Source organism: Thermophilibacter provencensis, from assembly GCF_030372065.1.
Lineage (GTDB): Bacteria > Actinomycetota > Coriobacteriia > Coriobacteriales > Atopobiaceae > Thermophilibacter > Thermophilibacter provencensis_A.
The window spans coordinates 1-42,934 of the sequence record NZ_JAUDEA010000016.1 but is presented as its reverse complement, the minus strand read 5'-3'; the positions used below and the strand labels follow the sequence as shown (position 1 = coordinate 42,934).

The 42,934-nt window shown below is 66.1% G+C and carries 41 protein-coding genes; 31 read left to right on the top strand and 10 right to left on the bottom strand.

Annotated features, from left to right (window positions below; translation table 11 throughout):
• Positions 1-242: 242 nt before the first annotated feature.
• From iorA to QUW25_RS08770, 3 genes are read left to right on the top strand one after another with little or no spacing between them, the layout of a single operon-like run.
• A complete protein-coding gene (iorA, locus tag QUW25_RS08780) occupies positions 243-2,135 on the top strand; it encodes an indolepyruvate ferredoxin oxidoreductase subunit alpha (RefSeq protein WP_289511834.1) in 1,893 nt (630 codons plus the stop codon).
• Positions 2,132-2,707, top strand: a complete 576-nt coding sequence (locus QUW25_RS08775; protein WP_289511833.1) for an indolepyruvate oxidoreductase subunit beta — start codon at positions 2,132-2,134, stop codon at positions 2,705-2,707. The genes iorA and QUW25_RS08775 overlap by 4 nt, the downstream gene beginning before the upstream one ends.
• A 9-nt stretch (positions 2,708-2,716) precedes the next feature.
• Positions 2,717-3,952, top strand: a complete 1,236-nt coding sequence (locus QUW25_RS08770; RefSeq protein WP_289511832.1) for a phenylacetate--CoA ligase family protein — start codon at positions 2,717-2,719, stop codon at positions 3,950-3,952.
• 148 nt (positions 3,953-4,100) lie between these two features.
• Here the strand turns inward: QUW25_RS08770 and QUW25_RS08765 are convergent, their stop codons facing one another.
• Positions 4,101-5,174, bottom strand: coding sequence for an aldose epimerase family protein (locus tag QUW25_RS08765; protein WP_289511831.1), 1,074 nt, complete (start codon positions 5,172-5,174; stop codon positions 4,101-4,103).
• Positions 5,175-5,341: 167 nt separating this feature from the next.
• Here QUW25_RS08765 and QUW25_RS08760 point away from each other — a divergent pair, with 167 nt between their 5' ends.
• From QUW25_RS08760 to QUW25_RS08715, 10 genes are all read left to right on the top strand, one after another.
• Entirely contained in the window at positions 5,342-7,015 is a 1,674-nt protein-coding gene (locus QUW25_RS08760) for a formate--tetrahydrofolate ligase (RefSeq protein ID WP_289511830.1), read from the top strand.
• 83 nt (positions 7,016-7,098) lie between these two features.
• Positions 7,099-7,737 (top strand): cyclodeaminase/cyclohydrolase family protein, encoded by a 639-nt coding sequence (locus QUW25_RS08755; RefSeq protein ID WP_289511829.1) that lies wholly within the window; start codon positions 7,099-7,101, stop codon positions 7,735-7,737.
• Entirely contained in the window at positions 7,737-8,591 is an 855-nt protein-coding gene (locus QUW25_RS08750; RefSeq protein ID WP_289511828.1) for a bifunctional 5,10-methylenetetrahydrofolate dehydrogenase/5,10-methenyltetrahydrofolate cyclohydrolase, read from the top strand. The genes QUW25_RS08755 and QUW25_RS08750 overlap by 1 nt, the downstream gene beginning before the upstream one ends.
• Positions 8,588-9,418 carry a formate/nitrite transporter family protein gene (locus tag QUW25_RS08745; protein ID WP_289511827.1) on the top strand — a complete coding sequence of 277 codons (831 nt, stop codon included), beginning with the start codon at positions 8,588-8,590 and terminating at the stop codon, positions 9,416-9,418. Before QUW25_RS08750 ends, QUW25_RS08745 begins: the two co-directional genes overlap by 4 nt.
• A complete protein-coding gene (folE, locus tag QUW25_RS08740) occupies positions 9,415-10,011 on the top strand; it encodes a GTP cyclohydrolase I FolE (protein WP_289511826.1) in 597 nt (198 codons plus the stop codon). The genes QUW25_RS08745 and folE overlap by 4 nt, the downstream gene beginning before the upstream one ends.
• Before the next feature lie 250 nt (positions 10,012-10,261).
• Positions 10,262-11,719, top strand: a complete 1,458-nt coding sequence (locus QUW25_RS08735) for a bifunctional folylpolyglutamate synthase/dihydrofolate synthase (RefSeq protein ID WP_289511825.1) — start codon at positions 10,262-10,264, stop codon at positions 11,717-11,719.
• A gap of 69 nt (positions 11,720-11,788) precedes the next feature.
• Entirely contained in the window at positions 11,789-12,223 is a 435-nt protein-coding gene (locus tag QUW25_RS08730) for a zinc ribbon domain-containing protein (RefSeq protein WP_289511824.1), read from the top strand.
• A gap of 280 nt (positions 12,224-12,503) precedes the next feature.
• Positions 12,504-14,039, top strand: a complete 1,536-nt coding sequence (locus QUW25_RS08725) for a hypothetical protein (RefSeq protein ID WP_289511823.1) — start codon at positions 12,504-12,506, stop codon at positions 14,037-14,039.
• 405 nt (positions 14,040-14,444) lie between these two features.
• A complete protein-coding gene (gene thrS, locus QUW25_RS08720; RefSeq protein WP_289511822.1) occupies positions 14,445-16,208 on the top strand; it encodes a threonine--tRNA ligase in 1,764 nt (587 codons plus the stop codon).
• 8 nt (positions 16,209-16,216) lie between these two features.
• Positions 16,217-16,522, top strand: a complete 306-nt coding sequence (locus QUW25_RS08715) for a PLP-dependent transferase (RefSeq protein ID WP_289511821.1) — start codon at positions 16,217-16,219, stop codon at positions 16,520-16,522.
• A gap of 153 nt (positions 16,523-16,675) precedes the next feature.
• Here the strand turns inward: QUW25_RS08715 and QUW25_RS08710 are convergent, their stop codons facing one another.
• The 3 genes from QUW25_RS08710 to pfkB form a co-directional block, all read right to left on the bottom strand.
• A complete protein-coding gene (locus QUW25_RS08710) occupies positions 16,676-17,440 on the bottom strand; it encodes a DeoR/GlpR family DNA-binding transcription regulator (protein WP_289511820.1) in 765 nt (254 codons plus the stop codon).
• Between the two features lie 204 nt (positions 17,441-17,644).
• Complete coding sequence (locus QUW25_RS08705) at positions 17,645-18,907, bottom strand: zinc-binding dehydrogenase (RefSeq protein WP_289511819.1); 1,263 nt, start codon at positions 18,905-18,907, stop codon at positions 17,645-17,647.
• A 53-nt stretch (positions 18,908-18,960) separates the two neighbouring features.
• A complete protein-coding gene (gene pfkB / locus QUW25_RS08700; protein WP_289511818.1) occupies positions 18,961-19,890 on the bottom strand; it encodes a 1-phosphofructokinase in 930 nt (309 codons plus the stop codon).
• Between the two features lie 273 nt (positions 19,891-20,163).
• Here pfkB and QUW25_RS08695 point away from each other — a divergent pair, with 273 nt between their 5' ends.
• The 4 genes from QUW25_RS08695 (at position 20,164) to QUW25_RS08680 (ending at position 26,518) form a co-directional block, all read left to right on the top strand.
• Positions 20,164-22,032, top strand: a complete 1,869-nt coding sequence (locus QUW25_RS08695; RefSeq protein WP_289511817.1) for a PTS mannitol transporter subunit IICBA — start codon at positions 20,164-20,166, stop codon at positions 22,030-22,032.
• A gap of 197 nt (positions 22,033-22,229) precedes the next feature.
• Complete coding sequence (adhE, locus tag QUW25_RS08690; RefSeq protein WP_289511816.1) at positions 22,230-24,851, top strand: bifunctional acetaldehyde-CoA/alcohol dehydrogenase; 2,622 nt, start codon at positions 22,230-22,232, stop codon at positions 24,849-24,851.
• A gap of 39 nt (positions 24,852-24,890) precedes the next feature.
• Positions 24,891-25,664 (top strand): phosphotransferase, encoded by a 774-nt coding sequence (locus tag QUW25_RS08685; RefSeq protein WP_289511815.1) that lies wholly within the window; start codon positions 24,891-24,893, stop codon positions 25,662-25,664.
• A 179-nt stretch (positions 25,665-25,843) separates the two neighbouring features.
• A complete protein-coding gene (locus tag QUW25_RS08680) occupies positions 25,844-26,518 on the top strand; it encodes a hypothetical protein (protein ID WP_289511814.1) in 675 nt (224 codons plus the stop codon).
• A gap of 56 nt (positions 26,519-26,574) precedes the next feature.
• On the opposite strand, the gene QUW25_RS08675 is transcribed toward QUW25_RS08680, so the two are convergent.
• From QUW25_RS08675 to QUW25_RS08655, 5 genes are all read right to left on the bottom strand, one after another.
• Entirely contained in the window at positions 26,575-27,072 is a 498-nt protein-coding gene (locus QUW25_RS08675; protein ID WP_289511813.1) for a dihydrofolate reductase, read from the bottom strand.
• Positions 27,073-27,331: 259 nt separating this feature from the next.
• Complete coding sequence (thyA, locus tag QUW25_RS08670; RefSeq protein ID WP_289511812.1) at positions 27,332-28,180, bottom strand: thymidylate synthase; 849 nt, start codon at positions 28,178-28,180, stop codon at positions 27,332-27,334.
• A 16-nt stretch (positions 28,181-28,196) separates the two neighbouring features.
• Positions 28,197-28,532, bottom strand: coding sequence for a hypothetical protein (locus QUW25_RS08665; protein WP_289511811.1), 336 nt, complete (start codon positions 28,530-28,532; stop codon positions 28,197-28,199).
• A gap of 59 nt (positions 28,533-28,591) precedes the next feature.
• The gene (locus QUW25_RS08660; protein ID WP_289511810.1) at positions 28,592-29,011 is read right to left on the bottom strand and encodes a (deoxy)nucleoside triphosphate pyrophosphohydrolase; all 420 of its coding nucleotides are present in this window, start codon (positions 29,009-29,011) and stop codon (positions 28,592-28,594) included.
• A 9-nt stretch (positions 29,012-29,020) separates the two neighbouring features.
• Positions 29,021-29,734 (bottom strand): acyl-[acyl-carrier-protein] thioesterase, encoded by a 714-nt coding sequence (locus tag QUW25_RS08655; RefSeq protein WP_289511809.1) that lies wholly within the window; start codon positions 29,732-29,734, stop codon positions 29,021-29,023.
• 114 nt (positions 29,735-29,848) lie between these two features.
• Between QUW25_RS08655 and QUW25_RS08650 the strand changes: the two genes are divergently transcribed.
• Genes QUW25_RS08650 through QUW25_RS08640 form a run of 3 tightly spaced genes read left to right on the top strand, consistent with a single transcriptional unit; the run spans position 29,849 to position 31,917 of the window.
• Positions 29,849-30,904, top strand: a complete 1,056-nt coding sequence (locus QUW25_RS08650; protein WP_289511808.1) for a Gfo/Idh/MocA family protein — start codon at positions 29,849-29,851, stop codon at positions 30,902-30,904.
• Positions 30,905-30,907: 3 nt separating this feature from the next.
• Positions 30,908-31,609 carry an AzlC family ABC transporter permease gene (locus QUW25_RS08645; RefSeq protein ID WP_289511807.1) on the top strand — a complete coding sequence of 234 codons (702 nt, stop codon included), beginning with the start codon at positions 30,908-30,910 and terminating at the stop codon, positions 31,607-31,609.
• Positions 31,606-31,917 (top strand): AzlD domain-containing protein, encoded by a 312-nt coding sequence (locus tag QUW25_RS08640; RefSeq protein ID WP_289511806.1) that lies wholly within the window; start codon positions 31,606-31,608, stop codon positions 31,915-31,917. Before QUW25_RS08645 ends, QUW25_RS08640 begins: the two co-directional genes overlap by 4 nt.
• 12 nt (positions 31,918-31,929) lie before the next feature.
• On the opposite strand, the gene QUW25_RS08635 is transcribed toward QUW25_RS08640, so the two are convergent.
• On the bottom strand, positions 31,930-32,901 hold the full coding sequence (locus QUW25_RS08635; RefSeq protein WP_289511805.1) for a diacylglycerol/lipid kinase family protein: 972 nt from the start codon (positions 32,899-32,901) through the stop codon (positions 31,930-31,932).
• A 113-nt stretch (positions 32,902-33,014) separates the two neighbouring features.
• Here QUW25_RS08635 and rnd point away from each other — a divergent pair, with 113 nt between their 5' ends.
• The 11 genes from rnd to QUW25_RS08580 all read left to right on the top strand — a co-directional run bounded on the left by rnd (position 33,015) and on the right by QUW25_RS08580 (position 42,884).
• Positions 33,015-34,145, top strand: coding sequence for a ribonuclease D (gene rnd / locus QUW25_RS08630; RefSeq protein ID WP_289511804.1), 1,131 nt, complete (start codon positions 33,015-33,017; stop codon positions 34,143-34,145).
• A gap of 71 nt (positions 34,146-34,216) precedes the next feature.
• Positions 34,217-34,921, top strand: coding sequence for a zinc metallopeptidase (locus QUW25_RS08625; RefSeq protein ID WP_289511803.1), 705 nt, complete (start codon positions 34,217-34,219; stop codon positions 34,919-34,921).
• Entirely contained in the window at positions 34,921-36,264 is a 1,344-nt protein-coding gene (xseA, locus tag QUW25_RS08620) for an exodeoxyribonuclease VII large subunit (protein WP_289511802.1), read from the top strand. Before QUW25_RS08625 ends, xseA begins: the two co-directional genes overlap by 1 nt.
• Before the next feature lie 32 nt (positions 36,265-36,296).
• A complete protein-coding gene (gene xseB / locus QUW25_RS08615) occupies positions 36,297-36,569 on the top strand; it encodes an exodeoxyribonuclease VII small subunit (protein ID WP_289511801.1) in 273 nt (90 codons plus the stop codon).
• 28 nt (positions 36,570-36,597) lie between these two features.
• On the top strand, positions 36,598-36,942 hold the full coding sequence (locus QUW25_RS08610) for a histidine triad nucleotide-binding protein (protein WP_289511800.1): 345 nt from the start codon (positions 36,598-36,600) through the stop codon (positions 36,940-36,942).
• Positions 36,943-37,366: 424 nt separating this feature from the next.
• Positions 37,367-38,536: an acetate/propionate family kinase gene (locus QUW25_RS08605; protein ID WP_289511799.1), complete on the top strand. Its 1,170-nt coding sequence runs from the start codon at positions 37,367-37,369 to the stop codon at positions 38,534-38,536.
• Between the two features lie 330 nt (positions 38,537-38,866).
• Positions 38,867-39,829, top strand: a complete 963-nt coding sequence (locus tag QUW25_RS08600) for a glutamate ABC transporter substrate-binding protein (protein ID WP_289511798.1) — start codon at positions 38,867-38,869, stop codon at positions 39,827-39,829.
• A 38-nt stretch (positions 39,830-39,867) separates the two neighbouring features.
• Complete coding sequence (locus tag QUW25_RS08595) at positions 39,868-40,527, top strand: amino acid ABC transporter permease (protein ID WP_289511797.1); 660 nt, start codon at positions 39,868-39,870, stop codon at positions 40,525-40,527.
• Positions 40,524-41,354 carry an amino acid ABC transporter permease gene (locus tag QUW25_RS08590; protein WP_289511796.1) on the top strand — a complete coding sequence of 277 codons (831 nt, stop codon included), beginning with the start codon at positions 40,524-40,526 and terminating at the stop codon, positions 41,352-41,354. The genes QUW25_RS08595 and QUW25_RS08590 overlap by 4 nt, the downstream gene beginning before the upstream one ends.
• A gap of 13 nt (positions 41,355-41,367) precedes the next feature.
• Positions 41,368-42,141, top strand: coding sequence for an amino acid ABC transporter ATP-binding protein (locus tag QUW25_RS08585; protein ID WP_289511795.1), 774 nt, complete (start codon positions 41,368-41,370; stop codon positions 42,139-42,141).
• A 2-nt stretch (positions 42,142-42,143) separates the two neighbouring features.
• Complete coding sequence (locus tag QUW25_RS08580; protein WP_289511794.1) at positions 42,144-42,884, top strand: gamma-glutamyl-gamma-aminobutyrate hydrolase family protein; 741 nt, start codon at positions 42,144-42,146, stop codon at positions 42,882-42,884.
• Positions 42,885-42,934 lie beyond the last annotated feature (50 nt).

Here is a 42,934-nt window from a genome sequence, read left to right as displayed (position 1 = left end):
TATTGCCGCCCCGCCCGAGGCCCTTCTCGCCGCGTTTTTCTCGATTTGACACCAATTTGGCGGGTTGTGGGCAAAAGAATTGATGGGTAGCCGCCTTGTGCATCAAACATTTTGCCCAAAACCAACCAGTCGGCCTGGAGGCGAGAAGGACCCCGCACCCCAGACTGCTGTTACCGGTTGGCAACGCGTTCGTGGCGCCGCGCTCCGCTCTGGTAGAGTGCGACTCAACGAAAGGGGACGCCATGCACAGAGAGTTCCTGATGGGCAACGAGGCCATGGCCCTGGGCGCGCTCGCGTCGGGTGTGAACGTGGTGGCCGGCTATCCCGGCACGCCCTCGACGGAGGTTCTGGAGACCGTGGCACGCCGCAGGCCAGAGGGCGTCTACGTGGAGTGGTCGGTCAACGAGAAGGCGGCGCTCGAGGTGGCCGCCGGGGCCGCCTACGCCGGGGCCCGCGCGCTCGTCACGATGAAGCAGGTGGGCCTCAACGTTGCCTCCGACCCGCTCATGAGCCTCTCCTACATTGGCGTCAAGGGCGGCATGGTGGTCCTCGTGGCGGACGACCCCGGTCCCATCTCGTCCCAGACCGAGCAGGACACGCGCACCTTTGCCGCCTACGCCAAGCTGCCGATCCTCGACCCGTCGAGCCCGTCCGAGGCCTACGCGATGATGGGGGATGCCTTTGCCCTCTCCGAGGAGCTGGGCTGCCCCGTGATCGTGCGCCCCACCACGCGCGTCGACCACGGCTACGAGGACGTGGAGGTGGCCGATGCGTGCGACTGGGTCCGTCACGAGCCCGAGGGCTTCGTCCGTGACCCGAGCCGCTGGGTCATCTTCCCGGCGCTCTCCGTGCGGGCCCACGCTGCCATCGAGAAGCGCGACGCCCTTCTCGCCAAGCGCCTTTCGAGCTACGCGAGAAACACCGTGACGCAGACGGCCGGTCCGGACGCCCGCCCGCGCCTCGGCATTGCCACCCACGGCGTCAGCGTCACCTACGTCGCGGAGAACCTCAGCGAGAAGGACGACGTCCGCGTGCTTCGCGTGGCGACGCCGTACCCGTTCCCGGAGGACCTTGCCGCCGACTTCCTAGCCGGCCTCGACGAGGTCCTCTGCGTCGAGGAGCTCGACCCCGTGATCGAGCGCGCCCTAGTGGCGACCTGCGGCCGCCGCGGCTTAAACGTAAAGATCCGCGGCAAGCTCACCGGTGACATCCAACCCTCCGGCGAGAACACCGTCGAATCCGTAGAACGTGCCATCGATGGCTTCCTCGGTAGGGGAGAGGCCGACGAGAGCGGGCGGCAGGGTGATTTTCCGCGCGCAGTTCTGCAGGCCGTAGGCCGAAGCTGTTTGAGCACGGGGAATCACCCTGCCGCCCCCACGCTCCCGATCCGCCCGCCCGTCCTCTGCGCCGGCTGCCCGCACCGTGCGAGCTTCTATGCCGTCAAGAAGGCCACGCGCGGCCGCAAGACGCTTTTCTGCGGAGACATCGGCTGCTACACGCTCGGCAACGCCGCCCCGCTCGACATGGTGGACACGTGCCTCTGCATGGGGGCGGGCATCAACATCGCGCAGGGCGTGACGCACGTCGAACCGGACACCACCGCCTTTGCCTTCGTGGGCGACTCCACGTTCTTTGCCTCGGGTATCACGGGCGTGGTGAACGCGTTCTACAACCAAGCCAACATGACGCTCGTCGTGCTCGACAACTCAACCACGGCCATGACCGGCCACCAGCCGCACCCCGGCACGGGCCGCACGATGATGGGCCAGGTCGTGGAGAAGGTCAGCATCGAGCGCGTGCTGCGCGCCATCGGCCTCACGGTGGTGGAGACCGTCGACCCGCTCGACCATGAGGCTGCCGTCGAGACCGTCCGTCGCGTCGCCGACGAGCCGGGCGTCAAGGCGATCATCTTCCGGAGCCCGTGCGTGGTTCTCGCCAGACCAAAGGCGAGAAGCGCGGTGGATGCCGATAAGTGCGTAGGCTGCCAGCGCTGCGTCCGCGAGCTGGGCTGTCCCGCCCTCGTGCCTGACGCCGCCACCGGCAAGGTGCGCATCGACGCCGCGCAGTGCACCGGCTGCACCCTCTGCGAGCAGATCTGTCCCACGCACGCCATCTCGGGAGGTGAGCGCCTGTGAGCACCAATGTCATCCTCGCCGGCGTGGGCGGGCAGGGCGCCGTCCTCGCCTCCAAGCTCCTCGCCCGCGCTGCGATGGAGCGCGGACTTCCCGTCAAGACCGCCGAGACCATCGGCATGGCGCAGCGCGGCGGCTCCGTGTTCAGCCACGTGCGGATGGGGGAGGGCGCTCACTCGCCGCTCATCGGTCGCGGTCGGGCGGACGCGATCGTCGCCTTCGAGCCGGCCGAGGCGGTGCGCCAGCTGCCGTTCCTTCGCCCGGACGGCATGGTCGTCACGAGCGACGCACCCGTCGTTCCCGTCTCGGCGGCGACTGGAGGCCCCGCCTACGACCTGCCCGCCATCATGTCCCACCTGCACGAACGCGTGGGCGAGAAGAACCTCGTAATCGTCGACACCTCCGCGGCGGCTGCCAAGATCGGTACCGCCAAGGCGCTGAACGTCGTCCTTCTCGGTGCTGCCGCCCGAGCCGGCGCGCTCGGGCCCATCACGACCGACGACCTCGTCGCCGCCGTCCGCGCCCTCGTCAAACCCGCCTTCGTCGACCTCGACCTGCGCGCCCTCAACCTCTAGGAGCCTTCCATGCACATCAGCGCGTCCCAGCTCAAGCTCGTGAACGAACAGGTCCAGCGCCTCGTGGCGTCGGGCAACTACTTTGGCCGGCGCCTTCAGGAGGCCGGCGTCACGGAGGTCCTCACCGAGGAGGACTTCCTCGCGCTGCCGTTCTCGGAGAAGGAGGACCTGCGCAACTGCTACCCGCTCGGGGTCTCCGCCGTTGACGAGCGCGAGATCGTGCGCATCCACTCCAGCTCGGGCACCACGGGCACGCCGGTCATCATCCCCTACACGGCGCGTGACGTCGATGACTGGGCCGAGCAGTTCCGCCGCTGCTACGAGCTCGCGGGCATCACGGCACAGGACCGCATCCAGATCACGCCCGGTTATGGCCTCTGGACCGCGGGCATCGGGTTTCAGGCGGGCGCCGAGAAGCTCGGGGCGATGGTCATTCCCATGGGCCCCGGCAACACGGAGAAGCAGCTGCAGTTTATGGTTGACCTGCAGACCACGGTCATCGGCGCCACGTCGAGCTATGCGCTGCTGCTCGCCGAGGAGATCGAGCGACGTGGCATGCGCGACCAGATTGCCCTCACCAAGGGCGTCGTCGGCTCCGAGCGCTGGGGCAAGAAGATGCGCGACCGCGTGAAGGCGGGCCTTGGCATCAAGATCTATGACATCTACGGCCTCACCGAGGTTTACGGCCCCGGCATCGGTATCTCGTGCGATGCCGAGGACGGCATGCACTACTGGGACGACTACCTCTACATTGAGATCGTCGATCCCGAAACGGGCGAGCCGCTGCCGGACGGCGAGTGGGGAGAGATCGTCATCACCACGCTCGTCAAGGAGGGCGCGCCGCTCATCCGCTTCCGCACGCACGACCTCAGCCGCATCATCCCGGTTGCGTGCCCCTGCGGCTGCGCGTTCCCGCGCATCGACGCGCTTCAGGGCCGCTCCGACGACATGGTCAAGATCCACGGCGTCAACGTCTTCCCGCGCCAGATCGAGGAGATCCTCCAGTCGTTCCCGGCGCTCTCGAGCGAGTATCAGATCCGCCTCTCGCACCTCGAGGGCCGCGACACCATGCGCATCTACGTGGAGACGGACGGCACCCAGGACTTCCTGGACACCGCGGATGCCGTTGCCGCCGAGGTCAAGCGCCGCATTGGCTTCACGCCGCTCGTGAAGGTGGTCGAGCTCGGCGTCCTTCCCAGAAGCGAGAAGAAGACCAAGCGCGTCTTTGACGAGAGGTACGAGTAGGGCGAGAAGGCCGAGACAGAGGCGACGAGGCGGGCTGTGACAAAGGTGATGACAAAGGTGACAGGGTAGGTTGTCACCATGTGTTTCATGGTGACAACCTACCCTGTCACCTTTGTCATCACCTTTGTCACAGCCCGTCCCATCCCGTCTAGCAGGTTGAGAAGCGATAGACGATCGTGATTTCGTAGGGCTTCTCGGGGCCAAAGACGCCCTGCTCCCACTCCGGGTGGTGGATGTTGTCCGGATAGAGCTCCGCCTCGCAGGCAAAGCCCGCGCGCGGCCCGTAAGAAGCGCCGTCCTTGGCGCACGTCTCGTCGAGCCAGTTGCCCGTATAGAGGTGCATGCCGGGCGTGGACACAAGCACGTCGAGCGCGCGCCCGCTCACCGGGTCCTCCGCGCGCAGGGCGTGGCGCGGCTCGCCGCCCGGCTCGTAGCCGCGAATGCAGAAGCACTGGTCGTAGCCTCGCGCCCGACGCGTCTGCTCGTCGTCCGCGTCAATCCGCTCGCCGAGCGCCCGCGGCTCCCGGAAGTCGTACGGCGTTCCCGCAACGGCGCGCAGCTCTCCCTCGGGGACGGAGTCCTCGCGCACGGGGAGAAAGGCGCCGGCGTCGATGCTCACCACCTGGCCGAGCACGTCTCCCGAACCATGTCCCGCGAGGTTGAAGTAGGAGTGGTTGGTCATGTTCACGTACGTAACGGCGTCGCTCGTGCACGAGTAAACGATGCGCAGCTCAGCGCCACCGTTCTTCTCGGCAAGCGAGTAGGTGGCCACAAAGGAGCGGTTGCCGGGGAGGCCGAGCTCGCCGTCAGCGAGCTCGCAGCGCAGGCGCACCGCGTTCTTGTCCTCCAGGGCCTCGGCGCGCCAGAGGCGCTTGTGCAGGCCGCGCGCGGAGTCCGTGTGGTTGTTGTTGCGCTGGCCGGGACCGTCGTTTCCCAGCAGGTGATAGACGGTGCCGCCCAGGGGCACCTCCGCGCGGTCGGTGCGGTTGGCAACGGGGCCCACGGTGCCGCCAAAGAAGGCGGGGTTGTCGGCGGCGTAGCCCTCCACCGAGTCATAGCCGAGAAGAACGTCGGCCAGCCGGCCCTCGCGGTCCGGGGCGTCCACCCCAACGAGCGTGGCGCCGAAGTCGCTTACCCGCGCCGCCACCTTTCCCGCGCGCAGCGTGTAGACGCTCGCCTCGCGCCCGTCGCCCGTGGTCCCAAACCCTGTCCGCTCGATCATGCGTGCCCCTCCCGTTGCAGATTTCCCCGCCATCTATGGTAGGGCAACGCGTCCCTGCGCGCCCGCACTTCTCGGTGGCGCGTGGAGAGCCCCGCTCCTGCGGGCGGCTGTCACGTGCTCGCGGTATAGTAGAGGTTCCAAATGGCACCGTCCGAGGGGATGCGAGCATGGCCGAGTACAAGTCCGACATTGAGATTGCTCAGGAGGCAGAGATGCTGCCCATCACGGAGGTCGCCGCGCGCGCCGGCCTCACGGAGGATATGCTGGAGCCCTACGGGCGCACCAAGGCGAAGGTCGACATCCACTCGCTCGCGGACCGGCCGAGCAAGGGCAAGCTCATCCTGGTCACGGCCATCAACCCCACGCCCGCGGGCGAGGGCAAGACCACCACGTCCGTCGGCCTTGCCGATGCCATGAACCGCCTGGGCCACCAGACGATGCTCTGCCTGCGCGAGCCCTCGCTCGGCCCCGTCTTTGGCGTCAAGGGCGGCGCCGCGGGCGGCGGTTACGCGCAGGTCGTTCCCATGGAGGACATCAACCTCCACTTCACGGGTGACTTCCACGCCATCGGCGCGGCCAACAACCTCTGCGCAGCGATGCTCGACAACCACATCAAGCAGGGCAACGCCCTTGGCATCGACCCGCGCCGCATTGTCTGGAAGCGCTGCGTGGACATGAACGACCGCCAGCTCCGCAACGTGGTGGACGGCCTCGGCGGCATCGCCGACGGCATGCCGCGCCAGGACGGCTTTGACATCACGGTTGCCTCCGAGGTCATGGCGGTCTTCTGCCTCGCCACCGACCTCGCGGACCTCAAGGCCCGCCTCGGCCGCATGGTGATTGCCTACACCTATGACAGAAGGCCCGTGACCGTCTCCGACATCCACGCCGAGGGCGCCATGACGGCCCTGCTCAAGGACGCCATCAAGCCCAACCTCGTGCAGACGCTCGAGGGCAACCCCGCCTTTGTCCACGGCGGCCCCTTCGCCAACATCGCCCACGGCTGCAACTCCGTGGAGGCCACCACGACCGCCCTCAAGCTCGCCGACTACGTGGTCACCGAGGCCGGCTTTGGCGCGGACCTGGGCGCCGAGAAGTTCCTCGACATCAAGTGCCGCGCCACGGGGCTTGCGCCCTCCGCGGTGGTGCTCGTTGCCACCGTGCGCGCGCTCAAGTACAACGGTGGCGTGCCCAAGGCCGAGCTCACCACCGAGAACCTCGAGGCGCTCGAGGAGGGCCTGCCCAACCTGCTGCGCCACGTCTCCAACATCAAGGACGTCTGGGGCCTGCCCGTCGTGGTGGCCATCAACGCCTTCCCCACGGATACCGAGGCCGAGCTCGCCCTCGTCGAGCGCCGCTGCAACGAGCTTGGCGTCAACGTCGCACTCTCCGAGGTCTGGGCCAAGGGCGGAGAGGGCGGCGAGACGCTCGCCCGCGAGGTCGTGCGCCTCTGCGACGAGCCTTCCCATTTCCGCTACGCCTACGAGCTCGAGGGCGGCATCGCGGAGAAGATCGAGGCCATCGCCACCAAGGTCTATCACGCCGACGGCGTCGACTTCACCGGACCGGCGAGGCGCCAGCTCGCCCAGCTTGAGGAGCTCGGCTACGGCGACCTGCCCGTCTGCATGGCCAAGACCCAGTACTCCTTCACGGATGACCAGACCAAGCTCGGAGCGCCCGAGGGCTTCCGCATCACGGTGCGCAACCTCCGCGTCTCTGCCGGCGCCGGCTTCATCGTGGCCCTCACGGGCGACATCATGACGATGCCGGGCCTTCCCAAGGTGCCTGCCGCCGAGAAGATCGACGTCACCCCCGACGGCAAGATCGTCGGCCTATTCTAACCTGACAAAAGTGACAGGGTAACTTGTCATGATGACAAAGGTGACAGGGTTAACTGTCACCAACGCCCCCGGGAGGAGGCCCTATGGAAGAGAGGCTCACGGAGCTTTCCTGCGAGGAGTTCACGGAGCGGCTCGCGGCGCGCGAGAGCGTTCCGGGCGGCGGCGGCGCGGCGGCGCTCGTCGGCGCGCTCGGGATCGCGCTCTGCTCGATGGCGGGAGCCTTCACCGCGGGCAAGCCGCGCTTCGCCGCGGTTGAGGACCGGGTCCTCCGTCTCATGGACGAGGCCGAGGACGTCCGCTTCCGCCTGCTCGAGCTCGTCCACGAGGACGCCGAGGGCTTCTCGCCCCTCTCTGAAGCCTATGCCCTGCCCAAGGACGACCCCACGCGCGCGGACGCCATCGAGCGCGCGACCGGGGATGCCTGCATGGCGCCGCTTGCCATGGTGGGGGAGTGCTGCCGGGCCGTCGCCCTGCTCGAGGAGATGGGCGCGTGCTGCTCGCGCCTGCTCATCTCGGACGTTGCCTGCGGCGCCCTGCTCGTGCGTGCCGCGCTCGAGACCGCAAGCGTGAACGTCTACGTGAACACCTCCGCGCTCACGGACCGCACGGTGGCAAACCGCATCGAGTCCACCTGCAGCGAGCTCATCGACGAGTACGCCCCGCGCGCCGAGCGCCTGGCAAGCGAGATGACGCGTCGCATCAGCGAGAGAAGGAAGGGCTGATGGCGCGTCTGCTCAAGGGAGCCCCCGCCGCTGCCGCCCTCACCGAGCGCACCGCCGCCCGCTCCGCCGCCCTCGCCGAGCGCGGCATCGTGCCCACGTTCGCCGTCGTGCGCGTGGGGGAGCGCAGCGACGACCTCGCCTACGAGCGCGCCGCCGAGAAGCGCTGCGCCGCCGCTGGCGTTGCCGTCCGCAAGGTCGTGCTCCCGGTGAGCTGCGACCAGGCCGAGCTCAACGCCGCGCTCGAGGAGCTCGGCGCACAGGACGAGGTCCACGGCATCCTGCTCTTCCGGCCCCTGCCCGTCCACCTCGACGAGGGCGCCGCCGCCACCTGCATTCCCGCCGAGAAGGACGTGGACTGCGCGGGCCCCCTCGGGCTTCTCGCCACGCTCTCGGGACGGGGCGCCGGCTTTGCGCCCTGCACGGCCGAGGCCGTCCTCGCGCTGCTCGACCACTACGAGGTGCCGCTCGACGGCGCCAACGTCACCGTCATCGGGCGCTCGCTCGTGATCGGCCGCCCCGTGGCGGCGCTCCTTCTGGCGAGAAACGCCACGGTCACGACGTGCCACACGCACACGCGCGACCTTGCCGCCGCCTGCAGCGGCGCAGACGTCATCGTGGCCGCCGCCGGTGCGCCCGGGACCGTGGGCGCGGCGTGCGTCCACCCTGGCCAGGTCCTTGTTGACGTGGGCACCACGTGGGACGCCGCTGCCGGCCGCCTGCGCGGCGACGTGGACGCCGAGGCGGTTGCCCCCGTCGTCTCCGCGCTCTCGCCCGTTCCCGGTGGCGTGGGCTCGCTCACAACCGCTATCCTTGTCTCTCACGTTGTCACCGCAGCCGAAAGGATGTGTGCATGAAGGTAACCGAGAAGCCCTCGTCGTCGTACAGCGGGGCGATGACCCCTGCGTCGATGGAGCTCAAGAACGAGCGCGTCGCCGAGACCAAGGCCGGCACGGACGTGGTGAGCGCCTTCGTGCTCGCTGTCATGGCCGGCGCCTTCATCTCCATGGGCGCGACCTTCATGCTCGTCATCAAGTCCGACTCCGAGCTGCCCTTCGCCGCAACGCAGCTGCTCGGCGGCTTCTCCTTCACCCTGGGTCTCTTCCTCATCCTCGCCGCCGGCGCGGAGCTCTTCACGGGCAACTGCCTCATGGTCATGGGCCCGCTCGCCGGGCGCTTCTCGTGGGGGAGCCTCCTCAAGAGCTGGGGCGTCGTGCTCGTCGGCAACCTCGTGGGAAGCGTGCTCGCCGCCGCCGTGGTGCTCGCCGCCGACGTTGCCTCGGCTAACGGCGGTGCGTTCGGGCAGGCCGCCATCGCCGTGGCCGAGGGCAAGGTGGCCCTTGGCTGGGGCACGGCCTTCGCGCGCGCGGTCCTCTGCAACCTGCTCGTCTGCCTTGCCGTGTGGATCGGGCACTCCGCAAACTCGGTCACCGACAAGTTCTTCTCGGCGCTGCTGCCGGTCATGGCGTTTATGGCTGCGGGCTTTGAGCACTGCGTGGCCAACATGTTCTTCCTGCCCTATGCCCTCATGCTCCAGGCAACGGGCGTTGCCGCGGGAGGAGTTGAGCTCTCGGGCGTCATCTCTAACCTGACGGCCGCCACCCTGGGCAACCTCGTGGGCGGCGTGGTGCTCGTGGGCGTCTCGTACTGGTTCGTGTACGGGCGCGGAAGGGGGCGCGCGTGAGCGTGGGCGAGAAGAACGAGCAGGGCTTTGGGCCCATCGACAAGCCGCGCGTGGAGGCTGCCATCCGTGAGCTGCTGCTTGCGATTGGCGAGGACCCGGACCGCGAGGGCCTGCTCGGCACGCCCGACCGCGTGGCGCGCGCCTGCGAGGAGGTGCTCGGCGGCATGCAGGAGGACCCGGGGGCCCATCTGCGTAAGCAGTTTCACGAGCCGGGAAACCAGGAGATGGTGATCGTCAAGGACATCCCGTTCTCCTCCCTCTGCGAGCACCACATCCTGCCCTTTACCGGCAAGGCACACGTCTGCTACATCCCGCGTGACGGTCGCATCACGGGCCTCTCCAAGATTGCGCGCTGCGTCTCCGGCTACGCGCGGCGCCTTCAGGTCCAGGAGCGCCTGACCGGGCAGATCGCGGACGCCATGGTGCGCGAGCTCGATCCGCTCGGCGTGCTTGTGGTCCTCGAGGCCGAGCACACCTGCATGACGATGCGCGGCGTGCGCGCGGCAGGTGCCCTCACCACCACGTCGGCCGTTCGCGGGTGCCTTCGCGACCTCAAGACCCGCGAGGAGGCCCTCCGCCTGCTCGAGCTGTAGGCAACCGTGCGCGCCCCCGAGCGGGGAACGTCCGGCGCTCAGGCAGCTTCGGCGCACAGAGCGCGCCTGCAGAACTCGCGGCGGACGTTCCCCCGCTCGGGGGCGCGCCGCGGGTCGCACGTCATCGATTGCCTTGCGGCAGGGGCCTGGGCATGCCCTGCCGCGAGTTCTTGCCGCGCTCTGTGCGGCAAGCTGTCTGAGCGCCGGGGCATGCCCAGGCCCCGCCCGATAGCGTTACGAGGGAGACTACATGTATCAGTTGCCGTTTGAGGTTCCTGAGATTTCGTATGACGAGGCGCTCGCGATCGTGCACGGGGCGCTGCGCTTTGGGATCTGCCCGCTGCTCGAGACCGTTGAGGACATGCTCGCCGAGCTCGGGGACCCCGACCTCGCCTTTGACTGCGTTCAGGTTGCCGGCACCAACGGCAAGACGTCCACCTCGCGCTACACGGCGGCCATCCTCTCCGGCGAGGGCCTGCGCACGGCGCTCTACACCTCGCCCGAGCTCGTGAGCTACACCGAGCGCATGGAGATTGCCGGCAGCCCTGTCTCTGAGGAGGCGTTCGCTCACGGCGTCTCGGCCGCGCGCGTTGCGGGGGAGCGCGTGAACGCGCGGCGCGCCGCCGCTGGCGAGCGACCCTACGACATCACCGAGTTCGACACGCTCACGGTTGCCGCGATGGTCGTCTTCGCGGAGGCTGGCGTCGACGTAGCCGTCCTGGAGTGCGGCATGGGGGGTCGCTGGGACGCCACCTCTGCCGCCAAGTCCATCAAGAGCGTGGCCGTCACGGGCATCGGTCTTGACCACATGCGCGTGCTCGGCAACACCCTCGAGGAGATCGCCGGCGAGAAGGCCGCGATCATCAAGCCCGGTCGCACCTGCGTGCTCGGCGCAGGCACGGCGAGCCCCGCCTCCGTTGAGCAGGTCTTTCTCGACCAGGCGCGCGCGGCGGGAGTGACCCCAGTGTTGGTTCGCCCCGAAGTGGTAGGCGAGAAGAGGCCGGGGCTTGTCGCTGGCGAATCGCGTCAGCGAGCGAGCGCAGCGAGCGCTGAGCCAGAGGCAAGCCCCGGCCTCTTCTCGCCGGACGGGCTGCCCGTTGCCAGCTTCCACGTCACCAAGCATCCGCACCGCATTGGTGCGCCGCTTGAGCTTGACGTCGCCACGCCGCGCGCAACCTACGCTGAGCTCTCAGCGCTCAAGCCGGAGTATCAGGCACAGAACATCGCCTGTGCCGTCGCGCTTGCCGAGTCGTATCTCAGGCGTGCGCTCAACGAGGACGCGCTCTTCACCTCTGTGGTCCAGTGCCCCACGCCCGGCCGCTTCCAGCTGCTGCGCCCGGAGCCGCCCGTTCTTATCGACGCCTGTCACAACCCGCAGTCCGTAGAGGCGTTCCTCACCGCAATCGATGCCGTGGCGCCCAACCGTGACGAGCGGCCCGTCCTTCTCGCCGCGGTTCTTGCGGACAAGGACGTGGCGGGAATCGTCGCGCTTCTCGCCGCCGCCTTCCCGCGCGTGGCCGTCACGCAGACGGCGAGCCCGCGCGCGCTTCCGGCAGATGAGCTGGCCCGCGCCTTTGTCGATGCCGGCGCAGAGGTGGTGGGGACGTATCCAACGGTTGAGGCCGCTACGTCGGCATTGTGTGGAGAATCGTACGTTGGCTGCGGTTCCATCACGCTCGCGGGGGAGCTTGCGGCTCTTTTTGCCTAACATTTGTTACAATTTCGCTGTCTGTGGCGTTGCTTTGTGACGCTTACCCGGTTTTGAAGGAGCCCCGCTATGGCGCAAGAACTGTTCGACCAGCTCATTACCCCCGAGGTCCGCATGGTCCTCTACCTGATGGTCGTCTGCGTCGTCATGCTCTACATCCTCTCCATCGTCTACGTCATCCGTGACGCCCAGCGTCGCGGCGCCGAGCCGTGGTGGATGTGGGCCATCATTTCCGTCATCCCCATCGTGGGCCTGCTCGCCTACGTCATCCTGCGTCCGAGCTCCTACCTCATCGACCGCGAGGAGCAGGACCTGGACATCGCCCTGCGCGAGCACCAGCTCTCTCACTACGGCATCTGCCCCAAGTGCGGCGCCCCCATCGACCGCGACTTTGTGGTCTGCCCGATCTGCAACACGCAGGTCCGCAACGTCTGCCCCACCTGCCACCGTCCGCTCAACGCGGACTGGAAGGTCTGCCCGTACTGCCGCACCCGCATCCAGTAGCGGCTCTCTGGGACATATCGTCTTTGTGTGAACCCCTGCCTCGGCGGGGGTTCAATTTTTTGTGAGGTGGGGTGAGGAATCGTCCACATCTCGCCCCAGCGAGAAGTACGGGCGGCTTGCGGACGGTTTCGGCCGTGAAACCGTCCACATCTCGTCCGTGCCCTTCTCGCCCGCCGCTCGCTGTCAAAAGGAACCCCTGACCTAAAGCTTCTTGAAAAGGTCTCAGGAGGCAGGTTAGGTTTGACTCGTTGGGTTGGACCTCAAGGACAAGGGGGAACCAATGAGAAAGGCCACGGGCGCTTTTGCGCTTCTTTCCGCGGCGGGCATCGCGCTTGCGTGCGTGGTGGCGCCGGGCACGGCTCAGGCGGCTGACACCACCCAAATGCTGCGCCTCTACAACCAGTACACCGGCGAGCACCTGTTCACTGCCAAGCAGGATGAGTACGACTATCTCGGCTCGATTGGCTGGACGCAGGAGAACGACGCCTGGCTCGCGCCCGCCTCGGGTGACGAGGTGTATCGCCTCTACAACCCCTACAGCGGCGACCACCACTACACCAAGGACGCGGAGGAGTACAAGAACCTCGGCAGCATCGGCTGGAAGAAGGAGGGCGTGGCCTGGCACTCCGACACTGCCAAGTCCGTCCCGATCTACCGCCTCTACAACCCGTACGTCCAGTTTGCCACGCACCACTACACCGCCAGCTGGGAAGAGGTCACCAGCCTCGAGGAGCTCGGCTGGGAGTACGAGGGCGAGGCGTGGTACGGCCTCAAGGACGATGAGCCGGCCAAGCCCGCCGAGACGATCAACGGCAAGAAGGTCGCCCAGGTCTCGGCCGGCGCATACGCTGCCGCCGCCATCACCGAGGACGGCGCCCTGTGGATGTGGGGCGACGACTTCTCAAGCACCCCCGAGAAGGTCGCAGACGACGTTGCCACCGTCTCCGTGGGCACGATCAACTACGCCTTTGTCAAGAAGGACGGCTCCCTCTGGACGTGGGGCGGCAACTTCCGCGGCGAGCTCGGCAACGGCACAACGAGCAGCGTTGACGCGCCCGCAAAGGTCATGGACGGCGTCTCCAGCGTTGCCTGCGGCTACATGCACACGCTGGTGCTCAAGACCGACGGCTCCGTCTGGGCCATGGGCGACAACCAGTACGGCCAGCTTGGCAACGGCACCTTCACGGACAGCACCAAGCCCGTCAAGGTCATGGACGGCGCGGTGGCCATTGCGGCATGCGGTAGCCACAGCGCGGCCGTCAAGAGCGACGGAACGCTCTGGACCTGGGGCAACAACTACAACGGCCAGCTCGGCAACGGTGACACGACGGGTGCGAACAGCGCCACTCCTGCCCAGGTCCTGGACAACGTGGCGTCCGTCTCGCTTGGTACGGCCCACTCCGGTGCCGTGACCAAGGATGGTACCCTCTATATGTGGGGTTCCGCCGGCTTCGGGCAGGTTGGCGTCCGGCCTGACAACCCGCTCGTTCCCTTCTTCGCTCCCGTCAAGGTCATGGACGGCGTCAAGTCCGTCTCGCTGGGCGACCAGCACACCGCCGCGCTCAAGACCGACGGCACCCTGTGGATGTGGGGCGACAACCAGTACGGCCAGCTCGGCGACGGCACCTCGGGCAACGCCAGCGTCACGCCCAAGAAGGTCATGGATGGCGTCGCCAGCGTGGATCTGGGCGACTTCACCGCGGCCGTCAAGACCGACGGCTCCCTCTGGACGTGGGGCCTGAACGAGGACGGCCAGCTCGGCGACGGCACGACCACCAACCGTAACGTCCCGACGCAGATTTCCTCGGCACAGTAGGCCCGAGCGGGACAGCGTCCCGTTGCGGAGAGAAGAACCTGGGACTCCTCCCGACACTCTGGACTCAGAAAGTGTCGGGAGGGGTCCCCGCTTGTGCGGGTGTGGGCGCGAGCCGACGGTTCTTCTCGCCAGAGTGTCGTGCGCATGCTGCGAATCTGTTTCCCCGCGCATGAGATGCGCCCAGATGTGGTAAACCTATGTCGTGCAAGCGAGACGAAAGGCTGACATGCGCCGCTTCATCGCACAGATCGCTCGAACGCAGACTATCTAGGCGTCTGTCCTTCCCATGGCCGGCAGGCCACGGACAGGCGCCGCATATCGCTCGACGCTTCCCATCAGGGCGGCGGACGGGCGTTTTTCATGTTTGAGCACGTATGAGACGACCAGCCAGAGAGAGGTTTCACCATGAAGGTCCTGTACAACGACGGTCACATCGACGAGTGCCCTGCCGACGAGGTTACCCACGTCGTCCGCCACAGCGCCGCCCACATCATGGCCCAGGCCGTGAAGCGCCTGTACCCCGAGGCCGACTTTGCCTACGGCCCCGCCACGGACAACGGCTTCTACTATGACGTCGACCTGCCCGAGGGCGTAAAGATCTCCGAGGAGGACTTCCCCGCGATCGAGGCGGAGATGAAGAAGATCGTGAAGGAGAACCTCAAGTTCACCGTCTTCGAGCTCCCGCGCGAGGAGGCCGTGGCCCTCATGCAGGAGCGCGGCGAGAAGTATAAGGTCGAGCACATCGGCGACCTGCCCGACGATGCCCGCATCACCTTCTACCAGCAGGGCGAGTACATCGACATGTGCGTGGGCCCGCACCTCACCTACACCAAGGCGCTCAAGGCCTTCAAGCTCACGGGCGTCTCCGGCGCCTACTGGAAGGGCGACAAGAACAACAAGATGCTCACGCGCATCAACGGCACCGCCTTTGCCACCAAGGAGGAGCTCGACGAGCACCTGCGCCTGCTCGAGGAGGCCAAGAAGCGCGACCACCGCAAGATCGGCCGCGAGATGGACATCTTCATGATGCGCGACGAGGCCCCCGGCTTCCCGTTCTTCCTGCCCAACGGCATGACCCTCAAGAACGAGCTGCTCACCTACTGGCGCGAGATCCACCGCGCGGCCGGCTACGTTGAGATCTCCACGCCCATGATCATGAACAAGGAGCTCTGGAAGACCTCCGGCCACTGGGACCACTACAAGGACAACATGTACTCCACGATCATCGACGACGAGGAGTACTGCATCAAGCCCATGAACTGCCCGGGCGGCGTGCTCGTCTATGCCTCTAAGCCGCACAGCTACCGCGAGCTGCCCATTCGCGCTGGCGAGATTGGCCTGGTGCACCGTCACGAGATGCGCGGCGCCCTGCACGGCCTCTTCCGCGTGCGCTGCTTCAACCAGGACGACGCCCACCTCTTCGTGCGCCCGGACCAGCTCACCGACGAGATCATCGGCGTCGTGAACCTCATCGACTCGGTGTACGAGAAGTTCGGCTTCAACTATCACCTCGAGCTCTCCACGCGCCCCGAGGACTCCATGGGCTCCGACGAGGACTGGGAGCGCGCCGAGTCCGCGCTGCGCCTCGCGCTCGAGAAGCTCGGCAAGGACTACGTGGTCAACGAGGGTGACGGTGCCTTCTACGGCCCCAAGATCGACTTCCACCTGGAGGACTCGCTCGGTCGCACCTGGCAGTGCGGCACGGTGCAGCTTGACTTCCAGATGCCGATCAACTTCGACCTGGAGTACACGGACGCCGACGGCTCCAAGAAGCGCCCGATCATGCTGCACCGCGTGTGCTTTGGCTCCATCGAGCGCTTCATCGGCATCCTGATCGAGCACTTTGCCGGCAAGTTCCCCACGTGGCTCGCGCCGTGCCAGGTGAAGGTGCTCCCGGTCTCCGAGAAGAGCCGCGACTACGCGCGCGCCGTGACGGAGAAGCTCGAGGCTGCGGGCATCCGTGCCGTTCTCGACGAGCGCGACGAGAAGATCGGCTACAAGATCCGCGAGGCGCGCAACATCGACCGCCCGCCCTACATGCTCATCATCGGCGAGCAGGAGGTCGAGGCCGGTAACGTCTCCGTGCGCGACCGCTCCAACGAGACGGTGACGCGCGAGCTCGACGACTTCATCGCCGACGTGCGCGCCGAGATCGCCGAGCGCCGCTAAGTGCCGCGGTGGGCGAGAAGGACCTCGACATAGACACGTTGCTGGCGCTCTCGTCCCAGATGGGGCGGGAGCGCTGGCGCGTCCTGTCCGACGCGGCGCAGGTGGTGGCCAACTACCTCGCGTGCCACCCGCGCGTGGAGGCCGTGCGCTATCCCGGCCTGAAGGCGGACCCGGACTTCCCCCGCGCAGCAAACACCCTTTTGGGCGGCTTTGGACCGCGCGTTGCCTATCAGGTGGCGGGGAAGTGGCGCCTCTGGGAAGCCGACGAGCGCGACGCCTGCGACCAGGTCATGGAGCTCGAGTCCCAGCTCTAGTGGCGACGAGGTGCGTGCTGACAAGGGTGACAGGGTTGCTGACAAAGGTGACAGGGTTGCTGACAAAGGTGACAGGGTAAGTTGTCACCATCCAAGAGATGGTGACAACTTACCCTGTCACCTTTGTCAGCAACCCTGTCACCCTTGTCAGCACTAGAGGACGGTGACCTCGGCCTCCTCGCAGTACTTCTTGAAGTGCTCGGTGAGGTTACCATCGGAGACGACGTAGTCCACGTCGGAGAGGTCGCAGATCTTGAAGGTGCTCTTCTGCCCCAGCTTGGAGGAGTCCATGAGCACCGCGGTCTTCTCGGCGTGCGCGATGAGGGCGCGCTTGAGCGCCGCCTCGTCGTCGGAGCCGCAGGCAAAGCCCGAGGAGGACTGGAACGACGTCACGCCGAGGAAGAGCAGGTCAAAGCTCAGGGAGCTGACGTCCTCGATGCTTTTGGACCCGTTGAGGCTCAAACTGTAGCGGTTGAGCGACCCGCCGATCATGATGGTGCGCGTGCGCTCAAGGCGGGCGAGCTCGGCCGCGCACGTGAGGCTGTTGGTGAAGACGAGGGTCCGCATGTCGTCCAGCTCGCGGGCGAGCGCCGTGGTGGTGGAGCCGGAGTCGAGAAAGATCGTGCTGTCGGGCCGTACGAGCTCCTTTGCCTTGCGCGCGATGATGGCCTTGGCCTCCACGTTTCTCGTGTTGCGGTTGAGGAGGAGGTCGTCGGTTCCCACCACGTACTCCACCGAGCGCGCGCCGCCATGGGTGCGCACGATGCGGCGAGCCTCGTCAAGGGCCTTGAGATCCGTGCGGAGCGTCATCTCGGAGACGTCGGGGAAGGCCTTCTTGAGCTGGCTGAACGTGACGCTGCCCTCGGACGTGACGAGTGCGGCGATGGCGTCGCGCCGCTCGATCATGGTGCTGCTCATCTGGACCTCCTCGTTTCTCGATGAGAGCATCTTAGCGCAGATGCGCAAATGGCGGCGCCCCTGCCGTGGTCGATTGCGGGGGTGCACGACCGGACCTTACACGAAGGGAAGACGAAAGGGGGTTTCCCTTGCACTATCTCCCTTCGTGTAAGGTCGCCCTTTTATGTGACACTCATCTCTGACGCCAGTGTCACCGGTGTCAGGTTATGCGGCCCAGTGCTCGAGGAGGTAGCGCTCGGCGGCGGGGCACCAGAGGCCCTTGTTGGCCTCGACGATGTCCGCAAGGCCCGCAAAGCGCTCGTCCTTCTCGGCCCACGCGCGAAGCTCGTCAAGCGCCACGAGCGGCATGCTCACGTGCGTGTAGATGAGCTTCTTCCCACCCGGGATCTTCGGGAGGTTGAGCGTGGTCTCGGCGGCGGCGTCAAGTCCGCCCACGTGCGTCACCATGACGGAGGGATCAACGCGGCCGGCTGCCGTGAGCTCGAGGGACTCCACCATGTCGTCTGTGTTGCCGCCCGTGGTGCCCATCACGTGGTGGCTGCCGTAGTGCACCTCGTAGAAGTTCATCTCGGCCTTGAAGTTCTTGTCGGTGGGTCCGGCAAAGAAGTTGAGGCAGCCGTCGCGGCCCAGGATGGCGTCGGAGAGCGTCACCACGGGGGCAACCGGCGCGTAGCAGAGCACGTCGTCAAAGCCCGTTCCGCCCGAGACCTCGCGCAGCGCGGCCACCTGGTTGTCATAGGCGCCGTTGTTGATGAAGACGAGGTCTATGCCCGTCTCGGCCTTGATCTCCTCGGGCGGGAAAAGCTCGGCGGCGCGGTCGAGGCGCTCCTGGTTGATGTCGGCAACGCATACGAGGCTCGGACGCCGATCGCAGTGCAGCGCGTAGGTGAGCGCGCCTAGGCCCATGGGGCCGGCACCCGCCACGATGGCGAGCTTGCCGCCCTCGCGAATGCCCATCTCGTGGGTGTAGACGCCCATCTGCGTGTGGTACGCCGCATGGAACGCGCCGATCGAGCAGCTCATGGGCTCGGCAAGGGAGGCCTGGTAGTAGGCCTCACCGGTATACTCGAGCAGGCAGTCGCACTCCATGACCTCGGCGGGGAGGATGCAGTAGGTGGCGTCGCCGCCGCAGAACTCGTAGGAATAGCCGGGGCTCCACATGGTGCCCTTGTAGTTGAGGGCGGGCTGGATCGTGAACTTCATGCCCGGCTTGAAGCGATCGGCCCACTTGGCGCCCACCTCAACGATGTCGCCGGCAAACTCGTGGCCCATGATCGCGGGGTGCTCGCCCACGTCCTCGTGGACGCGCTTGTGCTCCACGCCCAGGGTGGCGCACTTGTACGTGGACATGCAGATGCTGTCCGAGACCACCTTCACGAGCACCTCGTCGTCCTTGATGGGGGGCAGCTCAAACTCGTCGATGCGCAGATCGTTGGCGGCGTGCAGACGTACGGCCTTGGCCTTCATGATGGTTCCTTTCAACGTGATGACAAAAGTGACAGGGTTGTTTGTCAGGTTTTCTAGAGGGGCTCGATGGTCACTCGGTCCAGAAGCTCGTCGACCAGCGCTCGCTCGGCTGCCTGGGTGCCGGACTGCATGACGTTTGCCGCCCCCGTGGCCATGGCAAGGCGCGCCGCGTCCTCGAGGCTCATGCCGCGCTCCTCCGCGTAGGCGAGCGCTGCCACAACGGAGTCGCCGGCCCCCACGGTGGAGCCCACGCTCACCTTGGGAGAGCGGGCGAGAAGCACGTGGCTCTCGTCGGCGAGAATTGCCCCCGCGCCGCCCATGGAGACCACGACGCGCCCGATGCCGCCGTTGACGAGCCGGATTGCCTCCTCGGCAATCTGCGCCGCGTCGGCGAGCTCGCGCCCGCAGAGGCGGGAGAGCTCGGCATCGTTGGGCTTGACGAGATAGGGGCGTGCCCCAAGACCGTGCGAGAGCGCGGCGCCGTCTGCGTCGAGAAAGACCTTCGCGCCCGCTGACCCGCATGCGCGCACCCATGCCGCATAGGTGGCAACGGGCGCTCCCTTGGGCAGGCTTCCCGAGAGCACCACGATGTCGCCGCAGCTGATGGCGCTCGTAAGCGCGGCGAGCATGGTGTCGAGCGTTGCGATGGAGGCGGTGGGGCCAGGCTCGTTGATGTCGGTGTTCGTCCCGAGCTTGGGGTCAACGACCTTGAGGTTGGTGCGCGTCTCGCCCTCGGCCTCGAAGGCCCAGACGTCGATGCCCTCCTCGGAGAGCATGGCGCGGATCTTCTCCCCAACAGATCCGCCGAGAAGCGCGAGCGCGCGGCTCGTCCCTCCGAGCTTTGCGATCACCTTCGAGACGTTGATGCCCTTGCCGCCCGGGTCCTCGCGCACCTCCGTGATGCGGTTGACCTCGTCCACGGTGAGCCCCTCGACCGTTGCGGTCTTGTCGAGCGCCGGGTTGAGCGTGACGGTGTAGATCATGGCCCCTCCCTTCGATTTGTTGGTTGAAACTGTCGAAACAAAAGTCAAGTGTCATCATAACAACAGTCTCAATTCTGTCAAACCAAAAGTGAAAAGAGCCGAAATATCACCGTTTATCGCCAATATTCAGCCGTTTGGCGGCAAAATTCCGTTGTTTACAATCCTGTCGAAATGAAAGCGTACTATTCAAGTCGTTGAAACAAAAGTCATGGGCGCTCGCCCACACTATTCAACGCGTCGGGTCCGTGCGCGGGCCTTGGAAAGGAGGGACCAATGTCAGTGCGCGAGGGTCTCTCTAAGTTTGGCAAGTTCCTGAGCGGCATGGTCATGCCCAACATCGGTGCGTTCATCGCCTGGGGCTTTCTGACCGCGCTCTTCATCGAGACGGGCTGGCTTCCCAACGAGCAGTTCGCGAGCATCACCGGCCCCATGCTGAGCTACCTCATCCCGATCCTCATCGCCGCCCAGGGCGGCTACCTCACGGGCGGCGACCGCGGTCGCATTGCCGGCGCCATTGCCGTCGTTGGCTGCATCGCGGGCGCGCCCGATACCACGATGCTCATGGGCGCCATGGCCATGGGCCCGTTTGCGGGCTGGGTCATCAAGATGTTCGACCGCCTCATGGAGGGCAGGACGCCGGCCGGCTTTGAGATGCTGATTGACAACTTCTCCGTGGGCATCCTCGGCATGCTACTCGCGATGCTCGGCTACGTGGTCATCGGCCCCGTCATGACCACCATCCTCGCCGTGCTCATGGGCGGCGTGCAGATTCTCGTCCAGTACAGTCTCATGCCGCTTCTGGCCATCTTCATCGAGCCAGCCAAGGTGCTCTTCCTCAACAACGCGCTCAACCACGGCATCTTCACGCCCATCGGCATCGCTCAGGCCGAGGAGACGGGCCGCTCCATCATGTACATGCTCGAGGCCAACCCCGGCCCCGGCGTGGGCGTCCTTCTCGCGTACTGCTTCTTCTGCAGGGACGCCAAGACCCGCCAGTCCGCCCCCGGCGCCATCATCATTCACTTCTTTGGCGGTATCCATGAGATCTACTTCCCCTACGTGCTCATGAACCCCAAGGTCATCATTGCCCCCATCGTGGGCAACATGGCGGCCATCGCGTGGTTCAGCCTCACCGGTGCGGGCCTCACCTCGGCCGCGTCCCCGGGCTCGATCATCGCGTTCCTCTCGATGTCGCCCTCTGACATGATTCTCACCAACCTCATCGGCGTGCTCATTGCCGCGGGCGTGTCGTTTGCCATTGCCGTGCCGCTCGTCCGCTCCATGCAGGTGGCCGACATCGACCAGGCGAGCCAGCAGATGCGCGAGATGAAGGGCACCGCCGAGGCAGCCGTCATCTCCGACACCGAGGGCGGCAAGATCGTCTTTGCCTGCGACGCCGGCATGGGCTCCTCCGCCATGGGCGCCACGCGCTTCCGCAACCGCATCAAGGCCGAGCGCCCGGACCTCACCGTTGAGCACTCGAGCGTGGACACGGTGCCTGCGGACGCGAACATCGTGGTCTGCCAGCGCGTTCTCTCCGAGCGCGCCCGCAAGAGCGCGCCCTCGGCGCAGATCGTCACCATCGACAACTTCCTCGACGACCCGGCCCTCGACTCTCTCTACAAGGCGCTCACGCAGCTCAGCCACGCCGCCGAGCTCATCGAGACCACGCCCGCCCCGGCGCCCGAGCCCGTGGCGGAGGATCGTCCCAGCCTCACGATCACTGCCGACGACATTCAGCTCGGCCTTGCGCCCGTGGGACGCGAGCAGTGCATCCGCGACTCCGGCGCCCTTCTCGTCAAGCGCGGCTGCGTGAGCGAGCCCTACATCGACGCCATGGTGGAGCGCGACCGGCTCACGAGCGTCTACATCGGCATGGGCATCGCCATCCCGCACGGCACCAACGAGGCCAAGGAGGCCGTCGAGAAGACCGGCGTGGTGCTGCAGCAGTACCCCGAGGGCGTGGACTTTGACGGCGAGCGCGCCAACCTCGTCTTTGGCATTGCGGGCAGGGGAGAGGAGCACCTGGAGGTCCTCGCCAACATCTGCCGCATCCTGGAGGACGAGGCCGTCCTTGAGAAGATGAAGACGACCACCGACAAGGACTGGGTCGTGCGCGTCCTCTCCGGCAAGGATGCCTAAAAGGGGACAGTCCCCATTTCAGTCCCCATTTAGGCAAGTAATTTCCGCGCTCGCCGCCGCACGGCGAGCGCGGCCGCCGAAATGCTATACTTCAGCAGAATGGCTCGTTGCGTCAGCATCACCCATCACTATCCTGTCCTTTGTACGACCGCGTTTGCGATGCGTCGCCCGCGCGGTCCGAGAAATAGGAGGAACGCATGGCAGACAACGTTACGACCACGATTGACAGCGTCGAGGCGCTGCAAGCCCGCATCAAGGAGATGCGTGCCGCGCAGGCCGAGTTCGCTAAGTTCACCCAGGAGCAGGTGGACAAGATCTTCTACGCGGCGGCGATGGCCGCCAACAAGGCCCGCATCCCGCTGGCCAAGATGGCCGTCGAGGAGACCGGCTACGGCATCATGGAGGACAAGGTCATCAAGAACCACTACGCCTCCGAGTACATCTACAACAAGTACAAGGACATGAAGACCTGCGACGTCATCTCCGACGACAAGGCCTTCGGCTACAAGCAGATCGCCGAGCCCATCGGCCTGGTTGCCGCCGTCATCCCGACGACCAACCCCACCTCCACGGCCATCTTCAAGACGCTCATCTGCCTGAAGACCCGCAACGCCATCCTCATCTCGCCGCACCCCCGCGCCAAGGCCTGCACCGCCGAGGCCGCCCGCATCGTGCGCGACGCCGCCGAGGCCGCCGGCTGCCCCAAGGGCATCATCGACTGGATCGACGTCCCGTCCCTCGACATGACCGCCGAGCTCATGCGCTCCGCTGACATCATCCTGGCCACCGGTGGCCCGGGCATGGTCAACGCCGCGTACTCCTCCGGCAAGCCCGCCCTCGGCGTTGGCCCGGGCAACAACCCCGCCATCATCGACGACACTGCCGACGTGGAGCTCTCCGTCAACTCCATCATCCACTCCAAGACCTTCGACAACGGCATGATCTGCGCCACCGAGCAGAACGTGATCGTCCTCGACAAGATCTATGACAAGGTCAAGGCCGAGTTCCAGAAGCGCGGCTGCTACTTCCTCCAGGGCGAGGAGATCGCCAAGGTCGGCAACACCGTCATCGTCAACGGCGGCGTCAACGCCAAGATGGTCGGCCAGCCCGCTCCCAAGATCGCCGCTGCCGCCGGCGTGACCGTCCCCGAGAGCACCAAGGTCCTCATCGGCGAGGTCGAGTCCGTTGAGCCCTCCGAGCCGTGGGCGCACGAGAAGCTGACCACCATCCTCGGCATGTACCGCGCCAAGGACTGGGAGGACGCCCTCTCCAAGGCCGAGCGCCTCATCGCCGACGGCGGCTACGGTCACACGAGCTCGCTCTTCATCGACACGCGCGAGACCGAGAAGATGGCCGAGCACGCCAAGCGCATGAAGACCTGCCGCATCCTCATCAACACCCCGGCCGCCCAGGGCGGCATCGGCGACATCTACAACTTCAAGATGGCGCCGTCGCTGACGCTCGGCTGCGGCTCCTGGGGCGGCAACTCCGTCTCCGGCAACGTTGGCCCCCAGCACCTGCTCAACATCAAGTCCGTCGCAGAGAGGCGTGAGAACATGCTGTGGTTCCGTGTCCCCGAGAAGGTCTTCTTCAAGAAGGGCTGCATGCCCGTGGCCCTGCGCGAGCTCTCCGAGGTCTACGGCAAGAAGCGCGCCTTCATCGTCACCGACTCCTTCCTCTACAAGAGCGGCTTCACCAAGAAGATCGAGGAGTCCCTCGACGAGCAGGGCATCGTCTACTCCAGCTTCTGGTCCATCTCGCCTGACCCCAAGCTCCAGGACTGCGAGCGCGGCCTCGAGCAGGTCAAGGCCTTCGAGCCCGACTGCATCATCGCCATCGGCGGCGGCTCCGCCATGGACGCCGGCAAGATCATGTGGATGATGTACGAGCACCCCGAGGCCAAGTTCGAGGACATGGCCATGGACTTCATGGACATCCGCAAGCGCATCTACACCTTCCCCGAGATGGGCGAGAAGGCCTTCTTCGTGGCCATCCCCACCTCCTCCGGCACGGGCTCCGAGGTGACGCCGTTCTCGATCATCACCGACGCCAACACCGGCACCAAGTGGCCGATCGCTGACTACCAGCTCCTGCCCAACATGGCCATCGTCGATACCGACAACATGATGACCCAGCCCAAGGGCCTGACCGCCGCCTCCGGCGTCGACGTCCTCACCCACGCCCTCGAGGCCTACGTCTCCATCATGGCGTCCGACTACACCGACGGCCTCGCGCTTCGCGCCATGAAGCTCGTCCTCAACTACCTCGAGCGCGCCTATGACGACGGCACCGACGTCGAGGCCCGTGACCACATGGCCAACGCGTCCTGCCTCGCCGGCATGGCCTTTGCCAACGCCTTCCTCGGCGTGAACCACTCCATGGCCCACAAGCTCGGCGCCTATCACCACATCGCCCACGGCCTGGCCAACGCCGTCATCCTCACCCGCGTCATGCGCTACAACGCCGCTGAGCGCCCGGTGAAGATGGGCACCTTCCCGCAGTATGATCACCCCAAGACCCTCGCGCGCTACGCCGAGGCCGGTCGCTTCTGCGGCATCCAGGGCAAGGACGACAAGGAGGTCTTCGAGAACTTCATCGCCCGCATCGAGGAGCTCAAGGCTCACGTGGGCGTCCCCGAGACCATCGCCGGCTTTGGCGTCACCGAGGAGGACTTCCTCGCCACGATCGACGAGATGTCCGAGAACGCGTTCAACGACCAGTGCACCGGCGCCAACCCGCGCTACCCGCTCGTGTCCGAGATCAAGGAGCTCTACCTCGACGCCTTCTACGGCCGCGAGCCCAGCTCCTACGAGGACTAGTCCGCACACGTTCTTCTCGTTGCCCAGAAGGAGGCAGCAATGGAACTCTCTGACAGCAAGAAGGTCATCGTCGAGCGCCACAACAAGGCCGTCTACGTCGATGGCGACCGCATCGTCAAGGTGTTCAAGGCCGAGAAGCCGGCCTCTGACATCTTCAACGAGGCCCTGAACATCGCCCGTGTCATCGAGGCCGGCGTGCGCGTCCCCAAGATCCTCGAGGTCTCCCAGGTTGCCGACGGCTCCTGGGCCCTGGCCACCGAGTACGTCGAGGGCGTCACGATGCGCTCCCTCATGGACGCCGCCGAGGGCACCGACGAGTACGACAAGCTCCTCGAGCAGTTCGTGGACTTCCAGATCGAGATCCAGAACACACCCGCTCCCGAGCTCCTCAAGGACCAGAAGACCAAGATCGCCGGCATGGTGGGCAAGGTCAAGGAGCTTGACCCGTCCGTGCGCTACGACCTCCAGATGCGTGCCGATCGCATGGGCTCCGGCCGTGCCATCTGCCACTGCGACTTCAACCCCTCCAACGTCATCGTGACCGAGGACGGCACGCTCTACGCCTGCGACTGGGCCCACGTCACCCGTGGCCTCCCCGAGGCCGACGCCGCGATGACCTACATCCTCTTCAAGATGTATCACCCCGGCCACGCCGAGGCGTACCTCGAGGCCTTCTCCAAGAAGGCTGACGTCGCCAAGCAGAAGGTGCACTACTGGGTGCCCGTCATGGCCGCCGCCGAGCTCTCCCGCGGCCGCAAGGACGCCGAGGAGTTCCTCCGCAGCCAGGTCGACGCCGCGCTCGACATCGACTAGCCCCTCACGGATAGTCACCCTGGGACCCGTCAGCCCCCTGCGGCTGGCGGGTCCTTTCATGACGGCGTGACAGTGGGCTCTGACGTCAGTGTCACGTTGTGACTGTGGCGTCAGAGCCCACTGTCATGATGAATGCGGTAAGCTTGTCTGCGTGAAATCGAGTGGGGGAGTGTGTTGTGATGCTTCGACGTGACTTTCTTCGCCTTGTTGCCGCGGGTGCCCTGGCCATGTTCGTTGGCTTTGGGACAACGGCGTGCAAGTCCGAGACTGATCAGGTAAAGGACGCGGCCAGCGCCCTGCTCGAGAGCTATGTTGTCCCCGTTCCCAACGAGGACGGCGAGGAGCCCGAGGACCCGGCCTGGCCCGCTGCGGACTTTGGCGACGCGGCCACGATGGAGGTCCTCGAGAAGTACGGCGTCATTGCGGACGACTGGCACCGTCACTGCTTCAAGAACTTCTCGTATGAGCTTGGCGAGGCGAGCGTTGACGGTGATTCCGCCACCGTGGACGTGACGGTTACCAACACGAGCCTCTCTGCTGCGCTTGATGCCGCGGGCGCCGACTTCACCGCGTTCACTGAGACGCAGGATTCCGAGGACACCTATGCGCAGGGTGGCAAGGCCGCGCTCTTCTCGCACCTTGTTGACCTGGTCTACGCGCACCTTGATGCCAACGAGAACCCCGTCACGACGACGGTCTCCCTTGCGCTCACGAAGGGCGATGACGGCTGGGCTGCCAACGTTTCCGGCAGCGAGGAGTTCTTCTCGGCTCTCTATGGCGGTTCCAACGTCATCGCCGGGCTCGCTCCCGTGGACGAGGGCGCCGAGGCGCCTGCTGAGGAGCCGGCCGAGTAGCGCACAAAAGACCCCAACTTGTCATTACGCACATGAGCTGCTCGCCGAGAAGAGCCTCAGGCGCGGCAATACGTCACAAACTCAAACCCAACGCCCTCGGGCGTGGCGCCGCCCTCTCGCACGTCCGCAACCTCCCACTCGGGGTTCTCGTCAAGGTTGGGAAACCAGCTATCAACGGGACGCACGCAGTGGTTGCACGTGACGACGGCCCGCTCGCAGCGGGGGAGAAGCTGGCGATAGACCTGATCGCCCCCGATGACCCACGCCTCGTCCTCTCCGGCCACGGCATCGAGCGCCTCCTCAACGGAGTGAACCGCTTCAACGCCCTCGCGCGAGAAGGACGGGTCGCGCGTCAGCACGATGTTGCGCCGATTCTTGAGCGGGCGCCCTCCCGGAAAGCTCTCGAGCGTCCGTCGCCCCATGATGACGGGATGACCCGTGGTGCAGGCGACAAAGTGCCTCATGTCCTCGCGGTTCTCGACGACCATCCCCCCATCGAGCCCGATGCCCCAGTCATCGCACACCGCAACGATCGCGCTCAGCTTGCATGTCATCTCTCATACCTTTCTGTGAGGGGCGGCCCGGCGCATTGCCCCGGCGCTCGGACAGTCCTCTTCGCACGGAGGCGACATTAAGTCGCCTCCGGCTCATGCGGAACTCGCGGCGGGACAAAGCGTCAGGGCCGTCGAGCCGAAAAGGGTAGGCGAGAAGGCCCGGCGCATTGCCCCGCGCGCAGTTCTGCAGGCGCGCTCTGTGCGCCGAAGCTGTTTGAGCACGGGGCATTACTCCAGCCCTTCTCGCCGGCCAGCTCCGTTACACCGCGATCGGGATGTTCTTGACCTGCGGGCCGTGCTCGTAGTTCTCGACGATGAGGTCGTCGGTGGTGAAGTCGTAGAAGTTCGTGACCTCGGGGTTGAGGCTCACCTTTGGCGCCGGGAACGTGAGGCGCGAGATGAGCTCGCGGATGATGTCCACGTGACGGTCGTAGATGTGGGCGTCCGCGATCATGTGGACGAGCTCGCCGGCGTTCATGTTGCTCACCTGCGCCACCATCATGAGGAGAATGGCGTACTGGCAGACGTTCCAGTTGTTGGCCGCAAGCACGTCCTGGCTGCGCTGGACGAGCACCATGTTGAGGGTGGGGCGGTTCTCGCCGGGCTCCTGCGTCACGTTGTAGATGGCGTTGTAGGCGCAGGGGTAGAGGTTCATCTCGTGGAGGTCTGAGAACGTGTAGAGGTTCGTCATGATGCGACGCGAGTAGGGGTTCTCGCGCAGGTCCTTGAGGACGCGGTCCATCTGGTCAAAGTCGCCGTCGGAGTAGTGGGACTTCACGCCAACCTGGTAGCCGTACGCCTTGCCGATCGAGCCGGTCTCGTCGGCCCACTCGTCCCAGATGTGCGAGTTGAGGTCGTGGATGTTGTTGGACTTGCGCTGGTAGATCCACAGAACCTCGTCCATCGCGGACTTGAGGGCCGTGCGGCGCAGCGTGAGCGCCGGAAACTCCTCGCGCAGGTCGTAGCGGTTGCACACGCCAAAGCGCTTGATGGTGTAGGCGGGGGTACCGTCCTCCCAGCGCGGGCGCACCTTCTGGCCCTCGGTGGTGGTCCCGTGCTCGATGATGTCCGAGCACATTGCGATGAAGATGTCGTCTGCTTTGCTCATGTTGCTCCAGCTGGGACTAGCGGGCCGTCATGCCGCTGTTGAAGTAGTAGTCAAACTCGAGTCCAAAGTCATCGAGGTAGTCGTAGTCGTCGTACCCGTCGTATCCGTCGTGGTCGTAGTAGAGCTCGTAGCCGTTGCCGTGGTCGAGGGCATGGTCGTTCACCACGAGCTTGGAGACGGTGGAGACGCAGCTCGAGAGCCCCAGCGTCAGGATGACGAGAAGGGCGATGCCGCAGCCAAAGATGACGTAGGCGGCGTGGCCCGAGTTTGAGTTGTCGGGGCTCGTGGTGGCGCTCGCGCTCTCTATGACGGGGTCGACGACCTGAGGGGTCTCGTTGATCTCTTCGCTCATGGAGCTCCTTTCGTCTCAGTCCATCATAGCAAGCGCGCCGGACACGCGGGCGCGGCCCGCTAGAGGAGCTGGTCCGAGAACGCCTCGTCCCAGTAGTACGCAAGGCCGCGGAGAAGGTCCACGTCTGCCGGCAGCCACTCAACGTCAAAGAGCTCGTCTCGGGCGAGCCAGCGCAGCTCGGAGTGCACCTCCGGGTCGCAGCTGGGGTGCGCCTCGGGGTCGAGCCTCGTGATGTAGCAGTCCATCGTGAGGTGGAACTCCGGGTAGTCAAACTCAACGGTGTCGTAGAGCCACGCCGAGCGTACCTCGCACGAGAGCTCCTCGCCGATCTCCCTGCGAAGGGCCTCGACGGAGGACTCGCCCTCCTCGACCTTACCGCCGGGGAGCTCCCAGGCGCCGGCCTGGGATCCCGTTGAGCGCTGGGCGGCGAGCAGCCGTCCGTCCTGGTTGATGAGTGCGGCGGCAACATGGATGTTCATGGATTCCTCCTATGCCTGAAGCCTGACGATGGCGTACGTGGAGCCGCTCTCGTCGGAGAGCACGACGTCCCAGCCGCCCTCGCACGCAAAGGCGCGCGCGGCAACAACGTCGCCGAGAAGTGCCATCGAGCGATACTGGACCTGGATCCTCCCGAGCGGCGCCTCGTGCCCGAGGGACTCGAGGGCGTCGAGCGCAAGCCTCACGTACTGGGCGTTGTTCACGTGATGGTTGGTGTCGAGATAGCTCTGCGCCACCTTCACGCAGGGGGCCGCCTCGCCCTCTCCGCTCACGCGAATCCTACGGGCGAGGGGCGCCATGTCGAGGCGGGGCTCCTCGCTGAGGTAGACGCGCTGGTCGTCGGGAACGCGCGTGGCGTGCCCGCTCTCCACGTCAAAGACAAACCACTGGGAGTCGGCGCTCACGAGCGTTGCTCCGGAGGCTTCCTCGATCCGGAAGTTCCTGAGCGCGTGCGCGCGCGACATCTCGTAGCACCAGGTGGAGACGCGGATCTTCTCGCCAAAGCGCGGGAGGCGGGTCACCTCGATGGCCCAGTTTGCGAGCACCCAGGCAAGGCGGCGGTCGGTGAGGCTCCCTATGCCCTGGCCGAGCTCGGCGGACTGAAACGTGGAGCAGTCCTGCAGGTAGTTCATTGCCGAGACGAGCGAGAGCCGTCCGGCCTCGTCGCACTCGCTGTAGCGAACGCGTCCCTCGAAAGCGTACATATGACCCCCAGATCAAAGTGTCTTGCTACACCTTAGCAGCTTGTTGGGATGGGTGCGAGAATTGCGCACGGTGTAGAATTGGGCTTCACCGGCACGGGGAAGGGAGCAACGTCCATGCTCAGGTTTGCGACCATTGGCACGAGCGGCATATGCGAGCGCTTCTGCGATGCGCTGGCTCAGAGCGAGGGCGCCGAGCTTGTGGGGACCTACTCGCGCGATCTTGCCCGGGCGCGCTCCTTTGGCGAGCCGCGCGGAGCGTCGAGCTTCTTTGACAGCCTCGACGAGCTGGCGAGAAGCCCTGAGGTTGACGCCGTCTACGTGGCGAGTCCCAACGCCCTGCACGCGCCCCAGGCGCTCAAGATGATCGTGGGCGGCAAGCATGTGCTCGTGGAGAAGGCCTTTGCGTCCAACGAGCGCGAGGCCCGCGGGGTCTTTGACGCCGCCCGCGCGGCGGGCGTGGTTGCCCTGGAGGCCACGCGCAACCTCCACACGCCAACGTTTTCCGCCATCGAGAAGATCGTGGCCCATGAGCTGGGCCCCGTTCGCCTGGCAACCCTGCGCTTCTCCAAGGTCACCTCGCGCATGGGGCGCCTGTTGGCGGGCGAGCGCATCAACATCTTTGACCCGCGCATGTCCGCGGGCGCGCTCATGGACATTGGCGTCTACTGCGTGGAGCCCGCGATCGCGCTCTTTGGGAAGCCCGATGTCGTGCGCGCCCTCTCCGTCACGTCCGTCGTTCCCGGCTGCGCCCCGGATGACCCGTGCTCCGCCATTGACCTTGCCGGCGAGGCGCTCCTGGGCTATGGCGACAAGGTCGTGAGCCTCTCCTACGGCAAGACGAGCGACGACGTCCTGCCCTCGCAGGTGGAGGGCGAGCGGGCGACGCTCACCTGGGAGCCGACCTCCGGTCCCGTTGACCTCAGGCTCTACGAGCACGAGGACAAGGGCCAGGTGTTTCGCGTGGAGAGCGCCCGGGGAAGGCGCCTTGAGGTTCCCATGCCGGAAAACGACATGGTCTGCGAGATCGACGACTTTGTGGCCGCCGTGCTGGGAGACGAGCGCGCCCTTGCCGCCCGCGAGCGCTTTGAGCGCGTCACGCTCGACTCGCTTGCCGTGATGGACCAGATCCGCTCGCAGGCGGGCGTGCGCTTCCCGGCGGACCTCGGCTAGCCCATGGGCCTTCGCGATGACGTTCGCGCCGCCCTCCCGGTGGCGCTCCCCATCATGCTCGGCTACGTTGCCATAGGCATCCCCTGTGGCGTCATGGCGGCGGAGGTGGGCGTCTCCCCGGCGGCTGCGTTTCTCCTCTCCGCGACGTTCTACTCGGGTGCGGGGCAGTTCATGATGGCCTCGCTCGCGCTTGCGGGGACGCCCGTTGTCTCCATGATCGCGAGCGTGGCACTCGTGAGCACGCGCCAGCTGCTCTACTCGGCCGCGCTCTCCCCGTATGCCTCTCGCGCGCCCAAGCCGCTCGCGCTCCTCTTTGCGGCCACGGTGACCGACGAGAGCTTTGGCGTCAACCTCGAGTGCTTTGCCTCGGCGGGGGAGTGGGACGTCTCGCGCGCCACGGCGGTGAACGTTACGAGCATGCTCTCCTGGGCCGCGGCCAACGCGCTCGGCGCCGCCGTGGGGCCGGCGCTCGCCATCCCCACGGCCGTGATGTCGTTTGCGATGACGTCCATCTTCGTGTGCCTGCTCGCGGGGCAGCGCTGGGACCGCGTCACCGCGGTCGTTGCCGTCGCGTCGGTCGCGGGCGTGGTCGCGCTCAAGGCGCTGGGCGCGGGATCGCTTGCGGTCCTTCTTGGTGCGCTCATCGGCGTTGCGGCCGGGCTCGTTGCGGGCGCGGTGCGCAGGGGGCGGGGAGGGGAGCGATGAGCCAGGGCGAGTTCCTCGTGTTCTACCTGAGCGTGCTCGCGGTCATCCTGGTCTGCCGGTGCGTCCCGCTCTTTGCGCTCAAGGGCCGCGAGCTCTCGCCGCGGGTGAGCGAGGCCCTCGGCCTCATCCCCGTGGCCGCCTTTGCGGCGCTCGTTGCCAACGACCTCTTTGACCCGGTCGCAGGGATATCGGTGCCCGCGCTTCTCGCTGCGGCGCTCGTGGTTGCGGTGGCCAGAAAGACCGGCTCGCTCATCTGGTGCGCCCTCGCGGGCATGGTTGCCTATGCGCTGCTGGGCCTCGTGATATAGGGCCTGCGGGCGTTACTTTGGGTAGGCGATGACGTCGGAGTCCCCAAAGCGGGAGGGGGCGTCGTCCGTGCCTCCGTAGGGGCTCATGGCGTCCACGACGAGACGAACGGCGCGCGGCAGGACGCGGGCCTCGTAGGAGCGCACGAGCCCGCTCACGACCTCGCCATCAACCTCGATGGGAACGGGGTGCGAGCACTCAACGCGGATCTTGCGGCCCGAGAAGCTCTCAAGGTGGGGCCGGCCCATCGCCTTGCCGCTTCGGTCAACGAGCCCAAAGGCGAGGGGCTTGAGCAGCTGGGCGGCGTCTGAGGTCTCAACCATGATGACGTCGAGCATGCCGTCGTCCATGCGGCAGTTGGGAACGAGCTGGATGTCCCCCTGGATCATGGCGTTGTTTGCCACAAGGCAGGTGATGCCGTCGCGCTCGTAGGTGCGGCCGTCAACGGTGATGCTGAAGTGCTCGACCTCGGGGCGGGGGTTGGCAAGCGCCGCGGCAAAGTAGGCGGCTTGGCCCATGATGGCCTTGTTGGGGAGCGCGGCCTGCATGAGCTGGGCGTCAAAGCCCGTGCCGGACATGAGGCCAAAGCCTCGGACCACGTGGTTGCCGCCCTCGTCCGTCCAGGAAATCTCTCCGAGGTCGAGCTCGGCCGTCCTTCCCTTGCGACAGGCGCGCGCAAGAGCGGAGGGCTCGGGCGCGTTGCCGATGTTGGCGCACAGGAGGTTTGCGGTTCCCGAGGGAAACACGCAGGCGGGCACGTCTCGCCCGCGAAGCTCGTAGAGCAGCGCCGCCACGGTGCCGTCCCCGCCGGAGACGACGACAAGGTCAAAGTCCTCCGCGTCCGCACAGGCCTCGCGCGCGATAAAGCCCCCCGCGAGGATTCTGAGGACGCACTCGTCGCCGCCGCGCACGAGGGCGCGCGCAAACTGGAAGACGGCATCGGAGCCAAAGCCCGACTTTGGATTGTGGATGATGAGCGTGCGCACGGCTTTCCTCCCCATAAGAAGCGATGCGACAGTTTTTGTATCATAGGGTGCCGTCGGCCTTGGCCGTCGTTCCAAAAGTGTACCCAATCACCGCATGAGAGAATCGAGCGTCTTTGTACCTCTCAACCCAGGACGAGCTCATCGCTTTCTGCGAGCGCGCCGCAACATCCAAGGTCCTTGCCGTCGACACGGAGTTTCTCCGCGAGAGGACCTTCTTCCCCAAGCTCTGCCTCGTGCAGGTTGCCGCCGGCAACGACATCGCCGCCATCGACCCCATCTCGATCGAGGACCTCTCGCCGCTCGCCGCGCTTCTCGAGAGCCCCTCCATCACCAAGGTCTTCCATGCCTGCACGCAGGACCTCGAGGTTCTCTACGACGGCATGGGCGTGATGTGCGCCCCCGTCTTTGACACGCAGCTCGTTGCGGCGTTTCTCGGCATGCGCCAGCAGGTCAGCTACGGCTCGCTCGTCGAGGCGTACTGCGGGGTCCACCTCGCCAAGGCGGAGTCGCTCACGGACTGGTCGCGGCGCCCGCTCGACCCCGAGCAGCTCACCTACGCCGAGGATGACGTTCGCTATCTCCCGGGCATCTACGACCAGATGATGTCCGCGCTCATCGAGAAGGACCGCCTCTCGTGGGTGAAGCCCGAGATGGAGCGCCTCTGCGACGCCTCTCGCATCTGTCGCGACCCGAGGGATGCCTACCAGCGCCTCAAGCGGGCGAGCTCCCTTACGCGACGCCAGCTCGCCATAGCCCGCGAGGTGTGCGCATGGCGCGAGGGCGTGGCCGCGGAGCGCGACATCCCGCGCAAGTGGGTCATGTCTGACGAGGTCATCGTCGAGGTCTGCAAGCGCGCGCCCTCGAGCCCTGAGCGCCTGCGCCGCATCCGCAACACCGAGCAGCTCTCCGAGGGGGACGCTCGCTCGCTCGTCGAGGCCGTCTCCCGTGGTGCCTCGTGTCCGGCGGAGGAGTGCCCCAAGATGGCCAGGCACGCCCGCCCCTCCGCGGAGGCCGAGGGCGTGGTCGACCTCATGTACGCCGTGCTGAGGCTCGTCTCCGAGAAGAGCGGCGTTGCCACCCAGCTCATCGCCACGCGTGACGACCTGCTCGAGTTCCTCCAGGACCGAGGGAGCTCGCGTCTTGCCTCCGGGTGGCGCTGGGAGCTTGCGGGGCGCACGCTCGCGCAGCTGCTCTCCGGCGAGGTGGGCCTCACCGTCAAGTCCGGTCGGATCGAGCTGCTGTAGCGCGCGCCCGCGCGAATTGTTGTCCGGCCCTCCGGGTAGAATGAGTCTCAACCTCTAGGATTGGAGACGGGATGCCTTTCTACTATGGCTTTGGCTACGGGATGGACATGGGCTACCTCATGGTCGCGCTCTTCGCCCTGATCATTGGCGGAGCGGCCCAGGCCTATATCAGGAGCACGTACAACAAGTGGTCCAAGGTGCGCGCCGGCATTCCCGGCACCGGGGCGGACGTCGCCCGTGCCATGCTCGAGCAGGGCGGCGCCGAGGGCGTGGGCATCACGCGCACGCCGGGCAGCCTGACCGACCACTACGACCCTCGGGACAACCGCCTGCACCTCTCGGATGACAACTACCGCGGCGCCTCCGTCGCCTCGGTTGCCGTTGCCTGCCACGAGGCTGGCCATGCCATCCAGGCGGCCCAGGGCTACGGCTTCTACCGGCTGCGCACGGCGCTCGTCCCCGTGGTCAACATCGCCCAGCAGGGGTGGGTCGTCGTTCTTCTCATGGGCGTCTTCCTCAACATGTTTGGCCTCGTCAAGCTCGCCATTGCCCTCTTCGCCATAGCGGTGGCGTTCCAGCTCGTGACGCTTCCGGTGGAGATTGACGCCTCGCGCCGCGCGGTGGCCTACCTCTCCGCGTATGGATCGGGCCTTGACGAGAAGGGCGCCCGCTCGGTGCTCACCGCTGCCGCCCTTACCTACGTTGCGGCGGCGCTCACCTCCATCATGCAGCTGCTCTACCTTCTTGGCCGCTACGGCAGCAGGGGTGACGAGTGATGGCCGAGAAGGGCGAGGGGCAGGCTCCGCTCTCCGTCTCGGACGCCGTCGCGCTCGCCAAGGGCGCGGTCTCCGCGTGGCCCACGCTCGTGGTGAACGGCGAGGTCTCGGGCTTTCGCGGCCCCAACGCCCGCTCCGGCCACTGCTACTTTGAGGTCAAGGACGATGGCGCCTCGATGAGCGTCATCGTGTGGCGCGGCACGGCGGCGAAGATGGGCTTTGAGCTTCGCGACGGCCTCGCGGTGCAGCTCACGGGCAAGTTTGATATCTACAAGGCCTCCGGCAAGCTCTCCTTTGTGGCGAGCAAGGTGGAGGCGGCGGGCGAGGGCCTCCTTCGGCAGCAGGTGGCGGAGCTCGCGCGCGCCCTCGAGCGCGAGGGTCTCATGGACCCCGCGCGCAAGCGCCACGTGCCCGTGTTCTGCTCGCGCGTCTGCGTGGTGACGTCGCTTTCCGGCAGCGTCATCGAGGACGTCAAGCGCACGCTCGCGCGCCGCAACCCGCTCGTTGAGATTGACGTGGTGGGCTGCTCGGTGCAGGGCGCGGACGCCCCGGCAACGATCATCCGCGCGCTCGGCACCGCCGCCGCATCGCGGCCCGACGCCATCCTGCTCGTGCGTGGCGGCGGCTCCTTCGAGGACCTCATGTGCTTCAACGACGAGGGTCTCGCTCGGGCCATCGCCGCATGCCCCGTGCCCGTGGTGACGGGCATTGGACACGAGCCGGACACCACCATCGCGGACATGGTCGCTGACCGGCGCGCCTCAACGCCCACCGCGGCGGCCGAGTCCGTGGCGCCCGCGATCGACGAGGTCGAGCGACAGATGCTGCAGCGCCAGGTTCGTCTTGGCCGTGCCATGTCCGCCGCGCTCGAGGTGCGCGCGCAGCGCGTGGACGCGCTTGCAAAGCTTGCGAGAAGCACCGTGGAGTCCGAGCTCTCCCGTCGCCGCGTTGCGCTCGACGCGCTCGGCGCGAGAAGGTGCCTCGTCGACCCGCTGGCCCCGCTGCACGACCGCATAAGTGACCTCGCGCAGACCGAGGAGCGCCTGCACGACGCCATCCCGCGCTCCCTTGCTCGCGAGGAGCAGGGCGTATCGCGCGTCGCCTCGCGCCTCGTCGAGCTCGCGCCGCGGCTCACGAGGCCGGCCGAGTCAACGCTCGCGCGCCTGGCCGCCTCGCTTGACGCGCTCTCTCCGCTCTCGGTGCTCGCGCGCGGCTACGCCATCGCGCGCGACGGCGCCGGGCACGTGGTGAAGGACGCCTCCGAGCTTGCTGCGGGTGACGAGGTGCGCGTGCTTCTGGGCGCGGGCTCATTTGAGGCCACGGTGACCAACGTTTGCGACTGACAGGGCCTTGGGCCCGGAAAGGTGAGAAGATCATGGCAGAGACCACCTATCGCCCCATTGACGAGATGACGTTCAAGGAGGCCTCCGTAGAGCTCGAGCAGATCGTGCGCGCCCTCGAGTCCGGCGAGCTCGAGCTCGAGGAGTCGCTTGAGCGCTACGGCCGCGGCGTCGAGCTGCTGAAGAGCCTGCGCGAGCGCCTGTCCACGGCCGAGCAGAAGGTGCGCGTCCTTCTCGACGCCACCAACGAGGACGCCCCGGTGACGGACACCGTCTCCGCACCGAGCACGGCCTACATCAACGAGTAACGTCACGCGCCGCGAGAAAGGAACGCACATGTCCGACTGCATCTTCTGCAAGATTGCCAACGGCGAGATTCCGAGCGAGTTTCTCTTTGAGGACGAGAACGTCGTCGCCTTCCGCGACCTCAACCCGCAGGCACCCGTCCACGTGCTTGTGGTTCCCAAGGCACACCACGAGAACTTTGTGGACAACGTTCCCGCCGAGACGCTCGCCTCGATGGAGGCCGCCGTGCGCGCCGTCGCCGAGAAGTGCGGCATCGCCGAGACGGGCTTCCGCTGCATCATGAACACGGGCACCGCCGCCGGCCAGACCGTCATGCACCTGCACATGCACGTCCTCGGTGGCAAGCCGCTCGGCGAGGGTCTCATCCCGGCGTAGGGTCTCGGCCGCGCGAGCGCCCTGCCCTGGCAGCGGCCGGCTTCTGTGACGTGCACGGTTTTGCCTGGTTTTGGGTTTTCCCGCCTGGCGTGTCACGCAACTATTGCGCCGCTGCAGCAAACGTCTGGTTTTGGGCAACAAGTTTTATATCCAGGAGCGAGAAGGACCTCACAACAGGTTCTTCTCGCCCCGTTTTTCACCGTTTGGGCCGGTTTTGGGTGGAGCTTCCGCCGCTCGGACGTCCGAGCATCAAATGTTTTGCCCAAAACCGGAGGGTGGCAGTACGAGGCAGCAACCCGCGCGAACGCCCGCAGCGCCGCTCGCTCTCCGTTTGTCGACGTCGCACCCAAAACGGCTCGTTCGGGCGTATCATAGCCATGTCTGTGGGAAGAGAGAGTGGGGGAGTCCCCGCGAAGGGAGAGTCATGAACGTTCTGGTCATCAACGCCGGCAGCTCGTCGCTCAAGTACCAGCTTCTCGACGTTGACACGCGCGAGGTCTATGCCAAGGGCAACTGCGAGCGCATTGGCATCGACGGCTCGTTCGTCGGTCACGAGGAGATGGGCGGCGAGAAGCAGAAGCTCGAGGTCGCGCTTCCTGACCACAAGACCGCCATCAAGTACGTCTTTGACATCCTGAAGACCGTCGACAAGCCCATCGGCGGCATTGGCCACCGCGTGGTCCAGGGCGGCTGGTACTTCCCCGAGTCCGCGATCGTCACCGACGAGACGCTCGCCCAGGTCCGCGAGGTCGCCCCGCTGGCGCCGCTGCACAACTACGCCGAGGCCGACGTCATCGAGATCTGCCGTGACATGTTCCCCGAGCTCGGCAACGTCATCGTGCCCGACACCTCGTTCCACTACCACATGCCCGAGCACGCCTGGCGCTACGCCATCCCGCGCGACGTCGCCGACACCTATCACGTCCGCAAGTACGGCGCCCACGGCACGAGCCACCGCTTCATCTGGCGCACGGTCCACGAGATGATGGGCGACAAGACCCACAAGCTTGTGAGCTGCCACCTCGGCTCCGGCGCGTCCCTCTGCGCCATCCAGGACGGCAAGTGCATGGACACCACCATGGGCCTCACGCCGCTCGACGGCCTCATCATGGGCACCCGCTGCGGCACGCTCGACCCGGCGACGGTCTTCTACCTCAGCCGCGAGGCGCACATGAGCATCGACGAGATCGACACGATGATGAACAAGAAGTCCGGTCTTCTCGCCGTGTCCGAGGTCTCGTCCGACTCCCGTGACATCGAGGCCGGTGCCGCCGAGGGCGACGAGAAGTGCCAGCTTGCCCTCGACATGTTCAACTACCGCGTCTCCCAGCTCTTTGCCGAGATGGCTGCCTCCATGCAGGGCGTGGACACCATGGTCTTCACCGCGGGCATCGGCGAGAACGCGCCCGAGATCCGCGCTGACATCTGCAAGCTCCTCGGCTGGATGGGCGTCAAGATCGACGCCGAGAAGAACGCGCCGCGCTCCGACGAGCCGCGCGTGATCTCCACGCCGGACTCCGCGATCACCGTGATGGTGGTCCCCACCAACGAGGAGTACATGATCGCCCTCGACGTCGAGGAGCTGCTCGGCTAACTGCTCCCCGATAGCCTCTTCGAGCCCGGTCGCCACCTTCGGCGTCCGGGCTTTTGCGTTCCGGTTCCCCTCGTCGCCCTCTTTCCTTCTCGCCGAGTGTACGAAAGTCAGCGTGAGTTTCTCCGCCGCGCCTGCGGATCCTTCTCGCCAACTGGGGAAACGCTGGGTAAATGAGCTGAGTTACAATGATAAAACTCAGACTTTCGTACACTCGGCGAGGAGAGGGTGGAGCAGGCGCCGCTACATGGCGCCGTCGCGGGAGGTTTAATTCCTAGCGCAGCGGGTACAATTAGGGAACGTGTACGGGACCCCAGGGAAAGGAAGCCCCACATGACCATTGCAAACCTCAATCTCACGCGCCGCCAGGCACTCGGCCTGGGCGTTGCCGCGCTTTCCGCCTTTGGCCTTGCCGCTTGCGACGATGCACCCGCCCCCGAGGGCTCGGGCGGGGAGACCCCGGAGGAGGCGCAGCTTGACGCCGAGGCCTATGACGCCCTTCTCGCCACTGGCCCCGTGGCGGCAGATGACGAGATTGCTGCCTCCGCGTGGGCCACCAAGGTGCGCGACGCCGGCACCCTGCGCGTGGGCGGCGTCCAGACGTCGCTGCTCTTCAGCCTCCTCAACGAGAAGGACGGTGCCACGCGCGGCTTTGACGCCGGCCTCTTCCAGCTGCTTGCCCGCTACATCCTTGGTGACGAGAATGCCTACGAGCTCACGCAGGTCACCTCCAACACCCGCGAGTCCGTCCTACAGAATGACTCCGTGGACGCGGTCTTTGCCACCTACTCGATCAACGACGACCGCAAGAAGGTCATCTCCTTTGCCGGGCCGTACTACACCACGCAGCAGTCCATCCTCGTGATGGCGGACAACTCAGACATCAACTCCCTCGAGGACCTTGCGGGCAGAAACGTTGCCGCACAGTCGGGCTCCACCGGCCCGAGCATCCTGGAGGAGTACGCCCCCGAGGCGCTCATTCAGGAGTTTGCCACTGACGAGGAGGCCAGAAGCGCCCTTGAGCAGGGACGCGTTGACGCCTACGTGATCGACACCGCCATGCAGATGGGCAACATGACCCGCAATCCCGGGCGCTATCGCCTTGCGGGCGAGGAATTTGGCCCGGTTGACGCCTACGGCATTGGCCTGCCGCTCGATTCCGATGGCGTGGACTTCGTGAACGCGTGGCTCCAGCGCATCGAGGACGAGGGCCTTTGGGCCGAGCTCTGGCAGCTCTGCATCGGCGACCGCGCCGGCGTTGAGACTGTCCCCAACCCGCCCGCCATCGGCGCATGATGAAAAGTGGCCGTCACTTTTCACCATGAGGAGGTGTGATGGGGCTTTCTGAGCTGCTCTCAACGTATGGCGACAAGTACCTGCAGGGGCTTCTCGCCACCTGGTCGATGACGGCGGTGTCGTTTGTCTTCGTGATGGCGCTTGCCGTGCTCGTCACGGTGGCGCGAGTCTCGCCGTATGGGCCGCTTCGTCTGGTGGGCGACCTCTACGTGCAAGTCTTTCGCAACATCCCCGGCGTGGCGCTGCTCATCATCATTGCCTACGCCCTTCCGGAGCTGCGCATCGTGCTCGACTGGCGCACCTGCGTCATCGTGACCACCGTCCTTCTGGGCTCTGCGTTTGGCTCCGAGAACTTCATGAGCGGCATCAACACCATCAGCGTGGGGCAGATCGAGGCGGCGCGCTCAATCGGCCTTTCCTTCACGCAGATCGTTCGCAAGATCGTGATCCCCCAGGCACTGAGAACCACGGTGCTCCCCATGACCAACCTGCTCATCGCCGTCATGCTCACTACTGCCCTGGGCTCTCAGGTGCCGCTCAACCCGCAGGAGCTCACTGGTGTGGTCTCCTACGTCAACACGCGCGCGACGGGAGGCGTTCTGGCGTTTCTCGTCTCGGCCCTTGGCTACGCGCTCAGCGCCCTGGCCATCTCGTTTGTGGGCAACCGCCTTGACAAGAGGGTGAGGATTCTCCGATGAGCAGCCCAACTCCTACGCTCTCCATGCGCGACGCCCTCTACGAAACGCCCGGGCCTCGCACCCGCCGCAGGGTGCGCATTGGCACCGCAATCACGGCCGTCGTCGTGCTTCTTGGCATCGCGGCCGTTGTCCGGCAATTCTACGTGACGGGGCAGCTCGCCCCGCGCTACTGGTCGCTCTTCCTGCAGTGGACCACGTGGCGCTTCCTGGGGCAGGGGCTTCTCGGCACCGTTTCCGTGGCCCTCACGGCAGGCGCCATATCGCTCGTGCTGGGATTGCTCCTTATGCTCGGCCGCACGAGCGGCGTCCGCCCGCTTGCCGCGCTCTGTCGCGTGGTCACGGACTTCTTCCGTGGCGTCCCGAGCCTGCTTCTCATCTATTTCCTCTTCTTTGTGCCGGCTCAGCTGGGGGTCAAGATGCCCCCGTTCTGGATGCTCACGCTGCCGGTTGCGCTTGCGGCGGCGGGGGTTCTCGCGGAGGTCTTTCGCGCGGGCGTGAACGCCGTGCCCAAGGGGCAGGTGGAGGCGGCGCTCTCCATTGGCCTCTCGCCGGCGCAGACCATGCGTAAGATCGTGCTGCCCCAGGCGGTGCGCTACGTCATACCCTCGCTCATCGCTCAGCTCGTCGTGGTGGTCAAGGACACCACGGTTGCCTACGTGGTGAGCTTTCCCGACCTCATGCAGAACGCGCGCGTCCTCATCACGAGCTACGACGCGCTCGTCTCAATGTACCTCGTAATCGCGCTCGTCTACATCCTCATCAACTTTGCCATCAACAAGGCGGCGGTCTACGTCTCGCGCAGGACCGGCGCCAAGATCATCCGCTAGGGAACGGAGAACCATGTCCAAGACAGACACCGTCGAGAAGAGCGGGCGGGACGTTCCCGTGATCGAGCTTCGCCACGTGGACAAGCACTACGGCAACCTGCACGTCCTGCGCGACATCAACCTCAAGGTCGAGAAGGGCGAGGTCGTTGTGGTCATTGGGCCCTCGGGCTCCGGCAAGTCCACGATGTGCCGCACCATCAACCGCCTGGAGACCATCGACTCCGGTGAGATTCTCATCGAGGGCGAGCCGCTGCCGCAGGAGGGACGCGACCTCACGCGCATGCGCGCCGAGCTGGGCATGGTCTTCCAGCAGTTCAACCTCTTCGCGCACCTGAGCATCCTCGACAACGTGACGCTTGGCCCGCGCGAGGTGCTGGGCCTCTCCAAGGAAGAGGCAGAGGCGCGCGCAATGGAGCTTCTCGAGCGCGTGGGTGTGGGCGAGCAGGCCAACAAGGTTCCCGCGCAGCTCTCGGGCGGCCAGCAGCAGCGTGCCGCCATCGCGCGCTCCCTTGCCATGCGCCCCAAGGCGATGATGTTCGACGAGCCCACGAGCGCGCTCGATCCCGAGATGATCAACGAGGTTCTCGATGTCATGGTGGAGCTCGCACGCGGCGGCATGACCATGGTCGTGGTGACGCACGAGATGGGATTTGCGCGCCGCGTGGCGAGCCGCGTCATCTTCATGGCCGAGGGCCAGATCGTGGAAGAGGGCTCTCCGGACGAGTTCTTCGACCATCCCAAGACGCAGCGTGCGCGCGATTTTCTCGACTCCATCAGGGGGCACTAGCCATGGCGAGAAGACCGGTCGTCCTCGTTGCCCCGCGCTGGATGCCCGAGTCCATGCGCGGGGAGGAGCGCGTGGCCCCGCTGGAGGCGATTGCGGACTGCTTTGTGGACGCGATACTTGCCGCCGGTGGCCTGCCGCTCATGATGGCGATCACCACCGACGAGGATGTGATCGATGCCTACGTTGACATGGCCGACGGCGTTGCCGTGCCGGGCGGGCCGGACGTCAATCCCGCGCGATGGGGGAGCACCATACCGTATGACCCCGCCCTTCTCTGCGAGCAGCGCGACGCCTTTGAGTTCCCGCTCGTGCGACGCGCCCTTGAGCGGGACGTACCGCTCTTCACCACCTGCAGGGGGACGCAGCTGCTCAACGTGGCTCTTGGCGGGACGCTCTGCGTGGACGTGCCAAGCCTGGGCGCGCGTGAGGGCATGGTGCAGTGGCGCCACGTGGGAATCCTCAACGGCCCCGCGCATCCCATCGAGGTGGAGGAGGGGTCGCTCCTGCAGCGCGCTCTCGGCGGTGCCCGTACCGCGCAGGTGAACTCTGCGCACCACTGCTGCGTGAGCGCCCTCGGCGAGGGCGTTCGCCTGGTCGCGCGCGCCACCGACGGGGTCCCGGAGGCCATCGAGGTGCCCGAGCGACGCTTCTGCCTGGGCGTCCAGTGGCACCCGGAGTACACCTGGGGTCAGCTTGAGACGGACTTCAACCTCTGGCGTTCCTTCGTCAACGCGTGTCGCTAGCGGGCCCGGGGCGGCGATGGCGGGGGGCGACCTGACAGGGGTGATGACAA

Excerpts from the sequence above, each read along its gene's own strand:
- iorA (WP_289511834.1), top strand. The coding sequence starts at position 243 with ATGCACAGAGAGTTCCTGATGGGCAACGAGGCCATGGCCCTGGGCGCG.
- QUW25_RS08770 (WP_289511832.1), top strand. The coding sequence starts at position 2,717 with ATGCACATCAGCGCGTCCCAGCTCAAGCTCGTGAACGAACAGGTCCAG.
- QUW25_RS08765 (WP_289511831.1), bottom strand. The coding sequence starts at position 5,174 with ATGATCGAGCGGACAGGGTTTGGGACCACGGGCGACGGGCGCGAGGCG.
- QUW25_RS08760 (WP_289511830.1), top strand. The coding sequence starts at position 5,342 with ATGGCCGAGTACAAGTCCGACATTGAGATTGCTCAGGAGGCAGAGATG.
- QUW25_RS08755 (WP_289511829.1), top strand. The coding sequence starts at position 7,099 with ATGGAAGAGAGGCTCACGGAGCTTTCCTGCGAGGAGTTCACGGAGCGG.
- QUW25_RS08750 (WP_289511828.1), top strand. The coding sequence starts at position 7,737 with ATGGCGCGTCTGCTCAAGGGAGCCCCCGCCGCTGCCGCCCTCACCGAG.
- QUW25_RS08745 (WP_289511827.1), top strand. The coding sequence starts at position 8,588 with ATGAAGGTAACCGAGAAGCCCTCGTCGTCGTACAGCGGGGCGATGACC.
- QUW25_RS08735 (WP_289511825.1), top strand. The coding sequence starts at position 10,262 with ATGTATCAGTTGCCGTTTGAGGTTCCTGAGATTTCGTATGACGAGGCG.
- QUW25_RS08730 (WP_289511824.1), top strand. The coding sequence starts at position 11,789 with ATGGCGCAAGAACTGTTCGACCAGCTCATTACCCCCGAGGTCCGCATG.
- QUW25_RS08725 (WP_289511823.1), top strand. The coding sequence starts at position 12,504 with ATGAGAAAGGCCACGGGCGCTTTTGCGCTTCTTTCCGCGGCGGGCATC.
- thrS (WP_289511822.1), top strand. The coding sequence starts at position 14,445 with ATGAAGGTCCTGTACAACGACGGTCACATCGACGAGTGCCCTGCCGAC.
- QUW25_RS08710 (WP_289511820.1), bottom strand. The coding sequence starts at position 17,440 with ATGAGCAGCACCATGATCGAGCGGCGCGACGCCATCGCCGCACTCGTC.
- QUW25_RS08705 (WP_289511819.1), bottom strand. The coding sequence starts at position 18,907 with ATGAAGGCCAAGGCCGTACGTCTGCACGCCGCCAACGATCTGCGCATC.
- pfkB (WP_289511818.1), bottom strand. The coding sequence starts at position 19,890 with ATGATCTACACCGTCACGCTCAACCCGGCGCTCGACAAGACCGCAACG.
- QUW25_RS08695 (WP_289511817.1), top strand. The coding sequence starts at position 20,164 with ATGTCAGTGCGCGAGGGTCTCTCTAAGTTTGGCAAGTTCCTGAGCGGC.
- adhE (WP_289511816.1), top strand. The coding sequence starts at position 22,230 with ATGGCAGACAACGTTACGACCACGATTGACAGCGTCGAGGCGCTGCAA.
- QUW25_RS08685 (WP_289511815.1), top strand. The coding sequence starts at position 24,891 with ATGGAACTCTCTGACAGCAAGAAGGTCATCGTCGAGCGCCACAACAAG.
- QUW25_RS08680 (WP_289511814.1), top strand. The coding sequence starts at position 25,844 with ATGCTTCGACGTGACTTTCTTCGCCTTGTTGCCGCGGGTGCCCTGGCC.
- QUW25_RS08675 (WP_289511813.1), bottom strand. The coding sequence starts at position 27,072 with ATGACATGCAAGCTGAGCGCGATCGTTGCGGTGTGCGATGACTGGGGC.
- thyA (WP_289511812.1), bottom strand. The coding sequence starts at position 28,180 with ATGAGCAAAGCAGACGACATCTTCATCGCAATGTGCTCGGACATCATC.
- QUW25_RS08665 (WP_289511811.1), bottom strand. The coding sequence starts at position 28,532 with ATGAGCGAAGAGATCAACGAGACCCCTCAGGTCGTCGACCCCGTCATA.
- QUW25_RS08660 (WP_289511810.1), bottom strand. The coding sequence starts at position 29,011 with ATGAACATCCATGTTGCCGCCGCACTCATCAACCAGGACGGACGGCTG.
- QUW25_RS08655 (WP_289511809.1), bottom strand. The coding sequence starts at position 29,734 with ATGTACGCTTTCGAGGGACGCGTTCGCTACAGCGAGTGCGACGAGGCC.
- QUW25_RS08650 (WP_289511808.1), top strand. The coding sequence starts at position 29,849 with ATGCTCAGGTTTGCGACCATTGGCACGAGCGGCATATGCGAGCGCTTC.
- QUW25_RS08645 (WP_289511807.1), top strand. The coding sequence starts at position 30,908 with ATGGGCCTTCGCGATGACGTTCGCGCCGCCCTCCCGGTGGCGCTCCCC.
- QUW25_RS08640 (WP_289511806.1), top strand. The coding sequence starts at position 31,606 with ATGAGCCAGGGCGAGTTCCTCGTGTTCTACCTGAGCGTGCTCGCGGTC.
- QUW25_RS08625 (WP_289511803.1), top strand. The coding sequence starts at position 34,217 with ATGCCTTTCTACTATGGCTTTGGCTACGGGATGGACATGGGCTACCTC.
- xseA (WP_289511802.1), top strand. The coding sequence starts at position 34,921 with ATGGCCGAGAAGGGCGAGGGGCAGGCTCCGCTCTCCGTCTCGGACGCC.
- xseB (WP_289511801.1), top strand. The coding sequence starts at position 36,297 with ATGGCAGAGACCACCTATCGCCCCATTGACGAGATGACGTTCAAGGAG.
- QUW25_RS08610 (WP_289511800.1), top strand. The coding sequence starts at position 36,598 with ATGTCCGACTGCATCTTCTGCAAGATTGCCAACGGCGAGATTCCGAGC.
- QUW25_RS08605 (WP_289511799.1), top strand. The coding sequence starts at position 37,367 with ATGAACGTTCTGGTCATCAACGCCGGCAGCTCGTCGCTCAAGTACCAG.
- QUW25_RS08600 (WP_289511798.1), top strand. The coding sequence starts at position 38,867 with ATGACCATTGCAAACCTCAATCTCACGCGCCGCCAGGCACTCGGCCTG.
- QUW25_RS08595 (WP_289511797.1), top strand. The coding sequence starts at position 39,868 with ATGGGGCTTTCTGAGCTGCTCTCAACGTATGGCGACAAGTACCTGCAG.
- QUW25_RS08590 (WP_289511796.1), top strand. The coding sequence starts at position 40,524 with ATGAGCAGCCCAACTCCTACGCTCTCCATGCGCGACGCCCTCTACGAA.
- QUW25_RS08585 (WP_289511795.1), top strand. The coding sequence starts at position 41,368 with ATGTCCAAGACAGACACCGTCGAGAAGAGCGGGCGGGACGTTCCCGTG.
- QUW25_RS08580 (WP_289511794.1), top strand. The coding sequence starts at position 42,144 with ATGGCGAGAAGACCGGTCGTCCTCGTTGCCCCGCGCTGGATGCCCGAG.